At 44.7% G+C, this 57,671-nt stretch carries 56 protein-coding genes and 1 pseudogene (1 of these 57 running past the window's edge); 36 read left to right on the top strand and 21 right to left on the bottom strand.

Translation table 11 applies throughout. The features are described from left to right. The 5 genes and pseudogenes from F3I09_RS12555 to F3I09_RS12535 form a co-directional block, all read left to right on the top strand. Positions 1-519 (top strand): annotated as a pseudogene (locus tag F3I09_RS12555) (hypothetical protein); its annotated part reaches 447 nt to the left of the window's first position; the annotation flags it as partial. A gap of 93 nt (positions 520-612) precedes the next feature. Next, complete coding sequence (locus F3I09_RS12550) at positions 613-1,173, top strand: hypothetical protein (RefSeq protein ID WP_149695377.1); 561 nt, start codon at positions 613-615, stop codon at positions 1,171-1,173. Between the two features lie 166 nt (positions 1,174-1,339). Next, entirely contained in the window at positions 1,340-1,870 is a 531-nt protein-coding gene (locus F3I09_RS12545; RefSeq protein ID WP_188133787.1) for an RHS repeat-associated core domain-containing protein, read from the top strand. 94 nt (positions 1,871-1,964) lie between these two features. After that, on the top strand, positions 1,965-2,450 hold the full coding sequence (locus tag F3I09_RS12540) for a hypothetical protein (protein WP_149695375.1): 486 nt from the start codon (positions 1,965-1,967) through the stop codon (positions 2,448-2,450). Between the two features lie 78 nt (positions 2,451-2,528). After that, a complete protein-coding gene (locus F3I09_RS12535) occupies positions 2,529-3,260 on the top strand; it encodes an SUMF1/EgtB/PvdO family nonheme iron enzyme (RefSeq protein WP_149695374.1) in 732 nt (243 codons plus the stop codon). Between the two features lie 584 nt (positions 3,261-3,844). Here the strand turns inward: F3I09_RS12535 and F3I09_RS12525 are convergent. Continuing rightward, positions 3,845-4,186: a helix-turn-helix domain-containing protein gene (locus F3I09_RS12525; protein ID WP_149695373.1), complete on the bottom strand. Its 342-nt coding sequence runs from the start codon at positions 4,184-4,186 to the stop codon at positions 3,845-3,847. A gap of 139 nt (positions 4,187-4,325) precedes the next feature. Here F3I09_RS12525 and F3I09_RS12520 point away from each other — a divergent pair, with 139 nt between their 5' ends. The 19 genes from F3I09_RS12520 (at position 4,326) to F3I09_RS12435 (ending at position 15,477) form a co-directional block, all read left to right on the top strand. Continuing rightward, positions 4,326-4,544 carry a SymE family type I addiction module toxin gene (locus tag F3I09_RS12520; protein WP_149695372.1) on the top strand — a complete coding sequence of 73 codons (219 nt, stop codon included), beginning with the start codon at positions 4,326-4,328 and terminating at the stop codon, positions 4,542-4,544. 435 nt (positions 4,545-4,979) lie between these two features. Then, a complete protein-coding gene (locus F3I09_RS12515) occupies positions 4,980-5,339 on the top strand; it encodes a hypothetical protein (protein WP_149695371.1) in 360 nt (119 codons plus the stop codon). Between the two features lie 136 nt (positions 5,340-5,475). Then, complete coding sequence (locus F3I09_RS12510; RefSeq protein WP_149695370.1) at positions 5,476-5,829, top strand: hypothetical protein; 354 nt, start codon at positions 5,476-5,478, stop codon at positions 5,827-5,829. Positions 5,830-5,841: 12 nt separating this feature from the next. Further along, complete coding sequence (locus F3I09_RS12505) at positions 5,842-6,267, top strand: DUF433 domain-containing protein (RefSeq protein ID WP_149695369.1); 426 nt, start codon at positions 5,842-5,844, stop codon at positions 6,265-6,267. Positions 6,268-6,341: 74 nt separating this feature from the next. Then, the gene (locus F3I09_RS12500) at positions 6,342-6,638 is read left to right on the top strand and encodes a hypothetical protein (RefSeq protein ID WP_149695368.1); all 297 of its coding nucleotides are present in this window, start codon (positions 6,342-6,344) and stop codon (positions 6,636-6,638) included. Positions 6,639-6,768: 130 nt separating this feature from the next. Beyond that, the gene (locus F3I09_RS12495) at positions 6,769-7,098 is read left to right on the top strand and encodes a hypothetical protein (RefSeq protein ID WP_149695367.1); all 330 of its coding nucleotides are present in this window, start codon (positions 6,769-6,771) and stop codon (positions 7,096-7,098) included. A gap of 456 nt (positions 7,099-7,554) precedes the next feature. After that, positions 7,555-7,881 carry a hypothetical protein gene (locus tag F3I09_RS12490; protein ID WP_149695366.1) on the top strand — a complete coding sequence of 109 codons (327 nt, stop codon included), beginning with the start codon at positions 7,555-7,557 and terminating at the stop codon, positions 7,879-7,881. A 31-nt stretch (positions 7,882-7,912) separates the two neighbouring features. Beyond that, the gene (locus F3I09_RS12485; RefSeq protein ID WP_149695365.1) at positions 7,913-8,371 is read left to right on the top strand and encodes a hypothetical protein; all 459 of its coding nucleotides are present in this window, start codon (positions 7,913-7,915) and stop codon (positions 8,369-8,371) included. Positions 8,372-8,548: 177 nt separating this feature from the next. Continuing rightward, positions 8,549-9,760 carry a WG repeat-containing protein gene (locus F3I09_RS12480; RefSeq protein ID WP_149695364.1) on the top strand — a complete coding sequence of 404 codons (1,212 nt, stop codon included), beginning with the start codon at positions 8,549-8,551 and terminating at the stop codon, positions 9,758-9,760. A gap of 176 nt (positions 9,761-9,936) precedes the next feature. Next, positions 9,937-10,335 carry a hypothetical protein gene (locus F3I09_RS12475; protein WP_149695363.1) on the top strand — a complete coding sequence of 133 codons (399 nt, stop codon included), beginning with the start codon at positions 9,937-9,939 and terminating at the stop codon, positions 10,333-10,335. Between the two features lie 57 nt (positions 10,336-10,392). Further along, positions 10,393-10,833: a hypothetical protein gene (locus F3I09_RS12470; protein ID WP_149695362.1), complete on the top strand. Its 441-nt coding sequence runs from the start codon at positions 10,393-10,395 to the stop codon at positions 10,831-10,833. Between the two features lie 16 nt (positions 10,834-10,849). Then, positions 10,850-11,254: a hypothetical protein gene (locus tag F3I09_RS12465; RefSeq protein ID WP_149695361.1), complete on the top strand. Its 405-nt coding sequence runs from the start codon at positions 10,850-10,852 to the stop codon at positions 11,252-11,254. Positions 11,255-11,450: 196 nt separating this feature from the next. Then, a complete protein-coding gene (locus F3I09_RS12460) occupies positions 11,451-12,185 on the top strand; it encodes a hypothetical protein (RefSeq protein ID WP_149695360.1) in 735 nt (244 codons plus the stop codon). 272 nt (positions 12,186-12,457) lie between these two features. Beyond that, complete coding sequence (locus F3I09_RS12455; RefSeq protein WP_188133786.1) at positions 12,458-12,718, top strand: hypothetical protein; 261 nt, start codon at positions 12,458-12,460, stop codon at positions 12,716-12,718. A gap of 24 nt (positions 12,719-12,742) precedes the next feature. After that, complete coding sequence (locus tag F3I09_RS12450) at positions 12,743-13,081, top strand: hypothetical protein (protein WP_149695358.1); 339 nt, start codon at positions 12,743-12,745, stop codon at positions 13,079-13,081. After that, complete coding sequence (locus tag F3I09_RS12445) at positions 13,047-13,652, top strand: hypothetical protein (protein WP_149695357.1); 606 nt, start codon at positions 13,047-13,049, stop codon at positions 13,650-13,652. Before F3I09_RS12450 ends, F3I09_RS12445 begins: the two co-directional genes overlap by 35 nt. Positions 13,653-13,795: 143 nt before the next feature. Further along, positions 13,796-14,500 (top strand): DUF4372 domain-containing protein, encoded by a 705-nt coding sequence (locus F3I09_RS12440; protein ID WP_149695356.1) that lies wholly within the window; start codon positions 13,796-13,798, stop codon positions 14,498-14,500. Positions 14,501-14,877: 377 nt separating this feature from the next. Further along, complete coding sequence (locus F3I09_RS34045) at positions 14,878-15,030, top strand: hypothetical protein (RefSeq protein WP_188133785.1); 153 nt, start codon at positions 14,878-14,880, stop codon at positions 15,028-15,030. Positions 15,031-15,243: 213 nt separating this feature from the next. Next, positions 15,244-15,477: a hypothetical protein gene (locus tag F3I09_RS12435; RefSeq protein WP_149695355.1), complete on the top strand. Its 234-nt coding sequence runs from the start codon at positions 15,244-15,246 to the stop codon at positions 15,475-15,477. Positions 15,478-16,310: 833 nt separating this feature from the next. On the opposite strand, the gene F3I09_RS12430 is transcribed toward F3I09_RS12435, so the two are convergent. From F3I09_RS12430 to F3I09_RS12390, 10 genes are all read right to left on the bottom strand, one after another. Beyond that, on the bottom strand, positions 16,311-17,582 hold the full coding sequence (locus F3I09_RS12430) for a DNA mismatch repair protein (RefSeq protein ID WP_149695354.1): 1,272 nt from the start codon (positions 17,580-17,582) through the stop codon (positions 16,311-16,313). A 2-nt stretch (positions 17,583-17,584) separates the two neighbouring features. After that, the gene (locus tag F3I09_RS12425) at positions 17,585-18,913 is read right to left on the bottom strand and encodes an adenylyl-sulfate kinase (protein WP_149695353.1); all 1,329 of its coding nucleotides are present in this window, start codon (positions 18,911-18,913) and stop codon (positions 17,585-17,587) included. 3 nt (positions 18,914-18,916) lie between these two features. Next, positions 18,917-21,223: a Gldg family protein gene (locus F3I09_RS12420; RefSeq protein ID WP_149695352.1), complete on the bottom strand. Its 2,307-nt coding sequence runs from the start codon at positions 21,221-21,223 to the stop codon at positions 18,917-18,919. Positions 21,224-21,231: 8 nt separating this feature from the next. After that, positions 21,232-22,158, bottom strand: a complete 927-nt coding sequence (locus tag F3I09_RS12415; RefSeq protein ID WP_149695351.1) for an ABC transporter ATP-binding protein — start codon at positions 22,156-22,158, stop codon at positions 21,232-21,234. Between the two features lie 22 nt (positions 22,159-22,180). Then, a complete protein-coding gene (locus F3I09_RS12410; RefSeq protein WP_149695350.1) occupies positions 22,181-23,635 on the bottom strand; it encodes a RagB/SusD family nutrient uptake outer membrane protein in 1,455 nt (484 codons plus the stop codon). Positions 23,636-23,656: 21 nt separating this feature from the next. Beyond that, positions 23,657-27,190, bottom strand: coding sequence for a SusC/RagA family TonB-linked outer membrane protein (locus F3I09_RS12405; protein WP_188133784.1), 3,534 nt, complete (start codon positions 27,188-27,190; stop codon positions 23,657-23,659). A 191-nt stretch (positions 27,191-27,381) separates the two neighbouring features. Next, a complete protein-coding gene (locus tag F3I09_RS12400) occupies positions 27,382-28,533 on the bottom strand; it encodes a FecR family protein (protein ID WP_149695348.1) in 1,152 nt (383 codons plus the stop codon). A 99-nt stretch (positions 28,534-28,632) separates the two neighbouring features. After that, positions 28,633-29,211, bottom strand: a complete 579-nt coding sequence (locus F3I09_RS12395; protein ID WP_188133783.1) for a sigma-70 family RNA polymerase sigma factor — start codon at positions 29,209-29,211, stop codon at positions 28,633-28,635. A 302-nt stretch (positions 29,212-29,513) separates the two neighbouring features. Further along, a complete protein-coding gene (locus F3I09_RS34040) occupies positions 29,514-29,654 on the bottom strand; it encodes a hypothetical protein (RefSeq protein ID WP_188133782.1) in 141 nt (46 codons plus the stop codon). A gap of 178 nt (positions 29,655-29,832) precedes the next feature. Then, a complete protein-coding gene (locus F3I09_RS12390; RefSeq protein ID WP_149695346.1) occupies positions 29,833-31,017 on the bottom strand; it encodes an IPT/TIG domain-containing protein in 1,185 nt (394 codons plus the stop codon). A gap of 187 nt (positions 31,018-31,204) precedes the next feature. On the opposite strand from F3I09_RS12390, the gene F3I09_RS12385 reads away from it, so the two are divergent. Then, positions 31,205-31,645 (top strand): nucleoside deaminase, encoded by a 441-nt coding sequence (locus F3I09_RS12385; protein WP_149695345.1) that lies wholly within the window; start codon positions 31,205-31,207, stop codon positions 31,643-31,645. 80 nt (positions 31,646-31,725) lie between these two features. Here F3I09_RS12385 and F3I09_RS12380 read toward each other — a convergent pair whose 3' ends face one another. Continuing rightward, on the bottom strand, positions 31,726-35,337 hold the full coding sequence (locus F3I09_RS12380; RefSeq protein ID WP_149695344.1) for a PAS domain S-box protein: 3,612 nt from the start codon (positions 35,335-35,337) through the stop codon (positions 31,726-31,728). A gap of 247 nt (positions 35,338-35,584) precedes the next feature. Here F3I09_RS12380 and F3I09_RS12375 point away from each other — a divergent pair, with 247 nt between their 5' ends. From F3I09_RS12375 to F3I09_RS12365, 3 genes are read left to right on the top strand one after another with little or no spacing between them, the layout of a single operon-like run. Next, positions 35,585-36,586 carry a 4-hydroxyproline epimerase gene (locus F3I09_RS12375; RefSeq protein WP_149695343.1) on the top strand — a complete coding sequence of 334 codons (1,002 nt, stop codon included), beginning with the start codon at positions 35,585-35,587 and terminating at the stop codon, positions 36,584-36,586. A gap of 8 nt (positions 36,587-36,594) precedes the next feature. Continuing rightward, on the top strand, positions 36,595-37,842 hold the full coding sequence (locus F3I09_RS12370; RefSeq protein ID WP_149695342.1) for an FAD-binding oxidoreductase: 1,248 nt from the start codon (positions 36,595-36,597) through the stop codon (positions 37,840-37,842). Positions 37,843-37,850: 8 nt separating this feature from the next. Further along, entirely contained in the window at positions 37,851-39,548 is a 1,698-nt protein-coding gene (locus F3I09_RS12365) for a DUF885 family protein (RefSeq protein ID WP_149695341.1), read from the top strand. Positions 39,549-39,674: 126 nt separating this feature from the next. Here F3I09_RS12365 and F3I09_RS12360 read toward each other — a convergent pair whose 3' ends face one another. After that, the gene (locus F3I09_RS12360) at positions 39,675-40,280 is read right to left on the bottom strand and encodes an outer membrane beta-barrel protein (RefSeq protein ID WP_149695340.1); all 606 of its coding nucleotides are present in this window, start codon (positions 40,278-40,280) and stop codon (positions 39,675-39,677) included. Positions 40,281-40,581: 301 nt separating this feature from the next. Here F3I09_RS12360 and rmuC point away from each other — a divergent pair, with 301 nt between their 5' ends. The 6 genes from rmuC to F3I09_RS12330 all read left to right on the top strand — a co-directional run bounded on the left by rmuC (position 40,582) and on the right by F3I09_RS12330 (position 49,015). Continuing rightward, positions 40,582-42,000, top strand: a complete 1,419-nt coding sequence (gene rmuC / locus F3I09_RS12355; RefSeq protein WP_149695339.1) for a DNA recombination protein RmuC — start codon at positions 40,582-40,584, stop codon at positions 41,998-42,000. Between the two features lie 33 nt (positions 42,001-42,033). Next, entirely contained in the window at positions 42,034-42,411 is a 378-nt protein-coding gene (locus tag F3I09_RS34390; protein WP_223233222.1) for a CHASE3 domain-containing protein, read from the top strand. 149 nt (positions 42,412-42,560) lie between these two features. Next, entirely contained in the window at positions 42,561-43,079 is a 519-nt protein-coding gene (locus F3I09_RS12345; protein WP_149695338.1) for a hypothetical protein, read from the top strand. 52 nt (positions 43,080-43,131) lie between these two features. Beyond that, positions 43,132-44,358, top strand: coding sequence for a FecR family protein (locus F3I09_RS12340; protein ID WP_149695337.1), 1,227 nt, complete (start codon positions 43,132-43,134; stop codon positions 44,356-44,358). A gap of 53 nt (positions 44,359-44,411) precedes the next feature. Further along, on the top strand, positions 44,412-47,651 hold the full coding sequence (locus tag F3I09_RS12335; protein WP_149695336.1) for a SusC/RagA family TonB-linked outer membrane protein: 3,240 nt from the start codon (positions 44,412-44,414) through the stop codon (positions 47,649-47,651). Positions 47,652-47,662: 11 nt separating this feature from the next. Beyond that, positions 47,663-49,015 (top strand): RagB/SusD family nutrient uptake outer membrane protein, encoded by a 1,353-nt coding sequence (locus F3I09_RS12330; protein WP_149695335.1) that lies wholly within the window; start codon positions 47,663-47,665, stop codon positions 49,013-49,015. Here F3I09_RS12330 and F3I09_RS12325 read toward each other — a convergent pair. The 7 genes from F3I09_RS12325 to F3I09_RS12295 all read right to left on the bottom strand — a co-directional run bounded on the left by F3I09_RS12325 (position 49,009) and on the right by F3I09_RS12295 (position 54,721). Further along, on the bottom strand, positions 49,009-50,061 hold the full coding sequence (locus tag F3I09_RS12325) for a hypothetical protein (RefSeq protein ID WP_149695334.1): 1,053 nt from the start codon (positions 50,059-50,061) through the stop codon (positions 49,009-49,011). The genes F3I09_RS12330 and F3I09_RS12325 overlap by 7 nt on opposite strands. A 58-nt stretch (positions 50,062-50,119) precedes the next feature. Then, positions 50,120-50,338, bottom strand: a complete 219-nt coding sequence (locus tag F3I09_RS12320) for a hypothetical protein (RefSeq protein WP_149695333.1) — start codon at positions 50,336-50,338, stop codon at positions 50,120-50,122. Between the two features lie 84 nt (positions 50,339-50,422). After that, the gene (locus F3I09_RS12315) at positions 50,423-50,857 is read right to left on the bottom strand and encodes a MauE/DoxX family redox-associated membrane protein (protein WP_149695332.1); all 435 of its coding nucleotides are present in this window, start codon (positions 50,855-50,857) and stop codon (positions 50,423-50,425) included. Positions 50,858-50,950: 93 nt separating this feature from the next. Beyond that, entirely contained in the window at positions 50,951-51,334 is a 384-nt protein-coding gene (locus tag F3I09_RS12310) for a hypothetical protein (RefSeq protein ID WP_149695331.1), read from the bottom strand. Between the two features lie 87 nt (positions 51,335-51,421). Continuing rightward, on the bottom strand, positions 51,422-52,480 hold the full coding sequence (locus F3I09_RS12305) for a response regulator (RefSeq protein ID WP_149695330.1): 1,059 nt from the start codon (positions 52,478-52,480) through the stop codon (positions 51,422-51,424). 16 nt (positions 52,481-52,496) lie between these two features. Continuing rightward, positions 52,497-53,747, bottom strand: coding sequence for a PAS domain-containing sensor histidine kinase (locus tag F3I09_RS12300; protein WP_149695329.1), 1,251 nt, complete (start codon positions 53,745-53,747; stop codon positions 52,497-52,499). A 113-nt stretch (positions 53,748-53,860) separates the two neighbouring features. Further along, positions 53,861-54,721 (bottom strand): alpha/beta hydrolase, encoded by an 861-nt coding sequence (locus F3I09_RS12295; protein WP_149695328.1) that lies wholly within the window; start codon positions 54,719-54,721, stop codon positions 53,861-53,863. A gap of 107 nt (positions 54,722-54,828) precedes the next feature. Here F3I09_RS12295 and F3I09_RS12290 point away from each other — a divergent pair, with 107 nt between their 5' ends. Both F3I09_RS12290 and F3I09_RS12285 read left to right on the top strand, forming a co-directional pair. Beyond that, positions 54,829-56,835, top strand: coding sequence for a glycoside hydrolase family 19 protein (locus F3I09_RS12290; RefSeq protein WP_149695327.1), 2,007 nt, complete (start codon positions 54,829-54,831; stop codon positions 56,833-56,835). A 97-nt stretch (positions 56,836-56,932) separates the two neighbouring features. Then, complete coding sequence (locus F3I09_RS12285; RefSeq protein WP_149695326.1) at positions 56,933-57,319, top strand: hypothetical protein; 387 nt, start codon at positions 56,933-56,935, stop codon at positions 57,317-57,319. Positions 57,320-57,477: 158 nt separating this feature from the next. On the opposite strand, the gene F3I09_RS12280 is transcribed toward F3I09_RS12285, so the two are convergent. Continuing rightward, the coding region (locus tag F3I09_RS12280; protein ID WP_188133781.1) for a transposase at positions 57,478-57,671 on the bottom strand (194 nt) is incomplete at its 5' end.

Here is a 57,671-nt window from a genome sequence, read left to right as displayed (position 1 = left end):
CATAGTGTGATGTTTGTTGCTTTAAATGAAATTGGAGGTATTATACTAGGTAAGGCAACAAGCGGTATCATACGGGTGAGTAAGAGTATATTTCCGTCCGGAACTGCATCGAAGTTCCCAGTAAAGAATTTTGACTTTTCAAAAGCTAATTTTGCGGAATTTTTAGATGATGCAATTAGAACTACAGACCAGCCGTTGACCGTAATCGCTGATTTAGGAGAAGGTAGAATTTTTCATCATTTTACAGATGAGGCAGCAGTCGCAGGTATAACAGGTGTAGGTGTGGAACAGTTAGGCGCTCTTAAGGCGGGTGAGAGTTTAATAGTTTCCGAATTAAAGTTTGGAACAGGGAGTACGAACTTTTGGCAAGAACTGGGAGCGCTGGAGAAATATTCGTTACGGACTTGGAGATTCCCCTTACGGAAGGCCAGCTGGGGAGGATTGGTGTGTTTAAGTCTACGGGAAAGCAACAATATTCAATCAGTTTTTCGGAAGTTGGTGCATTTGAACAGGGAGTAAGAGTTAGGGGCAATAAACCTGAAAGAGGCATTTATTTAATTCCTGCGAACACAAAATTAAAAGGAGTATATAAAATCACGAAGAATTACTAATATGGAAAGAAGCGAGATAGTTAAGAAATTAGAAAGTGACAATATTGACGAGATTATTTCGGCTATTGATTTTATAGTGGATGAATTGTTGTGTCTTAGCTCCAGGTCTTTAATGATATTAAGAAAAAATAGCGAATTCAGACCATTTATAGCGGAGAGATTTTATAGAATAATTCATGAATATAAAGGCAGACTGGAGCGAGGATATCTAGAACACGGTGAAGAAGATAGCGATTTACGCTTCTGGTTAAGTTCACTATTAGTGATATACGATAAAAACGAAGATTTTATTCTTGATATTTATAAGCATGTGGCCAATAACGAAGATGATAAAGACCTGTTGGGATTGAACATACTAATCGAAAAAAAAGTTGCTAATGTTGAAACGATTATAATTGAGAAATTGAGGAGAATTGTTTTTAATATTAAAAATTTTGATAGAATAGCTTTTTATTTAGAGAAGTTGAAGACTTTAAGTGTAGACCTTCCTGACGATGTCAGTGAGAAAATGAACCTCTATAATCGGCACATTGACTTTAAGTGGCAGAGGTTGTCCTATTGAGGATCCATTCTTTGATATTCGTATACATTGGAAAGTGAAGGAATCCGTCACTAATTTGAAACGAGTTCTTTTTGTGTAATGAATGCGAATGTTTTAGATTTCAATAGAAATGGAGATTTGATATGTTTGCCGATCGAGCGTTTATATACCCCTTTCGAAATTACTTTTGAAAGGTATAAATGATAACTATGGAGGCGGCTATCGCTATGGATTTAATGGGAAGGAGAATGATAATGAGGTGAAGGGAGAGGGGAATCAGATTGCATTTGAAGCTAGAGCATATGATAGTAGAATAGGGAAATTTTTGTCGATAGATCCATTGGCAAGCAAGTATCCAGATTTTAGTGCTTATGCTTTTGCAGCAGACAATCCAATCAGATATGTGGATGTATTAGATATGGGCCCAGGAGATCCACCATCTGGGCGCAAAGGATGGAAAGAATTAGTATATACAGCTGTTCTGGATTTTCCGTTTTACACAGATACTGGTAAGGAGAATTGGAAGGCACTAAAGGCTGCAGTAATGCCTCCAACTTTAGCAACGATGAATGGAGGGCTTCTTCATTTAAGTTATGGACTTTATAGCAGGTCGGCTGAAGACATTGGGTTAGATGCGCAGTATAAAGGAAGATACGACGCTGTTACTTTTGTAGTTGGATCAGCCCCTATTGTGCCAAGTGGTGGAGGTGGTCCATGAATTTCATCAAGTTTGGCATTAGCTTCTAATGGTTTGTCAGTGGTAGCAAAAAGTAGTATGAACTTATTTACCACTGCTCTTCGAACAAGTCTTTTTGTTATTGTCAAGTTCAGGTGCGGATGAGAAAGACAGTAAGTCAAGTCTTGATGCATGGTATAAGGTACCTGCTGAACATTCCGTTGATGGAAAGGAATTTTGGGGAGGATGGGCGTCGTTTAAGGATGGCAATTTTTCGAGTGCATTGTATATATTCGATACAAAAACAAATCAATACCTTACTAAACCCCAGACGCCAACAGGTCGCGAGATATTTGGAATATTATATAACGAAATAGTTGGTGCTGGCGGAAAGATTGAAGCTATTATTGGTAATTGGAACCAGGGAACGAATTTGGAGAGACTCAATAAGTTATTGCGCGACAAGGTTCCGTTTGATGAAGCTGCATTACAGACATTTACTGGAGGACAGGCACAACAAAGAGGTTTTACAAAGGTAAAACGTATAGGAGGTACCTTGAATCCAGATGGTGTAACATGGCAATCAGTGAATATAGAGTTTACCCGTCCATCAGGTAATTAGAATCGATCAATGGATTTGGGTTGTTTAATGGATATTGAATTGAATACAGTGGATTGGAGATAATAAAGAAATATAAATATGATCTCATTTGAACTAGAAGGGGGTGAAAAACTTTCATTTGTTTGGTGCCCTCCTGGATCCTATAAACAGATTACTAAAGGTACATCATTGTCCCATAAAACAGGAAAAGATCTCGTTGAGGTGATTTTTAATAAGGGTTTTTGGATGTCAAATACATCCGTAACTAATGGTCAATGGACGGCTGTTATGGGGAAAAGCTATTTTGAGGTTGGCACCTTTTCTAGGAATACACCAGTATACGGCGTTAATTTTTGGATGGTTATGTCCTTTATAGATAAGTTAAACGGTCTTCATCTAAAGAGTGAGGATTTACAGGAAGAAGTATTGTTTTCATTGCCCAATTACTTACAAATGAGATATGGCAGCTTTTCAAGAACTAATGACAATGATCCTTTGTTTTGGGAGGAGGAAAACGCTAAGTTCTCAGATTTTTGTTGGTTCAATGAAAATAGCAATAATTTAATTCATGATGTTGGATTGAAGAAGCCCTCGCCTTGGGGCTTATACGATATGTTTGGCAATATTCTTGAAATGTCAGTCGATGTAGCAGCATACCAGTCACAATCTATCATTGTGGATCCTATTAGCATATTTTCCGAGGACGAAACATTGTTTGCTGTTGGAGGAGAGTATAATAGTCAGTTCGACAGATGTATTTCTAATATGAATACATATCTTGAGTATCAGAATGAATATCGTGAACCTTATGGCTTTAGGTTGGTGTTTTAGGAAAGATGTCTGCTAGCAGCTGTGTCTACATTGTTTTATTTAAGTGTAATAGATCCAATTAACTGTAGCGGAGGGAAACAAAAATCACAGATTGAATAAATGAATAAACCCGGTCAATTAACCGGGTTTATTCATTTTAATATTGCCTGTAGTTTAAATTTAGCGAGAAATGTTAAGCGCAGAATACCCTTGGAATAGTACTTATGCATATGCAGAAAATAGCTCTATTAAGTTTATAGATTGTATATTCCGGACAAAGTGAACCACTTACAAAGCACATCAATAGCGTTATCAAAGTTAATTTGATCAAGGAGAAGATCGGTATTGCCCACCAGGTAATCCAGAGAAACTTCCAAAGCAGCTGCAATCCTGCGCCGCCATCTCAATAGACGGTTTAACCTCATCCCGTTCAGATCTTCCGATTACAGCCCCGTGTACCCCCACTTTTTTAGCCATCTCCTCCTAGGATAGTTTTTTGTCTTTCCTCACCTCAGTAAGCCTTTTGCCGAAAGTAATCTGCTTCATATCTGTAGTAAAAAACGGTTAAGCTGGTGTTTTAGCAAATTTATGAAACATAAATAGCGTTATTTATGATAAGCATGCCTTGCTTTAGCGTCTCTGAGAAACATATCCAGGAGTTTAAAGGCATCTGCCTTATCCTGATCATTTAATTTTTGAATATCCATTATCCTATCCAGGATAGTCTGATCAAGGAGAAGATCAGTATTACCCACTAGGTAATCCAGAGAAACCTCCAGAGCAGTTGCAATCTGCGCGGCCATCTCAATAGACGGTTTTACTTCATCCCTTTCATATCTTCCAATTACTGCCCCATGTACGCCTACCTTTTTAGCCATCTCCTCCTGGGATAGTTTTTTGTCTTTTCTCACTTCAGTAAGCCTTTTGCCGAAAGTAATTTGCTTCATATCTGTTTTAAAAACAACGGTTAAGCTGCTGTTTTGGCAAATCTATGAAACATAAATAGCGTAATCAAACTATAAAAGTCTTGTTAGATTAAGACGTATGTGTTATGTTTGCAACATATTTGTTGTGAAAAACTTTTTTATGAAAACTGTAAACAAAGCATTACGTCGCGGTAAAATGCATGGACAGTACCGGGCATTAAGTAATCATTGGAACAGGGGCCGTAATGTGCCCTGGTTGAATGTAAGTGGTCTGTGGTTGGAAGATGCAGGCTTTAATGTAGGCGATCCCATAGAGATCATCGTGAGCAAAGAAAAACTGATCGTCAAAAAGGCCTATTGTGGCGTGGCTATTAAGTAGGAGCTAACGTTATCGCAGGCGCCTGTCCTATTACGTTAAAACCGGATAAGCACCTGCGATTACATTGTCCGATCCATAATTGCGGGCACCCAGCTAGTGGATAAGGAGGAAAACTGCAGCAAGAACTTGCGTTTGCGTTATGTTTGCTACATATTTGTTGTTGAAAGTTTTTGTAAAAAACTGTGTGTAAAGTAATATGTAGCGCTAAACAACAACAACAGTATCTGCCACTTATCTGGAGAATTCTGAATGCATGAAATAAATAAATTATATATTACTGTCGGTTCTTTGGGGTAAAATGCTTATTGCAGTATATGGAGGTGAGAATGTGTAGTTATGAGGTTAATAGGAAGAATATAGGGACTTTAATTTCAGATAAAAGTTGGCGATTGGGTCCTCCTAATTCAGTGGACGGTTCAGTATAAAATAAAGTAAATGAGCGCAATTCAATTGGAAAAAAATTTAAGTGGCTATGCTAATGTAAAGGTGAACGATTTCTCTATTGATATAGATAAAATTGAATGTGGTGTTATTTTCCTTTACTGTACCTGGAGCCCTGCAATTATTCAATTACATAGCTTATTAACTTCTTTACAGAATTATCAGCAAATAGTGTTGTTGGGTTTTGACATAGACGAAGAAGAAGCATTACAATTTTTTGGCAAGCAGGGGTTGCATTCAGACGGATGGGGAGAAACATACTGGGTGAGGAAAGGGGAGGTAGTTTCTTTCTTAAAAAAGTATGGTCCACAAAGCATGGAACAACTAATCAGCAATAATAAGATGCTGCTGTAATTAGTGTTTGATGGAATACAAGATTTATGATAATGGTTGAAGCAAAGAGCTGCACACCTATTCCGTCAGCAGTGTTACTTAAAGTAATTGAACTTAATAAGGAAAAATATCCCGAGTCATTTAAAAAGGGCATTCTATGAATAATGAGGAATTTGTAACTGCAATTAGGACGGCAGTAGAGCTGTCTACTATTAATAGTTTAATAAAGGAATTTGAGGAAAGCAAAATTCCCAGTGAAAAGTTTAAAAAAATGTCAGCATTCTATAATACTTTGAATGAGCAAGGAAAAGACATGATTAAACACATTATGATAGAGGCTGTTCAGAGTACTGTTTTTGGTTTTTTCTGTGTTATAGATGGAGTTAGGGCCATAGAAAAAGGCCCTGAAAAAGGGCGTTTGGAATTATGGTATAAGAAGGAGTCAAGTAGTGAAAGCCATGTACTGAATAACCCTGACTCTGATTTTTTACATGATATTTATAATACGTAATGTTACGGTTATATGAAGTACATTGAACGAAACAGACTAAGAGGATTTGGCCAACCAGTAATTGTGGGCCGACGATTAACTGTGTTTAGTGTGATATCCTATGTTAGCGATCCGGAAATAAGAATTAATGACTTTCTTAGGGATTTTGATATGACTAGCGAAGAGTTACATGCAGCTGTATTGTACTGTAAGAATAGGGAGTGTCGACATATGAGTAATCCTTCAGATCAATATTGTGACGGCTGTATTTTGCGAAGTATGGGTGCAGGTTGGAAGTCCTTAAAAGACGATTATGATGAAGTAGACGGAATTTCATATTCTAAAGATAGTAAGTCTATGTTTTTGGGAACATTAGATGAATTAGAAGAAAGTGAAATTGGCGTGATAGGGTGGTTACTTGCGGAGAATGCGGAGGAGCGGTTGACTAATAATGGCTGAAAACGGACGATGACAGTTTTCATCGATCATTTGCGTCAAAAATATATACCTCGTAAGGAAAAAAAGTAGAACAAATGAAATATTTAATATTGACAGCCGATTATACTTCTTTTTTGCGGGATGAGTTTGATGAGGATTTTGAATATTTAAACTTAAACTTGTCTCCTGACTTAATTGAAAGGTTAGAAGAATGGCACGACGATTATTTACCGATAATACAGCTGAATAGTGATGATAGATTAAAGATCAGTAATGAAATTATTAAATTGGATGAACGAGGCATTGGCCTTGCAAAAGAAATTAAGCTTCAGGTAGAAGAGGTGAAAGTAAAATACTTCAGTGAGGGTTTATTGAAATACATTGAGTGCTGAATTTTTATACCATACATGAAATAGCCCAGTGGAATACTGGATCCTGTTATTTAACTGTTGCTTATAATTTAGATTGGTCAGAAATGCATTCAACATTCAATCGATTAATTAAAGGTTTTTAAGATAATGCATGGACAGTAAACCACGTAAAATAGAAGAAGAATTCACAATAAAGCAAAAGGCGATATGCGAATACTATGGAGTTTCATATTTCGCATCTCCTTTTGATAAATTGATTGGTGTTGCAATTGAGACCTTTAAGGATAATAGTTTGATGCCTATAAATGGCTTAAGGCATCCCATAGAGTCAGATCAATCAGCTAACTGGTATATTTGGGCAGGAGAAGAGTTTTCTGAGGCAGTTGATTTTTTTAAGCCCATACATATTAGTCATTTATTGGAGTTGTGTCCTTTGGTATGCACTTTTAGTCGTAGATATTTATACGGGCATTGTTCTTAATACCGATCTTCAGTATTTTTTAGGTGATGGGGAGGATGTTTATTTTATATTTGATGATTTGCAATCAGTGAGGGACTTTATCAGTCAATTGAGCCAGAAATCTAAGGTATATGAATACCACATTTATGATAGCGATTATACTCTTATTGATTCTTTCTAATTGGTCCGGTGGGGCGAACGCTAGTGTCAAACATTGGCAGGGTATCAGCGGTATTCCTATATTAGAATAACGAACCTTGACGATAAATAAGATGGAATCAAAACAGTTGTTGTTAGAGCAATATTTATCTATATACAACAGCAGAATAAACAAATTATATCCTTATCTAAAATGCCAATAGTTCAAAAATGAAAGCCAACCTTAAGCACTTCATGCTCGTTAAATGTATCTTATTCACTTTTACATCTTTTCTTATGTACGTCGATGTAAAGGCATGTGATTGCATAATTTATCCTGTGAGCTACGAAGTGAAAAAATCTGAGGATGTAATTATTGCAAAGGTAATTGAAACAGTTGTAGATAGCAGTCAGTTATATCCAGAGAATAAGGAAGTTGTGTTAGAAGTAACAAGAGTTTTCAAGGGTAAGATTAAAGTAAAGGAGCGATTCACCTTCATAACAGATGGCAACTGTGATCCCCGCTTTATTAAAAACGAAGAGTATCTGTTGTTTTGTTTTCGACAGGGAGAAAGTTATCATACTTACCACTGTTCTTATTCTGATAAGAGTTCAACCTCTTCCGCGGTAATAAAAAAAATCGAGAAGGAATTGAGACGGCAATAATAGGTTAAAGAAAGAGGTAAATATATCAATCATGAAGAAAAGATTTTTAATCGCTTGGAGTTTGTCAATAGGATTATTCTCATGCAGCCAGGGAGATGTAACTAAGAAAGATACAGACTCCAGTCAGCCTAAAGTAGAAAAGAGGAGAGATAGAACAGAAAAAGCTGAAGGCGCTAAAGAACTTGCTCAGTTTACAAATGATGATTGCAGCCAGTTGTTGAATCGTCTTTTTCAAAGTAGTTCGTTTGAATCCGCATTTAGGAAAAATGAACTTATTGCCTCCGTTGAGAGTGTAAAGGATAGTATTGTTTCGATAAAAATAGAGAGTAAGGAAAGTGACGGCTTGGCGGCAGGTTGGATAGATTTAGATTTAAGACAAAAGAAAATGGTGGATATCACAGATGATCCCGAAGTGCCGGTTATTTTAAAGTATAATAAAAGCATGCTTGATTCTTTACTTACGGGTTGCACTTTTAGTGAAACAGAATAGAAACTGGCCTTTAATTGCGCAAGCATACGCCATCTCTATTCGAAGCTGAAACCAGCTTTGAACAATGGTGAAATTGATATTTTTGTGATTATTTGCTAATAATAATTGACTCTTTCAAACTAATGGAACATTATTTGAAATACCAACAAGTAAATAAGTTCCGAATAAATCTAACCTATGAGGCAAGCCTTTTACTTACTACTTACTCTTCTTACCCTTCAAAGCTTTGCACAATCCCGTAAATATCCTTACTACAATGGCCACAAATGGGGCCTTGTTAACGATAGCAATCAGGTAGTGGTTCAGCCGAAGTATGATTCGGAGTTCTGGATCTTTAGAGAAAAGATCGCCATCGTGCAGCAAGGTGGCTTATACGGTTCAATAGGAGTTGACGGTACAACGATAATCCCCTGTCGTTATGATTCCATTTCTATTATCAAAGGTTTCACCGTAGTCGCCCGCTTGAAGGGTAAGTATCGTTTGGTAGATGTAAGTACTGGCAAGGAGCTTTCTGAAGTTGGATTTGATAAATGGAAAGAGAGCAAGCATGATAAGCCGGCTATATTGCCAGTAAATATTGATGCTAAATGGTATTTCATGAATATGGTTACCGGCCAGCTGGTTAATAAGCAAGGTTATGATGAGATCGGATTTGTTTCCACTGGTTATTATGAGGGCGTGGTGCAGCAAGGCGGTAAGTATGGTGTAATGAATCTTACCACCGGCGCCCTGATTGCGCCCATACAGTATGACCACCTGGTATACAAAAGCCAGGGGGCTTTTGACGCCATTGAAGGAGACAAAATTCTTTCCTACACTGCTGATGGCAAGTCAAGGCCGGGTAATGCAACGACATTAATGCAGACTGAATCAGTGTCGTCCGCTGCTATGTCCTTCGATGCACCCAAGCCTGACGATTCCTATGTTGGTTATATGAGCTTGTATGTATATAAAGGCAAAGAGAAAGACTGGAAGGTGACTTATGAAAAAAGAGTTTATGCTAATTCATCGGTAACACCTACCAGGGAGTTTCAATTGATTGGGTATACCAATGTTGAAATGTTTTATTACGATGAAACCAAGCAACCGAAAGCGCTGCTGAAGGTGGTGCAAAACGGTAAAACTGGCTTGATAACACCCGAAGGGAATGTTATACTGCCTTGTATCTATGATGGTATTCGAGATGAAGGCGGCTTTTATGTTCCCCAGATAGATGGCAAAGAAGGATTAATAAAACCTGACTCGAAAGTGCTGAGCGAGCCTGTTCTTAAACGTGTATATTCTGCTAACTACGACGCGGAAGCCTACTTTATAGAAATGCCGGATGGAAAAAAAGGCTATATGGATATGCATAACGGTAAGATATATATTCCAGGAGTGAGTAGATAAAAGTGCGCCGGAATGTAAAGCCTCAGCAGAATGTTGTTCAATAAGTAATTAGGAGTCTCCATATGAAAATTTGAAAGTTACTGAAGATTAAAAATTGGAGATTATCAGAAATGGGTTGGAGCAGAATACTCCGGACGTTAGAATAGCCCTTACCTAATATCACAAGAGAAAAGACCATGAGAAAATATTCACTAAAATGCCATAACGGTTCAAATTATTTCGATTCAGTTATATCTATGGTCGCTAGCCATGGAAGGGTTGAATTGACATTTGATGCAGAAAGTATTCATATCGTAGTTGAAGATTATTATCCATTTTTGGCTTTGACTCAGTTAAGACTGCAACTTGAACCAATGGGTATAAAGATTTTGTGCAACGGATCCAGGTTAGATGTTTATCCATCAAGTGCTGTAATAATCGGATTCAAGGCTTATCGACTTGAAAAAGGAATGATAGGCTCTAAAGATAATCTATGTTATATATTCGATCCAACTGAGGATTTGAGTAAGATCGCCACAGTTGCAGAGCAATGGGATTATTGGATTAAATGGCGTCAAGACGTTTTTTATCATTAATTGGGGAAATCTTTACCTCGTTATAGAACTGGCCAAATCGGCCTAAATTATGTAAGCTTGTATCCTTGGAATTTTGATAAAGTCATCTGTCGGAAGAATAAAATAGTTAAGACATTAAATTTAATTATTACAAAGGTAGAAAATTCGTACTTGTCTTTTACCAGTAACCACGGGGAAGGCCAAGGCATTAGACATATATCGCAACAGTTTGAAGAAGGTAGATGCTATGGTGTTGAATTTGATTTTTTGCCATACCTTAATGCGAATGAGAATACAAAAATTGGTACGACAAAAGAAGCTGGTTTTTATTGTGAAGGTGACGGTAATCTTATAGTTGCATTAGTCGAACATATAGATGAGGATGATGAAGTTTGTTTACGAATAGCTCCAGATTGTATGATTATGGCTTATAGGAATGATGATGTCATTCAAACAGGAGACAGGGTGGAAATTAGAATGTCTAAGGACGAATTTATTGTTACATTGATTGGGGTGTGAAAAATTGCGTAATACAATGCAGAATTTAATTATCAAAGATTACATTTCCCAGAAGGACTTATTATTAGCATTATCTACCTTCTGGGAAAAGGAGAATTTATCTGTCGGATACCTGGATACATCAATTATCCAAAATGAGGATGTGCTTTTAGAAGCATCACCACTGGCAGGCGATGTATGTATTAACCTTTGCATTTATGCTGAACTTACATTTGATATCGACGAACTCTCAGTGTTTATATGTGATTCTTTTTATACTTCGGTATTGATAAGTGATAATGATATCAATCCCTATTCCTGGATTTTAATTACTAAAAATGGTAGACAAGGCATTGTTTATCAGGTTCCACTGGAAACAGGACTCTTTAAATTATTGCTTGACGATAATTCCGGTCATCTTACAGTCAAACCATTCAACTGATAAGGCTGCGGCATAAACCATGCGAAATAATAACTACATGCTTTCTCCAACACAAAAGAAAAAATGATAAAGAAAATTCTCACCATAGCAAAATGCTACCCGCAATTATCCACATTTTCCTCCCATACCTGTGGATAATCTACGCCCTCATTACCAGTAGATTACGTTAAATTTAACCATCTCAAAATAATCTCTGATGGCAAAACAAAACTCACTTTTCCCTTTTACCCGTAAACTGGGTAATGTCATAGGTTACCAGCGCAATGGCAACTACTTTCTGCGCAAGATGCCTGAAATCGTCCGGCAAAACGCTGCTACTCGCAGCGCAGCCCAGCGCTTCGGTATAGCCAGTAAAAAAGGTGCCCTGATCCGTCACACTTTCTACCGCGACCTGGATATCCGTTGCGACGACGGCCATATCAATCGCCTGAATAAAGCATTCATCGCAGCGGGCGACAACACCGGGATAACCGGTTTCCGGTTCAACCAACACGCCGGTATAGACCGTTTCTTTTCTGTAGCTCCTAAGCTTTTCAGAAATGAGGCACTGCATATCCCGAAGCAAGCCCTGGCCCAACACAAAGGCATCACAGCCCTGGAAGTAAAAGTGATCGCCACGCGTATTGACTTCCGGTCACAGCTGGTCACCGGTACTGGAACGGTTATGCTGACAATAGATCCGCATAAGCCTTTCGAAGGCGCAGACCTTGCACTGGACATTCCCGGCGAGGGGACACTTGTAGTCACTCTGCAGGTAAGAGCCATGCACAACGATCAGCCATCTTCCAACCGGCAGTATCTGGCAGCCGATATTATCGCCGTGGCAATGCCACAGATACCAGATAACAGGCCGGCCTACCCACAGCCAACGGCAACCACGCTGAACCTTACACCTGCACACACGTACCGGACGCTCATCCAACGGGAGTAAACGCCCCTGCCTTCAGCGATTATTTTGATGAGTAAAACATCCATTGAATGTAACAACCCACCCCCATACCTTTGAACAGCTGCAGTATCGTCCTGCAACAGTCCTGCCATTGCCTGATCTCATCTTCACACCTCTTCTTGCTAAGTTTTGCTGTAATTACATACCCGGGGATCAACACCAGATCATCTCCACGTCTCCTTCATGGATACTTCATGTATATAGCATAGTTTAGACTATTGCAACGTAGGTACCTACTATATACCTTTGTAACCATGCAGACTATTAAAAGTATCATGAGTAAATATTTCAATGAGATCTCTATAGAAGAACTGATTGATTGTTTCGAAAGAGTGAAGGACAACGGAGATGTTGGATTCATTAAGTTTGACGGCGCGCGAATGACTAACCACTATACCGTTTGTATCACTACCCCGACATTACAATGGGATATGATCAGAGCGGATGAATCAACATTAAAAGTAGCTTTAATCAAAGTATTAGCTAAATACGTTGAGGTTAAGGCAACCGCCTGAAATATAACTATCTAAACAAATACTATGCACGAACAATTTATGCTGGAATGCCTCTCCCTCGCCCGCCTCGCCAAACAACGTGGCGATAGCCCCGTAGGCTCCATTCTCGTCCGCAACGGCGAGATCATCGCCCGTGGCATCTGGCAGCCCATTAATCTCATGACGTATACTTCCGTGTTCTTAGAACGTGCTCGCGGAAGTACTGATAAACAAGGTGTTACTGTGATTAATAAAACAAAGATATACAATAATGCTGGTGATGAGGCGCATACTGAAGCTCATGAAATGGGACACTTCTTCTTACATGGTTCAGGTTTGAATCCGGATATTGAGAAGAAACATACGGAAAGGGGGGATATTTAAGTATCGGATTCTTGACAGCGAAGGAAATGTGCTTCAGCAAACAGAAAGAATAAACATTGGAAATATCCAAGAATTTATCAGGAATATTCCTGATAAGAAGGAAGAAGTGGTTATGCCATTACCTAAAATATCGACAAAAAAAATGAAAATTAATATCAAACGGTTCGCCTTTATTAAATATACCTTGACTACTTTAGCGTTTTTTCTAATAAAGGCTAATGCAATGGGATGCGACTGCGTCATGTATCCCGTAAAGCATTATGTTAAACAATCTAAGAATATAATTGTCGCCAGAGTAACAGAAGTGGTTCCTCTAGATAGTCAATTATATACAGATAATTGGAGAATTGTAGTGGAAGTTACAAAGGTTTTTAAGGGCAATATTAAAGTAAAGGAGCAACTAATTTTTATCAAGAATAGTAATTGTGGTCCTCGTTTCACTAAGAACGATGAATATCTGTTGTTTTGTTATCGGAAAAAGAGGAAGTACCATGTTTATGATTGTTCTTATTCTGATAGGGTTTCTTCTGACATAATTGAAAAGATAGAAGATGAATTGAAAGATTCATAAATAAAGGCTTGCAGTCAGTACCGTCTTGTTTAAATTCCTTTAAGTTCTTTGAAAGTCTCAATACACCTAGATTTGACGTTGATTTTATTCGGTGACGATTTGAAATAGCATATTTTACAACATGCTATAAATCAGTATGTTGTATGAATATTGGTGAGTATATTTTTGCTCAAATAAGTTCATTTCTCTCTCAGCGGATTTTTGATGGGATTGTTGCCCGTTATAAAGGCGATCATCGAATAAGACATTTTAGCTGCTGGAATCAAATGATGAGCATGATGTACGGACAATTAAGTAATCGGGAGAGCTTTAGTGATCTAGTATTGACCATCAATGCTCATTCTCAAAAAGCTTATCACCTAGGATTTGGAAAAGGCGTTTCTAAAGCTAATCTCGCAAAAGCAAATGAAAACAATCATGATCCGCATATTCCCTGTTCAAGAGACCTAAATAGTCTCTTTTCTCCGCAATTTAGACAAAGAGAACTGTCGGATATCGTCACTTATTTGAATAATGGAGTTTCTGTAATTCGGTTTATTTCGAATGTATATGATGAATCTGGCGGTCTGATAGGACCTAATATTATTTATACGGATGGACTCTGGATATGGCCTAGCTACTACAGTTTTTATCTAAAAAAACACCCTCAGATAGAAGTTCCGGAGGAGTTTATTTTGTGGGTTGGGTCCAACGGTCAGAAAATGGTTGATTTAAGTCAGAGCGAGAAAAATTATGTTGAATATGTGATAGCCAAAATGTCTGGGATAAACATGTTGAGTAGAGTGGGGGTATCTCCTGATCTTAAAAAGATTATAGAGCAGAGAGGAGACGATATATTTTGTTTTTGACGGTTTTTGTCGGGGCAAAATGTTAAAGATACCCTGGATAGTAATCAATATGCAGTTCATAACGCATAGATATCATTGTATTTGTTCAAATGTTCGAATATGAAGCCGTAAATAAATCGCTAAGTAAAGAAGAATATACAAAAATACAATAATAACGGTAGACGTTCATGATAGCAGGCATGGTTGAATGGGTAGAAGGTAGGTTAGTCATAGGTTGGACGTGGGTTGATCGGTTATATGCGAACAATATGCGAACAATATGCGAACAACATACGAACAACATACGAACAACGTGCGAGGAATGGCTTAACAGATAGTACTTTTTTTGAAGCTTGATGTCGAAAAGCATGATGGATATTTTGTATTAAAAAAAATACATGACTATTCTTGATGCTGATGAAAACGCAAATTCAACAAAAAAGAAAAGCGTGAATACAGGGAATATTCGTGAGTTCATTAAACATATTTCTAATAAGAGGGAAGATGTGATTATGCCTATGCCTAAATTGTCAACAGTTTCAAGAAAATGAAAACCAACCTTGAATGCTTCACATTCATTAAATGCGTACCAGTTTCTTTAACATTTTTTCTCATACGTGCCGATGTAGAGGCATGTGATTGCGTAATGTATCCTTCGAACTATGACATGAGACAGGACAGCCGATTGTTAGGGGTGAGAGATGTTAGTAACTGGTAAAGTAACAAGCGCACAGATTGGGACAATAAATCAACCTTAAAAAAGTATGAACAGACCGGAATTGAAAAGCACGCAGTTTACACTTTTAGTAATAGATGCTAATACAGGGATTGTGCTTAACACAGATTTTCAGTTTTTTTTAAACGATGGAAAGGATGTTTATTTTGTATTTGATGATTGGCAGTTAATGAAAGACTTTATAAATCGAATTAATCAAAGATATAACACGTATGAGTATGCTATTTATAATAGCGAATACACACTTATTGAATATCGGTGATTTCTAACGTTTAGGAGAAAAGATAAGCTGCTAATGATATCTTCAAATATAGAGATAGAGAGTTTGGTTGGATTAAACCAGATTGAGACCTACAACATTTTCTTAAATCGGGTTATGGAGTGTTTGTCTATTTTGGAAGAGGAAAGATAAAACGAGCAGATGTAGTGTATTTGACTTCCATACTGAAAACGCCCTTGCAATAGAAATGATAAAATTCCCAATGTAATGAATGCAATTGGCTTTTTAATAAATCATGATTCGCATATTCCTTGTTCACGAGACGTTAATAATCTGTTTTATTCACAAGGAGAGCAGAAAGAATTATCGGATATAATTACGTATCTAAATAATGGAATTCCCATAATGAAATTTATTACCAGTATATATGATGAATCTGGTGAATTGATCGGGCCTAATATTATTTATACCGACGGGCTTTGGGTTTGGCCTGGTTACTATGGATTTTATCTTAAAAAATATCCTCAAATAGTAGTTTCGTAGGCGTTTATTCTGCATATAGAATCAAACAACCATAAGAAAATTGGTTTAAACGAAGGGGAGAAGATGTATGTAGAGTATGTGATAGCTAAATTGTTTGGTATAAAGTTGTTGGATGAACTAAAACTGTCTTCTGAGCTTAGAAAACTTATAGAGCAAAGAGGAGATCAAATGCCGGTCCATAAGCGAATGTCTTCAGAAATGCAGAAGAAAATAAAAACCCGGTACCCCGGGTTTTTTATTTAAATATACCTTGCAATTTAGATGTACCGAAGGCGGCCTCTCAAGCAAAAAAAGGCCATCCCAGGACTAATCAGGACGGCCTTGTCACACTACTACTCATTTAACAACTCCAGTATCTTCTCATTCTCAATGATCATCATCCCATGCCTGTCACTAGTAATACCCTCTCTAAGCTGATATGTATACTTCGGCTTCGTACCTTCCATTAATGTCGGCAGATATGCAAACTGCAGATTTTCGTATTGACGCAACGCGTTCCCCACTTCGATAATATGCGTGGAAATGATGAAAAAGCAATTACGGTAGCGGGCGAAAGCAGCAGTTACGGCTAAGGTGGCGTCATAGGCATCTTTCACATTCGTACCTTTGAACAGTTCATCGAAGATGACGACCAGGTTCTTGCCTGAACTTACTTCTGCTGCCACCTGTTTTACGCGTAGCACCTCCGCATAGAAGTGACTATAACCCATGTTGAGATTATCGGGTACATTGATGGATGAGTATAGGCCATCGCGGACGGAGAACTCCATGTCTGCTGCCGCTACAGGAAATCCCATATGTGCGAGGTACAAAGCAATGCCGAACGATTTCATCAGGGTCGATTTGCCTGCCATATTAGCCCCTGTGAGGAAAATAACATTAGAATCACTGTGAAGCGATACAGGATTGGCCACTCCCGCATCCAATGCAGGATGTTTCAGTGCTGTGGTATGAAATACGCTGGGCGAGGCGGGGAGCGCATGGGCATAATGAAACCCCCTTTGCCGCGCTACGTCGCTTACTGCAATATAAACGTCCAGCTGATGAACAGCATCTAACAATTGTTCCATTTCACTGCGTAAGGTATGCCGCAGCAGGCGGTCGTAACGGGCGACTGTCAATAATGTCAGCTCCTTGTTGCTATCCAGCCGGGTTAAGGCGGACAAAGTCTTGCGCCAGGCTGCTGCATCGTTAAAGTCTGTGAGGTGCTGCAGGAAGTTGCGAAAGGTGCGCAGCATCTCAATGGCCGCTTTTAATCCTGCCAGCAGCTTTTCGTATTCGTCGTCATTTAGGAATGCGTTCAGCTTCTTTTTGAGAATAGCGGGCAGGCTGTTCGCTCCTCCCATGTTCAGGTAGTTCTCCGCCAGGCGGAAGTTAACGCCGTTAAAAGGAAAAGTAAGCTGCTTTTGCTGGAAATACCGGAAAGTAGCACTACGGTGGTTGATAGCCTCAGGATTAGTAAGGGGCTGCTGGAACATTCGTTCCAGCAGTTGTTCCCCTCCGGTGGTTTTGATTCTACTAAAAAGGTTATAGATAGAATTAGGCTTGAATCTGCCCAGCAGGTTCAGGTCTTCCAGCGTTTGTTTATCAGCTATAAAACTCATGCTCATTTCATTTTGATCAGGCCTGCTTTCAGCATATCGATAATGCCTTCGTTGTTAATGATGATCATACCGTGGCGGTCATCGGTAATGCCATTCTCCAGCGTGTAGGTGTATACAGGCTTGTGTGCGTCCATACGGGTGGGCAGGTATACAAACTGAATATTCGCTGCCGCTGCTTTGAGTACATCGCCCGCTTCAATGATATGTGTGGAGATGACGAATATGCTGTTACGCTTACGGGCAAAACCCTTACAGATAGCGATCGTAGCCTCATATGCATCCTTGACGTTAGTCCCCCTGAACAGCTCGTCAAATACAATGAAGAGTTGTTTGCCCTGGCTCAGTTCCTGTGCCATTTTTTTGACGCGCAGCACTTCCGCGTAGTAATGACTGGCGTCCATGCCCAGGTTGTCGGGTAGGTTGATGGTAGTATAAATCCCGTCCAGCACAGAAAACTCCATCCTGGCAGCGGCAACCGGGAATCCCATGTGTGCAAGGAACAGGGCAATGCTGAGCGATTTCATAAAGGTGGACTTACCCGCCATATTGGCCCCAGTGAGAAAGATGACATTACTTTCATCCGTGATCCGGATGGTATTAGGCACCGCTTTTTTCAACAGGGGATGATATATGCCTTCGGCATTTACGCTGCAGGTATGCCGGGGCAATGCCTGCGGAAATATAAAACCCCGTTCAGCCGCAACTTTAGCTACAGATATATACACGTCCAGGTAATACAGGTGATGCAAAAGTTGCAGTATAAGTCCCCGGTAGCGGAATCGGAATATCACATCATAGGCGGCGATGGTGGAATGCGCCGGCTTACCCTGATGGGCCAGTACAGGCTCAAACGCAGGCTCCGAAAGGAGGGTGGCGATCGCCTTTCTGTCGGTTTCATAAGCCATACCGCCTGCTTCCGTACTCACGAAAGACTGTGCACCCTGCAATATCTCTATGAGCGAATGCACACCTTTATACACCATCTGTGTATTCCCGTCCACCGCGATCATGCCCGCCAGTTTTTTGCTGATAGATTGTTCTTCAGTGGTCAGCCTCGTACGCTCGTCCGTGTTGTCAATATATGCTGCTATCGCATCAAAGAGTGTGGCAGAAAAAGGGTAGGCGGTACCCGCCGCAGCAAAATGCTGAATAATGCTGCTGCGGCGGTTGATCGCTTCATGGTCCGACAGCGGATAGCGGAACATCTCTTCCAGCAGTGCCGCGCCTCCGCGTGTCACCGTACGGTTAAAGATGTTGTACACAGAGTCCGCCCCATACCGGCCAAAAATATTGAGGTCTTCCAGTGTTTGTTTATCTGTAGTGAATAGCATAGATTATTTCCTTTTACGCCTGATAAGCAGAATAGCCGCGAAAGCCACCAGTATGCCCGGCAATACCCAGATGTACAGGATCCGGAGTACATCCACGGTATCGGTGCTTACTGATACGCGGGTATCTTTTGCCTCCGGGCGGTACGTGTCTATCGGGAACGCTCCATAGCTCAGCCAGCTGAAGAGCGCAGTGTTAAAAGAGAAATTGACAGTCTGTACATTGTATCGTCCCAGTTCGTCATTGCTTAAAAAGTCCGCATCTCCCGTCACCACAATACGCTGTTCCTTGTTGTTCACATTACGGGTGAGCGCGACAGCCGTCGCTACTGCTTTCTTCTCGTCACCGGCTGCAGGATCATAGGATACCTCTGCAGAATCGGCCGCAAACCGGTCCTTCTTTAACCAGCTCCTGTTGGCATTCGTCATCAGCAAAGGCAGCACTCTGAAGATGCTGTCGCTGTAGACCAGGCCTGTTGCTCCGGGCATCGAAACTGCAACACTGTCTTTAAAGGCTTTTCTTAGCGATTTATCAAAACCGGCAGCAGTAGATGTCATTAAGGGTAAGGCCAGGTCAGGAGCGGTCTCTTTGCCAGGTTGGGCAATCATGCCATCCATCAGCTGTACGCCCAGTTGCTGTAGCAGCGGATTTAAAATGGACTGTTTGCCAGGTTCTCCCGTTATGAGCAGGTTGCCGCCCGCGTCAATATATTTCCTAAGCTTGGCTATTGTAACAGGCATGAAGGCTGTCTTCGGATCTGCTATCACCAGGGTAGTGACGTCTGCAGGAATATCCTGGTGCTCCAGCGAAAGGGTATCTATATCGAAGCCCTGATTCACGAGCGAATAGCGGAAGGTCTTCTTTTTCGTCAGCGTACTGTAATCACGGTCTCCGGACTTTTCAATATCCCTTTCCAGGTCGCCTGTCAGGAAGGCTACTTTGGGAAATTTGGATTGTAACAGTCGTTTTAATGCTGCCGCTACCTCTGTTTCTCCCGGCCACTGCGACTGGTCGTCAAATACACGGAGAAAAGTAACCTTGTCCTTGTATTTCAGCTGCATCACATAACGGTTCAGTTCAGGACGGAGGTCTATTATTTTCCTGATCTCTGCAGGCGATTTAAACTGCGAAAGCTTCAGTCCCATTCCCTTGGCGCGCTGTGTAGCCATGTCCATGAAGTCCTTGCCAGGATAGAACCGCATGATATTAAGGTTGTCCAGCAGGCTGTCATAGTACTGCACATATTGCAGGTGAATATCCTCTTTAAAGCGCATGTAAGGCTCCCAGCGGGCCAGGTCCATATTACGGCCTTCTTCAGAACCGAAATAATAGAATGAGCCCAGCATATTGTTATACGCAGTTACTTCCAGCGGAGTATCTCCGAGTTCTTTCAGGATCTTTTGTACGTTAGGCGTGAGCGTCCTGGTTTTATTGGCAGTAGCATCATAGTATCCTACCAGTGAGGGGCGTGACGTTACATACCCGATCACCAAACCGGTCACCACAACCGCCACATACCTGCCGATTTTAACTACAGTAGGTCTGGATTCTCTGCCTGCCTTCAGCTTGTATATACTGAGACCCAGGAAGATGCAGATGATCACCAGGAAGTAGACCACATCTTTACTGGTGATCAGCCCTGCCAGCATCTTCTCCGTCCGGCCACTCAGGGAAAGGAAATAGGTCAGGTCCCTTACAAACGCAATATTCTGCCAAAGTGTACCGATATAGCTCAGGAAGCCCACCATCATGAAAGTACATACCGCCGCTACGATCTGGTAAGATGTAAGGCTGGACATGAACAGGCCGATGGCCGAATATGCACATAGCAGCAGGTAAAAGCCCAGTGAGGCAGAGAATAACTCACCGGTATCTGCATGATTGATGTGTACGATACCGTCGAATATGAAGATGCCCAGCACTAACATCATCAGCAGATTGTAAACCATCATCGCCAGGAACTTTCCGAAGATGATCTCTCTGACTTTAACAGGAGAGGAGTACAGCAGCTTAATAGTACCATTGTTCACCTCGCGGCTTATCAGGCCCATTGTCAGCAGGGGAATATATAAATACAGGGTCTGCATTACCACACTGAACACACCACCCCTGGCAGCGAAAATACGCTCAGTAAGGCGGGTCATGTTCTCCAGCGCCATACCACCTATCTCCTGTGAACGGGCAGCCCCGTCCAGCGCGTTGATATATGCCAGGCCGCATTGCACCAGGAATGCTATCAGTAAAAACCATGCTATCGGGGAATAAAACAGGGTGCGCAGTTCCGTTTTCGCAATTCTGAAAACCGTCTTCATGATGCTTTCTATTGTGTTGATTGATTGGATAATTGTTTGAATACTTCGTCCAGCGCTGTCTTGTCAAGACTGATCTCTCTCAGTCTCCAGCCCTGCTGAACGCTGGCCGTGATGAGGCGTTCAGAAATGCTTTGATCTCCGTTAAAGAAGACACGCACCTGCCGCTCTGTGAGGAAATCAGCTTTCATTACACCCTCTATTGCCATCAGCGCGGCAGCAGCAGGCGGATTCTCCATATGCATCAGCGCACTGTGTGGCTCTACATAGTTATTGAAGGCGTCCATAGTATCTGCAAATACGATCTTGCCATTGTCGATCATCTTGATCTCCTTGCAAAGCAGCTGTACTTCCGAGAGAATATGAGAAGAGAAGATCACGGCTCGGTCTGTGGCAATTTCCTTTATCAGCGCTCTTACCTCGATGATCTGGTTAGGGTCCAGGCCATTGGTAGGCTCGTCCAGTACCACCAGTGAAGGACGGTGTATAATGGCCTGCGCTATGCCTACACGCTGGCGGTAACCACCGGAAAGATTGCGGATAAGACGCTTACTGTAATGTGCAATGCCGCAACGTTCCTTCGCTTCTTTCATTGCTGCCGCTATGTTTTGTTTGGGCATCAGGCGAAGGCCGGCACAGTAGCCAAGGTATTCATCTACCGTAAGGTCCATATATAAAGGCGGGTTCTGTGGCAGGAAACCGATCTCCTGTTTGGCTAGCTCCGGGTTCTCCCGCATGTTGATACCGTTGACAAACACATTGCCTTCTGTCTGGTTCAACACGCCGCACAGAATATTCATAGTAGTGGATTTACCTGCGCCATTAGAGCCCAGCAATCCCACTATACCAGTCTGGCTGATCTCCATACTGATGTCACGGATTGCCCATGAGCTGGTGTAGCGATGCGATAAATGCTCCAGCTTTACAATACTGTTCATTGATTATTTTTTTGGAATTGGATTAAGGATTGTTCGGCATACCCGGATTACTGGTGATGAATGAAGGCGGCAATTGTAATACAAGCCGCGTGGGTTGGTTCAGTGTAAAGGTGCTTACAGTACCATCTGCATTATACTGCGTATGGGTAAATACCTGTCCGGCGAAGAGGGGATCTACCGACTGCCTGCGCATATCGAACCAGCGGTAACCTTCTGTCGCAAACTCACGGATGCGCTCATCAAAGATGAAGCGGATCAATGCTGCCTGATCAGCTGATATCGTTGCTGGTACTGGCGCATCGGCGTGCGGCATACGGTTTTTACGCAGTGTCTCCACGTCGGCCACTGCTCCTGCAAGATCATTCAGGCGTGCCTTACACTCTGCACTTAACAGGTACATGTCAGGCAACTGCAGGTCCATTCTTGCATACGTTACCCCGTATTTGCGCAGACGGCCGCCGGCGTTTGACGACTGGTCGGGATTTGTATCTGTATATAACTGCAGGCGGAGGTCTGAAGAGCTATACAAGGCAGCCGCCCATGGCGCCAGTACCAGGCCATTGTTGCCCAGCTGGTTGCCACTGTAAGGTCCGTTGTAAAACACTTTTGATACCACTGCTTCTGTGAGATCGTTCATATTATTTCCCGGGCCCTGAGATGGGCCGATGATGATGTCCATCGGCAGGAAAGCGCCACCTGCTGCGAGTGTCTGATTATAATCGTATAAATGTGCATCACTGTCTGCCAGGTCAGCGAATGCGGCATTGAACATGGATAAGGCATCATTGTACCTGCCCATGAACACGTACACTTTGCCCAGTAAACCTTCTGCGGCCGGTTTGGACATGCGGGTACGTATGGAAGGCTTTACCGGTAATTCCGCAATGGCATCAGTAAGGTCATTGATAATAAAATCATATACTGCCTGTACAGAAGCACGTGTGAACATTTTCTCGTTTGCATTTGCATGCTCTATGATCGGAAATCCCGGATCAGCGCCCGCTGTGCTCTGCACATAAGGTTTGCCGTAAAAGTTGATGAACTGAAAATAGGTCCAGGCGCGTGTAGCGATCGCCTGCGCACGGATGTACTTTTTTTGTGCATCTGTTCCTCCGCTGGAATTCATTACCTCGCTGATGATCTTGTTCAGCGCATACAACTGTGTTAACCACTGGCTGATTGCCCAGGGCGTCTGGTCCTGTTGCTGATAAACAACATCCTGCCATTGAAACAGGCGGAGCATCTGCGGACTGCCCTGTAAAAGATAGGGTTCTTCCGCAGCCACATCATCTTCCATTAATGCCGGCTCCTGCCAGCCACCGGCGAAGGACTGTATATAGTATTGCGGATCATTCATCAGTTTATCATAGTCATCCGTTGTAACGGCTACCTGCGATCCCAAAGGCACTACTTCCAGGAAATTGTCCTTGCAGGCAATTAAGGAAATCATGATGGCGATATATAAAAGCTTTCTCATCCTTCTCTGTTTAAAAGTGAATTAAAGTGTAACATTTACACCCAGGTTGTACTGATGTTTGTACAGTGCTCCCGGGAAACCTGTTTCCGGATCTATCCGCTCATCATTGGCGGTCCAGATCAGGAAATTGGTGGTCTGTGCATAAATGTTAAGCCGCTGTATCTTCAGGAAGTGCAGGGCCGTCGACTGCAGCTCATAGGCCAGGGTAATGTCCCGTATCTTGATATAGGATGCACTCAACACATTTACATCCCCGTTTATGTAGTAGTTTACATCCCTGCGTGTATAGCTGGTACCCATGTTGGATACATAGGAAGGAATGTTGGTGAGCTTTTCGTCGCCAGGCTGTTTCCAGCGGTGCTGGAAGGATGCGATAAGATTATCTCCGCCGAGAGAGGTGGAAGTAGGCATTCTGCCAGTATAGAAGATGTTTACGTTCCTGCGCATCACAGCTCCCATGTTATAGATCATGTTCATGGTGAGTGAAATACCTTTATATTCGAAACGGTTGGTAAATCCTCCGTTCACCGGCGACTGTGTCGTACCTGCATATGCCACATCTTCCGGTTGGGCGATGTAAGGTTGCTTGGTTACCGATTTATCTGATAGCCTGATCTGCGGATCACCCACGTTATCCAGCCCTGCAAACTGGTAAGCAAACAATGGCTTCGAGTTATAACCTATCCAGTATGGAGCGGACAATTTGTAGCTTGCAGTATTCAATGAAGGATTCAGGGCTGCATAAGACACCAGCTTGTTATAGTTATAACTGAATACCAGGTTGCTGGACCAGCTCCAGTCCTGTTTCCGTATGTTGATGGTACGCAGTGATAATTCAATCCCCCTGTTTACCAGCTTACCTACGTTGCCGGTTTGGCTGTCATAGCCCGTGAAGGGATTCAGAGGCACTCTTCCCAGCAGGTCTGTAGTTGTTTTACTGTAGACATCAATCGCACCGGATATCCGGTTTTTCAACACGGAAAAGTCTATACCGATATTGGTGGTCTGTGTACGTTCCCAGGCCAGTTTCCTGTTCGCCGGCTGGCTGATGGTAAGCGCATCTCCCGCTACACCGCCGGTCTGCAACTGAGGTTGTGCATATAAGATGTCGTACAACGAAGCAGAGCCGACATAAGGAGAGTTGCCGGTAATGCCATAGGTCGCCCTCAATGCCAATGCATCTACCCAGTTCACCTGCTGCATAAAATTTTCGTTACGTACCAGCCATTTGCCACCTACGCTCCATACAGGTTTGTTCTGAACAGAGACATCGCTGCCGAACTGGTTACTGTGGTCGCGGCGCCAGCTCAGGTCCAGACTGTATTTATGATTTAACGTATAGCTGGCCAATGCAAACCAGGAGGTAAAACGCGTCAGCTCTTTGAATATCTGGTATGGCTGCGTACTAAAGAAGCCAAAGCCGGTCACTGTTCCGAATACGCCGCGCCTCAGGGTGGCATAATCAATTAGAGGGTAAGTGCCTAAGGCCTCATCATACCCGATAATAGTGTTGGTATTCCGCGAGGACTGTGCCTCCTGTGCTTCCTGTCCTGCCTGTAAGGTCAGCATATCCTTTCCTGACCTGGGTGTAGCATTATATACCAGCTGATTACGTACCGTCCAGTTACGCTGATCATTATTGGTGGATATATACATGCTGTTATTTACCGGCAGATAATAAACCGGCGTGGATGAAGGGCTGGGCGCTACTGTGAAAGACAATAGCTGTTTACGTTGGGAGAGCGCGCGGCTATCAGTAAATGAGGTCGTTGTTCCGGGCGCTTTCAGATAACCATAAGTACCCTGGAAACTGATACCTTTCCACAGCTTGATACCGATATTGGCGGTTGTATTGATGCTGAGCGTATTGCCACTGGAATGTGCATAGTTGATTTCCTGTAAGGGATAATAATCCAGGTTCAGCCTGCTTCTTGCTGAATAGTTATTGCGTGTTGAATCTGACCATCCATTGGTAAATGCCATGTTTTGCTCGCGACCCTGCTGATCAACAAACAGCTGGTACGGCGCAAAACTGTTATCAACAGAGGGCATATTCTTCCTGCTGTTTACGTTATTGATCAATGACGTATTCAGCGAGACATTGATCCGCTTACCGATATTGAAACTTTGTGAGAGATTGATCTTATAAGTGTTGTTCTTATCGCCTGGAGTGCTGCTCTGTACACCTGTCCAGCCCAGTGAAGCGTACATCGCATAAACACTGTTGCCGGCAGAAAGGGAGATGGTGTGATTCGTAGTGAGCGGATTGCGGTAGAACAGGTCTCTTATCTGCGAAAGATTGCTGATCCTGCTCATGCTGTCCAGGCTTCTGTTTGCCTGATCTGCAGTGATCAGTCCACGATACTGGTTGTAAAGTACAATTTCATGCGGCAGTACTACCTGTGTGGCCAATGAGCTCCAGGGATAGTTTACCGGGTCGAATGTTTCTTTTGCAGCCTGTATGTATTGTTCACTGTTCATACGCTGGTTGAAATTAAGATCCGGCTTGCTTTGGAAGCTGAGAGAACCTGTATAGTTAACCTTCAGTTGCTGGTTCCTGCTGCCCTCTTTGGTTTTCACCACAATGATACCGTTGGCAGCTCTAGCTCCCCAGATAGCAGCTGCAGCCGCATCTTTCAGCACGGTGATGTCTTCTATATCGTCAGGGTTAACAGAACTGAAATCCGTGGTGATCACGCCATTCACAACATACAGCGGGTTGGTGGGTTGTCCGCCGCTGACGGTAGTATACCCCCTGATAACGCTTGACCTGCTAGCGAAACCATTGCCGGTCCTGCCGGAAGCAGTAACACCTGTTCCTACCGTAAGACCGGGTATTTGTCCTTCCAGGCGGCCTACTACGTCAAAGGTGCTGACACGTTCCCTGAATATTTCCATGTCCGGCTTGCCAAATGCACCGGTAGCTCTTTCCCTGCTTATCTGCTGGTAGCCTGTATTGTAAATAACAACGGTATTCAGGGCATTGATACGGGGACGCATGATAATAGTCATATTCTCCGACATCCTGGAAAAAGGTACCAGTACACTTTCATAGTTAATACTGGTAAACAGCAGGGTATCATTCTGCATGAGACCATAGATCGTAAACTCCCCTTTTTCATTTGTAAACACATAGCGGCGCCCGTTGCGAAGCATGACCGTGATATTGGACAAGAGCTGCCCCTCATTGTCGGTTACCCTGCCGCTGATGTTGCTGGGCGGTGTTGCTTCAACATCGGCAGGTACGGCCACCGAAGAGGGAATCCTGCGGCTCACGAATATTGTCTTGCCCTGGATATTGAAGGTCAGTGGCTGATTAGCCATGATGATTTGCAAGGCCCGCTCCAGTGGTATATCCTTCAATTGTACAGTTATGGGACTGGCAAGTTCCAGGTCTTCATTGCGATAAAAGAACTTGTAACTGGTCTGTTGTCGGATGACAGCAAATATTTTCTTTAATGGCGTTGACCTGGCGGTAAAGGTGACGGTCTGCGCTGATGCGCCTCCGGCTGCCAGCACTAGGGCCATAAAGAAAAGCATGATTGCTGATTTCATGACTGGAAGATTTTTGGTTGATCTGATCCCTTTGGACATAGGAGGGACCCCGGGATTAAAATGACCCTTAATTTGCATACATTTGCAGCGTTTAATGTTTAGTAATAAGCCAGACTTAAACGAAAACCGGGGGTAGGACGCCAATCTTTGCGCCCGGTTTTTTCATTTAGTTCATGCGATTTTGGTTCTGTTTACTGCCGGATAATTAATCTGTTTCCCTCGATTTTATAGTTGATTCTTGTAGTTGACAATCCCTCGAGCACCTGCGATAAAGTGAGGGTTTTATCTATTTCCCCTGTAAAAGTGGCATCCGGTGTCTTACCTTCGTAACTCACTTCTATATTGTACCAGCGGGCCAGTTGCCGCATAACGGCTGGCAGATCCGCATTGTTAAAAGCAAATACGCCGTCTTTCCAGGCCACAGCGCCGTTAATGTCTGCATCGGGCACAAGACGGATCTGGTGACTGATCTGTGCTTCCTGGCCTGGTTTAAGCAGCTGCGATGCCTGACGATAAGTAACTCTTACCGCTCCCTGTAACAGTGTAGCGTTGATACTAGGTTCATCATTGTAAGCGTTGACATTGAAATTGGTTCCTAATACATCGATGCTTGTAGCATCATTGACAATTACTTTAAATGGTTGGTTCGCGTTGGTAGCTACCTCAAAATATGCTTCACCTGTTACACGCACCGTTCTTTCCTTTGCGGTGAAAGCTGTAGGGTAGGTAAGGCTGCTGGCGGCATTCATCCATACTCTTGAACCGTCAGGCAATATCAGCTGGTATTGCCGTCCCTTCGGAGTGCTGATAGTATTATAGGCTATCGCTTCCGTTTTACTGTCGCTTCCTGTATTATCATAAGATACAGTCCCATTCTTCAATTGAACAGCGGTGCTGCCCTGCATGGCGATTACGCCGTTCCGTGTGCTGTCCAGCACAATTTCACTGCCATCGGCCAAAGTAAGGATAGCGCCTGTTTTACCCGGCAGGATGTCCGTATGCTGCGCTATCTGCTGTGGTTTTGGTGTATGTGGCTGGCGTAGCAGATAATAGGTGCTGCCCAGTAATAATAATACGGCTGCCGCTGCAGGTACCCACCGGCGTATAGGAGAAATGCGCCGTACCACCGGTTCCTGCCGGATGCTGAGCAAAATCCGCTCTTCCAGTTTGGCGCCAATCTGCTCTTTTTGTTGCTCGAAATCTTTTAGTATGTCCTTGTCCCTGTAGTCCAGTAGTTCCAGATAACGCTCCACAAACGCCGCTTCCTCCGGGGTGGCTTTCCCTTTGTTATACCTGGCGAGCAGCTTGAAAAAGTGACCTTGGTCCTTGCCGGAATCGTACATAACAGGTGGCTTTAATACTATAGTCAGGAAAAAAGAGGCGCTTTCCCGTCTTCAGGTCACTTTTTTTTTGAAAAATTTCTGATTCCCTCTCTGCCTGCGTTATAAGGTTTCATCCAGGAGGATGAGCAGTGCGAGTAAATGTCCGAAATGAGCTCTCAGGTCCTGTACAGAGATACTGAGCTGGTTTTGTACGGTTTTCTGAGAAATCTGCAGATTTTCGGCTATTTCCTGTGTGGTGAGGTGGTGTAGGTAATATTGGATAAATATCTGGCGCCGTCTTTCGGGCAATATTTCCGCCCATGAAATGATCAGGGAGGTAAGGTCTTTTTCCAGGAGCGCCTGATCGGCTTTGTAAAGGGATTCTTCGGTGTTTTCGAGCACCTCAAAGAAAAACTTATCCTTTTTGGATATCAGTTTATTAATAATGCGATATTGCAGCGCTTTGCCCAGGTAAGCGGGCAGATTCAATATAGACAGTTCTTCCCGGCGCCTCCAGAGGTCAAGGAATAGATCATGCACAAGTTCCCGGGCCAGTTCCTGGTCACCCAGTTTCTTACTGGCTGCCACGTACAGTTTTTCCCAATGTCGCTGAAACAATTGCTGGAATGCTGTTTCAGATCCTGTTTTAATAAGACTGAGCAGCTCCTGGTCGGCGTCGGTATGTATGAATTCGTTCAACACTAAACAATAATGATTTCCCCCTGGCTTAAATTTAAATAAAAAAGTAAGTATTTTATAATATAGAAGTGAAACCGGAATGTTTTTCGCTGTATTTAGACATCGGTGGTAAATAAATAATTTGGTTTTAATATTTATCACGCATATTGCTGTGTTGATAAAACAATTCCCTGTATCTTTTTATCAGTCCTTTGAATAGGATTGCATAAAATGCTGTTGCATCAATCAGGAACTCAATGTAACTATTCGAAGGAACAGCTATTACGCTGGACGTCCCTGGGGAAGGTCCACCTGTGATCACCTTACAGGTGCGAGGCATGTACAAGGATTGTTCTTCCTGCAACCGGCAATACCTGGCAGCCGATATTGTCGCAGTGGCAACGCCAGAGATACCCCGGGATCAACACCAGATCATCTCCATGGATACTAAGGGTATACTGCATAGTTTGTACAAGCAAACACCATACAAATGCCGGTCCATAAGCCAATGTCTTCAGAAATGCAGGAGAAAATAAAAAACCCGGTGACCCGGGTTTTTTATTTAAATATACCTTGAAGTTTAGATGTAGCGGGGAAAGCACCCATCAGAGAATAGACGCACGCTTTATCTTACTTTTATCCTTATCGCACTACAACTTTCCGTATCTTATTTCCACCCCTCGTATCGTAATTATAAGTGCTGATATACAAGTCTCCATGTCTATCTATCACCAATCCCTGGGGACCATTAAAAGAGGCATTTAATCCCACTCCATCTACATCTTCGGCATTACCGCTACCTGCAATCACCACCTTTCTTCCTGTAGATTTTTCAATCAGGCGAAGGTTGTTATTGACGTGATCGGCTTCATAAAGATTACCCCTGCGATCGAGCGCAATCTCCCAGCCGCCATAAGTGGGATCCAGCGGCAGAAAGGTCATCTGTCCATCCGGTGTGATCTTGACGTGCGGATATGCACTCACCCACATGGTGCCGGATGCATCAAAAACAATGTTTTGAGGCGTAGTGAGACCCGAAACAACGGTTGTCTCATTATGTCCTGAAGTATCCATTCGCAGAATAAACCCGTAGTTGGTATTGCTGACATACAGTTGATGATCCGGCCCTAATGCGATACCGGCCATAGGCGGTACGCCCTGGTATATCAGTACATTCCGGCCATCCGGTTCCACACGCATTACATGCGTATTAAAGTCCGTAAGATACAGCTGCTTTGAGTGCTGATCCAGCGTGATGTTACGGGGAGAATAAAATTCTACATCGTAAGAAATAGGAATAGTGGATACAGTATTACCAGGTATCGTTACCTTGCGCACTAGCCTGTTGTAGCAATCGGCCACATATAAAGTGCCATCGCTGCTATCCACCGTAAGGCCCCAGGGACAATTAAAGCTGGCGGCATCGCCAACGCCGTCGGTTCTGCCATCAATGCCGGATCCTGCTATAGTCGTGACTGTTGCCCTATAGTTATAGGTAAACGGCTTTGAAAAAGAGTGATTGTCTACCTGTACGGTCAACTCGCCGGAGCCTGCCATTACAGGTATTACAACCGATAAGCTATCCCGTTCGGCTGAGACGATATTCACCTTTTCGCCATTCAGGGATACGGATACTTTGAGACCAGATTTCATGACTGGGAAATTCGTTCCGTAAATTTTAACGGTATCGCCACCACCTGCGGCCTCCGGGTAAATTGAGGTGACCGTAACGTACGGATAATTGTCATCATGACTACAGGCTGAAAATAATAAGACGCTACCAACAACATAGAGTAGTCGGGAAAAAGGGAAACATAATCTTTTCATAGATTCGGGTTCGGGTTAAACGTTTAAAAATATCTGTTAAATATACAAAGGTTTCCAATACCTGGGAATAAGCCAGGCATTTTTGTCGTAATATTAATTTTCGAATATTAGCACTGCTAAGCCCATACCTGGAAAAACTAAATGTATGATGGGCAGTGAGGAATTTGAACTAATTTAAGAGATACTTATGGTCATCGATAATGAATATTTTATGAAAGAATGCCTCTCTTTAGCGCAAGCCGCTAAGGAGCGTGGCGATAGCCCCGTCGGCTCCATCCTCGTACGCAAAGGCGAAATCATCGCCCGTGGAATCGAAGGAGGCAAAACCCACAAAGACATCACCTACCACGCCGAAATAGAAGCCATCCGTGAAGCAACAGCTTTACTGAATACCCAGGACCTGTCCGACTGTGTGATGTATACCACCCACGAACCCTGTATCATGTGCGCCTATGTGATCCGTCATACCCGGATACCCTCCATCGTCATTGGCCTCACCACTGGCGACATCGGGGGTGCCAGCTCCGCTTATCCGCTCCTAAAAGACACCGGCATCAAAAAGTGGGGTTCTCCGCCACAGCTCATCATGGGAGTACTGGAAGAAGAATGCAGGGCATTGCACCATTGATCCTTTCCGGACATAAGACCGTATCAAAACCAGACATTTGTAACGGGATTTCGCTTTCATTGGCAAATCCCCCGAAAAGCCTAAGCATTAACTGATTTCCAGGTCAGCCATTTCTCAAAAACAGAAATGAGATTGTTCTCAACAAATGGCTTGGTAACAAAATCATCCATGCCGGCCGCTATACACTTTTCCCTTTCGCCCTTCACATTACCCGCTGTCAGCGCTATAATGGGAATATGAATGTGAGGACTGATCTCCCGGATCAGCCGTGTCGCTTCATAGCCATTGATGATAGGCATCTGGATGTCCATAAAGATAATATCGGGTAATTGCTGTTTACAGCTCTCAACGGCCTCCTTGCCATTCTTCGCCTCAGTAATATGGGCGGCAGGGGCGATCTTCCGGATAATAGTACTGGCCAGCAACATGTTGATAGGATTATCTTCCGCGATCAGGATGTTGATATTGGCTTTGATCTTCTTGTGCTCACGGTTTTCGGTTTGCATTGTTTCGGTTGTGTCCTTGATGAACAAATGGGATAGGGCATGGTACATTTCCTGTATCTTAATAGGTTTTAACAGACGTTGGTTGACGTGCAGTTCCTCACATGCCCTGAGGATCTTCTCGTCATCTGCAGAACTATGCAGTAAGACGATCGCAGGCTCCTTCTTCAACTCTTCAAAGTTCGTCCTGATCTTCCGGATCGTTTCCAGCCCATCCATGAAAGGCATATGATAGTCCATCATGATCACATCATACTGCTGCTTTGTCATCAGGAACTGAAAAGCTTCAATACCATTCGATGCCTCGTCAGAGTCGATACCTTTCATCTGCAGCATCCTTTTCAGAATGGTCCGGTTATGCTCGTTATCATCAACGATCAGCACATTTTTGACAAGATCGATATTTTCCCATGCAATGGGAGCGCCGTCTTCTGTTTTTACCGTTATTTCAAAAAAGAACGTACTACCTTTCCCGGGAGAACTTTCCAGTTGCAGCTGACTGCCCATAAGTGCCAGCAGTTTATTGGAGATACTCAGCCCCAGACCGGTACCGCCATATCTTTTTGTAGTGGAAATGTCTTCCTGTAAGAATGCCTCGAATATCTTCTGCTGTTTGCTCTTATGGATACCAATACCCGTATCCCTTACCTGGAAGCGGATAGTGGTCATTCCAGGTCTTGGATGTCCCAATGGCCTGATCTCCAGTTCTATTTCCCCCTGGTCGGTGAATTTTACCGCATTGCTCAGCAGGTTGAGAAGGATCTGTTTTAGCCGTACCACATCCGCCCACATAAAACGGGGAAGGTCCGTAGAAACGTTCAGCAACATCTCGATCCCTTTCTGCTGCGCCTGGAAACTCAGGATGTCGCTGGCCTGACTGCTGAATTCCAGGAGATCGCACTTGCTGATGTCCAGTTCTATCTTACCCGCTTCTATCTTGGAGAAGTCCAGGATATCATTGATGATGCTTAACAGCGAATTCCCCGACTGGTTAACAATAGACACATATTGTTGCTGTGTTTCATTCAGTGCAGTTTTCATCAGCAGGTCTGTGAACCCGATCACACCATTCAGCGGCGTGCGTATTTCATGGCTCATATTGGCCAGGAATTCTGATTTGGCCTTACTGGCATGCTCTGCCTGTAACTTAGCCTCTTTCAGCTCTCTTTCAGCCTTCTTTCTCTTCGAAATGTCAGTGGCGATACCCAGGTAGCCGGTAATGACCGTATTGTCACGTATAGGGGTTACCACCATAGAGACGATGGTGGTGGTCCCGTCCTTTCTTACATATGTCCATTCCCGCCCTTCAGACCCTTCAAGTTCAGGGATCTGGGTGAAAATGCGAAATCCTTCAATAGGGGTCCTGTACAACTCAGACAACTCCTTGCCCCTGGCGGCTACTTCGTCCGGTGAGTGAAGCAGCTCCCAGGAATATTTGCCCGTCAGCTCCGCTGCACTATATCCCAGCAGCTTTTCCGCCCCCTTGTTGAAGAGGGTAATGATCCCCTCGTGATCAGTCGCAATAATACTAACCTCCGAAGCTGACTGCAACACATCCTCCAGCAACTTCCGGGATTGCTGAATGGCCACGGAGGCTTTCTTTCTCTCATTGATATCCTGGAAAGTACCGAACAGTCTTTTGCAGACGCCATTTTCAAAGGCGGCATGACCTATGGAGCGGACCCAGAGCTTGTGGCCCTTGGCGGTTGTGATCTGTAATTCCAGCTGCCAGGGCGTGCCGGTACGGACAGCATGATCAATAACTGCATCCAGCTGCTGCCGGTATTCCCCCTCGTAGAAAATCATCGTATTTTCCGTGGTAGGCTTGAACTCAGGCCCTACCTCGTGGATTTCACAGGTGACGGTCGACCAGAAAACCTCGTGTTTGATAAGATCAAATTCCCATCCGCCTATGCGTGCTACCTGGTTGGTGCGTTCCAGCATTTCCTTGGTACGCTTGAGGTCTATTTCCAGTTCATGCCTTTCTGTGATGTCAACCGCATTACCAATCACACAGGTATTGCCCTGTACATCAGTTACCAGTACATTGTTGAACAGCCAGATGCGGATATTGCCAAGCTTATGCCGGGTGTGCATCAGGCCTGTCACTTTGCCCTTCATCCTGATTTTGGCCAGGTACTGGTCAAGGTCGCTATGATACTCAGGCGGGACGATCTGGTATAAACTCATCGTCAGCAGTTCCTGGATGCTATAGCCCACACTGTCGGCGCTGGCTTTGTTGACAGCTGTCAGGTTCCCCTGCAGATCATGCTTGCACATCATGCCCAGCGAATTCTCAAAGAAAGTACGGGCGTTGTTCTCACTGTCTATCAGCTCCTGCTCCTTGATCTTTTCATGGGTAATGTCCCTGCCTATGGCGAAAATATTGCCGGTGTGCAGTTCTGGAGTGGCTATCCATTGAATGTATTTATAATCGCCATCCTTTGTCCTGAAACGGTGGGAGAAATTGATGGTAGAAAGGCCCGATCGGAGTTTTTCCAATTCCAGGCCTGTATTTTCCACATCATCAGGATGTACAAGATCGAACACCGAAATACTTGTCAATTCGTGCTCCTCCCAGCCCAGCAAACTGGTAAATGCTTTATTGATCCTTCTTAATCTGCCGGAGTAGGAGCCGACACATACAAGCCCCTCCGAAAGATTGAACAGCTTCGCATAATACCGGGTTTCCTCTTTCTGCCGTTCCGCCCGTATTGCCTCCACCGCATTCTGGGTAATAATTTTCAGTGCCCTTTGCTCAGCGCCGCTAATCGTGCCGGGTTCGCTGCTCATCATGTAAAGTGCGCCTAAAACAAATCCATGGATGTCAATCAGCGGGTAACCGGCAAATGCACGGATATGTGGTGCGTCCGTAACCGCTTTATTATTACGCAGTACAGGATCAGGCAGGGTATCTTCAACAGCCGTAAATGCCTGCTCTTCCATGATCAGTTGCATAAAGCCCCAATCGGTGGTGGTTTCCTGTATGCCCGGTATGGTAGTAGACGAAATGATCAGCTGCTTTTCATCTCCGGCGATTGCTATAACAGCGTAAGGGAAATGACAACTGAGGGTCGCCAGTTCGGTGAACTGATCGAGGGCCGGTTGCGGAGTCAACTGCAGCAGCCCGTATTCCTTGAGCGCTCGTAGCCTGGCCTTCTCATTTTTGGGGGCAGCGTTTTCATTCATATGACATGGAACTATACTGCAATTTAATTAGATAATCAATACATATTGATTTTCAGTTAAAAAGGTAGAGCCGGGTAGATACCTTTGTCCGGAATTCCTCATTTTTTACCCATTGCTGGAAGATGTTCCTTATTTATGTTAATTTCTGCATACCATTGGTGAAAACCTGCAATATGCCATTCGCCCTCAACCGGTATTTTTGAAAGAGTAGATCAACCAATGTCTTTTTAAAACAGAATAAGGAAACGTGAAGAAAACATTCTTTTGCATAGACGCGCACACCTGCGGTAATCCTGTCAGGCTGGTAGCCGGCGGAGGACCGGTACTGCAGGGTAACAACATGAGCGAAAAACGGAACCATTTCCTGAAGGAATATGACTGGATCAGAACAGGTTTGATGTTTGAACCCAGGGGCCATGATATGATGAGTGGAAGCATACTTTATCCGCCTCACGATCCTGCCAACGACGTGGCCGTGTTATTCATCGAAACCAGTGGCTGTCTGCCTATGTGCGGTCATGGTACTATCGGTACCATCACTATCGCAATTGAAGAAGGACTGATCACGCCTAAAACACCTGGCATTGTACGGATGGAAGCGCCCGCAGGACTGGTGCTGATCGAATATAAACAGGAAGGCCGCAAGGTAAAGAACGTCAAACTCACCAATGTGGCGTCTTACCTCGCAGCAACAGATCTGATAGTGGAATGCCCTGATCTGGGACCACTGAAAGTGGACGTTTCTTACGGCGGAAACTATTATGCTATTGTGGATGTGCAGGAGAACTTTCCAGGCCTTGAACACTACACCGCCTCCCAGTTGATCGGCTGGGCAAGGGAATTGCGTAAACGTATCAATGAGAAACATACTTTCGTACACCCCGACAATCCTCATATAAACGGATGCTCGCATGTGTTGTGGACCGGGGCTGTCATGGACAAGACTTCTACTGCCCGTAATGCGGTGTTTTACGGCGATAAAGCGATCGACCGTTCTCCCTGCGGTACCGGTACTTCCGCCAGGATGGCTCAATGGTATGCCAAAGGAAAACTGAAAAAAGGAGACTCCTTCATTCACGAAAGCATCATCGGATCCCGTTTTATAGGCACAATAGAAGAAGAGACCACCGTAGCGGGCGTACCAGCCATACGTCCCGGTATTGAAGGCTGGGCAAGAATATACGGATATAATACGATCACAATAGACCCTGAAGACGATCCGTATGCATATGGACTACAGGTGATTTAAATAAGGATATGGAAGTAATCATTATAGGCGGAGGTATTATAGGCTTGAGCAGCGCTTTTTATCTGCAACAGGCAGGATATACCGTAACAGTAATAGATAGGACAGATATGCAGCAGGGCTGCTCTTATGGTAACGCAGGTTATATCTGCCCCAGTCACTTCGTGCCGTTGGCTACGCCTGGCATCGTCAGGCAGGGATTGAAATGGATGATGGACCCGAAAAGTCCCTTCTATATCAAGCCCAGCCTGAGCAGCAGTATGATCAGCTGGGGATGGCAGTTCATGAAAAGCGCCACCAAATCACACGTGGAACGCTCTGCCGTTCCCCTGAGAGATATTGCCCTGCTGAGTAAACAGCTGTACGAGGAGTGGAGCCATATTCCCGGACTGGATTTCTCCTACGATCCACAGGGAATGCTGGAGCTGTTCAACACAGAAGAAAACGCACATCATGCGGAACAGACAATAAAAGACGCCCTTGCCCTGGGCATAGAAGCCCGGATGATAGATCATCAGACCTTACAGCAAATGGAGCCTGATACACCTATCAAGGCGTTGGGGGCAATATACTTCCCCGGAGATGCCCAGCTGTATCCAAATCAGCTCATGCAAAACCTGCAGAAATACCTGCAGCAGCAAGGGGTACGCTTTATAAGCAACCAGGAGGTGACGGCATTTATTATGGATGGAAATAAAGTACAGGGCGTTAAAACAACGACCGGTTTTCATACGGCCGACCATATAGTGGTGGCCGCGGGAGTATGGAGCCGTGAACTGGCCCAACAGCTACGATTGAACATTCCTATGGTAGGAGGAAGGGGCTATTCTGTTACATTTGAAGACGCTCCCTACAAAGTCAGACATTCCGTGATCCTGAGTGAAGCGAGAGTGGCTATTTCGCCTATGAATGGCAATAAGATCCGCTTTGGTGGAACCATGGAGATCACCGGACTGAATGCCCCTCCGCGTATGCAGCGGGTAGAAGGCATACTGGCTTCCGTTAAAAGATATTTTCCGGCATATGATATTCCTTTGCCCGCGCCGGAAAAGGTATGGTATGGTTACCGCCCCTGCAGTGCAGATGGGCTGCCACATATAGGTACTATGGAACGTTACCCGAATGTGACCGTAGCAACAGGACACTCCATGCTGGGTATCAGCCTGGGGGCTGCTACCGGTAAGCTGGTCAGCGAACTGGTGTCACATGTTCCTGCTTCCATGGACATCACTCCTTTTAAAGTAGAAAGATTCAGTTAAACGTACTTATGAAAAGACTTTTTTACTGCCTGGTAACAGGATGGTGCATGAGCGCTGGTGTCGCCGTTGCACAGGAGAAAGACATCTCAGTACTTTTGTCGCATTACGAAGCTGACAAAGGAAGCCTGATGCGGTTCTACCAGATCGATAATTCGCCGGAAAGAACCGAAAGACTGAAGACATTCAACGCAGATTACCTGCAACAGCTGAATGCTTTCAATTTCGATAAACTGGGCGTGGAAGAGCGGGTGGATTATGTACTGTTCCGGATGAAACTCCAGGAGGCAATACGTGCGTTGGACGAACAGGCAGGCCAGTATAAACAGCTGTCTTCCTGGTTCCCATTGGCCGACAAAATATACGCGGCCGAAAAGCTGAGAAGGAGAGGTACAAAACAGGATGCACAGGCATTGGCGACTACCCTCCGTGATATGTCACTGGCCCTGCAGGATAAAGCAAAACAACTGAACACGGCTACAGGTATCGATATGTACCTGTTACGCAGAGGAGCCGGTATTACCAGAGGATTGCAGGAAGCGATCCATAGCGTGTATGATTTCTATAACGCATACGACCCTCAGTTCTCCTGGTGGGTGCCTGCCCCTTATAAACAACTGGATAGCACACTGAAAGCATATGGCAACGTATGGCAGCAGAAGCTCAAAACATTGCCCGGTGGAAAAGATGATGGTAGTGGTATCGTAGGCTCTCCAATTGGGAGGGAAGAACTGGTACGACAGCTGCAGAATGAGCTGATCCCTTATTCGCCGGAAGAATTAATAGACATCGCCAATAAAGAATTCGCCTTCTGTGACGCAGAAATGCTGAAGGCCAGTGAAGAAATGGGCTTCGGAAAGGATTGGCATAAGGCCCTGGAAAAAGTAAAGAACACTTACGTACCCGCAGGTGAGCAGCCGGATGCGATCATGAAAATATACGATGAGTCCATGGTCTTCCTGAAGACCAAAAACCTGATCACTATTCCGCCACTGGCAGAAGAGACCTGGCGTATGATCATGATGACGCCTGAAAGGCAACTGGTCAATCCCTTCTTTACAGGCGGGGAAGAGCTGAGTATTTCCTATCCCACCAACGATATGGAAGAAGGAGATAAGCTGATGAGCATGCGGGGAAATAACCCTCACTTTTCAAGAGCAACGGTACACCACGAACTGTTTGCCGGCCATGCGCTGGAAGAATTTATGGGCAACCGCTACCGGATCTACCGTAATTTCTGGACGCCTTTCTGGATAGAAGGATGGTCGCTGTACTGGGAAATGCTGTTGTGGGACCTGAAGTTCCCGCAGTCGCCGGAAGACCGTATCGGTATGCTGTTCTGGCGTATGCACCGCTGTGCGCGTATCATCTTTTCGCTGAATTATCACCTGGGTAAATGGACGCCCCAGCAATGTATCGACTTCCTGGTGGACAGGGTAGGGCATGAAAGGGCCAATGCGGCCGGTGAAGTACGTCGCTCATTTAAAGGCGATTATAGCCCCTTATACCAGGTGGCCTATATGATTGGAGGTCTGCAGTTCATGTCGCTGAAAAAAGAACTCGTAGATAGCGGAAAAATGACTTATCAGCAGTTCCATGATGCCGTGATGAAGGAAAACGCGCTGCCGGTGGAAATGGTAAGGGTGATCCTGACCAATAAACTGATCGGAAAGGACTTTAAAGCGAGCTGGCATTTTTACAACCTGTAAATACGCTATCCCCGCAAACCTGACTGAAGGCAGGCAACGGGTAACGGTTATAACGAAAGCGGGCCCACACGTTAGTGCGGGCCCGCTTTCATTATATGGTCTGATCAGAATGATGAAGAAAGTAGTTTATTTGAAAGCTACCCCTATTCCGATTGTTACCTGGTGGGTGTTCCATTCATACTTAGGTGCCGGAATATCGTTGATATTTGACAGTCCTAATGCATAACGGCCAAAGAAACGTACGTTAGCCACATTAATCTGTGCACCGGCAACCGCAGCTACGTCGCTTTTCTTGAACGCATCCCTGTTGGCTTTCAGCAGGTTCTCGTCAATAAAGTACATATAAGTGTACTGAGCACCCAGGTTCAGTGTAATGGCTGGGATCGGTGTGTAACGAACCAGTAAAGGGATCGTAGCAGCACTTATTTTTATCTTGTCCTGTGCTTCAGTATTGTGGTAGGTTACATACTTGTTAGCGAAGTCGGGACCCTTTTTAGCTGAAGTCTGTGTAAAAAGCAATTCCGGCTGGATACCCCATTTCTTGTCTTTAGACAGGTCAAACTCGAAGAAAGCGCCTCCCTGGAATCCCGGTGTGAGGTTTTCTTTTAAACCTTCCCCGGTCAGCTTGGAGAGTAATAACGCTGCCTTCAACCCGTAATGCAGACGCTGTGCATTGGCTGCAGTACCTGTCATAACTGCTAATATCCCTGCCAGTAATAATCCTTTTTTCATAGATACTATTTGACGATTACAGATAATCAAAAATGAATTACGTATGTTGCCACGCAATTCAGGCTAAAAAATTTGCGGGCAAACATACGGAATTCATGCAAGATCATAATTAATATGGCCTTAAAAGTTTATCAGCTCTTAGATATAGTTTCCTTGTCAGGGTTTAACTCCCTGTTGCTCAAACAGGATAGAACCTCCATAATTGTCGACGAAAAGCAGAAAAGTATCTTCTATTGCCGCTGACATAATTCCTTCTTTTTTTATTTTATTATTATTGTTTGGAGTAACATTGTGGTCACATATGGACCATCTTATCGTTATTATCTTCGCATTGATCGCCTGTGCAGCCCTGGCAGCGGTTATAAAGGTTGTCAGCGGGAGCCAACAGTTAAAGACCCGCATCGCCATTCTGGATACACAGTTGTCTTCGGTGAACCAGACAGCCGGAACATTACGGCAGGAGGTACAGGACAAACAATCCGTTATTGATGAACTTAATGCCCGCCTGCAGATATTGCAGGAAGAGAGCATTCGCATAGAAAGCAACGGGGAAGCCCGTTTCCGGGAAATGGAAAACCGCCTGCGCGAGCAGCAGGAATTTATCGACCAGTCCAATGAAAAACTGAAAGATGCTTTTAATGCACTGTCGGCAGAAGCATTGAAGCATAACAATTCTTCTTTTGTGGCGCTGGCCAAATCTACACTGGAAACACAGCTCACAGATGCTAAAGGAGATCTGGAAAAGCGACAGCAGGCCATTGATGCCATGGTAAAACCATTATCCGAAAGCCTGCACCGCTTCGATGAAAATATGCGGCAACTGGAAAGCAATCGCCAGCAGCAATACGGACAGATCAACCAGTTCATCCTGGGCGTACAGCAAAGCACAGAAAAGCTGCAGAAAGAAACCCATAGTCTTGTTAGTGCACTCAAGACCTCTCATATACGGGGCCGTTATGGAGAGATCGCCCTGCGCCGCGTGGTGGAGTTTGCCGGTATGACCGAACATTGTGATTTCAGTGAACAGGTATCGGTGAACGGAGAAGAAGGCGTCCTGCGCCCCGACATGATCATCCGCCTGCCTGAAGGGAAGACCATTGTTGTAGACTCCAAGGTGCCTTTAAGCGCTTATATGCGCGCATTTGAGACAGAAGATGAGGAAGAACGCAAATTGCTCCTGAACCAGCATGCTGCAGCCGTAAAAGATCACCTGAAGAAACTCAGTGCAAAAGCCTACTGGAGCCAGTGGCAGCAATCGCCCGACTATGTCATCCTGTATATGCAGATAGAATCCTCCTTTGGCGCCGCACTACAGGCGGAACCTGCATTGATTGAAGAGGGCATCCGTAACCGCGTGGTATTTGCCACGCCCACTACGCTCATCACCTTACTGCGTACAGTAGGCTTTGTATGGCAGCAGCTGCATGTAGCCGCCAATATCGAAGAGATCAGGAATGCCGGTATTGAGTTGTATAACCGTACCAACGTGCTGATAAGACATTTCACAAACGTAGGTAGCAGTCTCAAAATGGCAGTAAGCCATTATAACGATGCAGTGGCATCTCTCGAAAGCCGCTTTATGCCACAGGCACGGAAATTGTACAATCTTGGTCCTGCACTGAAGCAGACTTTGCCGGAGACAAAACCAGTGGAAACGGGTATACGCAGTTTAGGCGTTCAAACGGAGGAGCTGATGCCCGGAGAAGAAGAGGAACACTAAACTGACCGGGGAGCACGCTGGAGGAATTGTGGGATGAATGTGCCACCAGCCCGGCTATCTGATAAACTGATCAAGGATGAAAGCTACCTTCAAAAGAAATCTGCTGATTGGATTTGGACTATCACTGTACTGCTCGTAGTGAGCTCCGTCGCCTCTTTCTTTAGCATCCGCAATCTTCTGCAAAGCGCCTTCTGGGTAGATCATACCAATGCAGTGATCTACAGGCTTGAAAACACCTTGTCTTTCATGAAAGATGCGGAAACCGGCCAGCGGGGATACCTGCTCACCGGAGATGAAGACTTCCTGGAGCCTTACAGGCGGGAGACTGGGAAAATGCCTGGCCGAAGAGGCGGTAGCCTATGTTGCCAAACCCATTGGCCAGGACGTTTTACCGGCTCTCCTGAAAAATGAATTCCATATGTAATGAACCAAATATTAAGTATCTTTCAGTTGTGAATTAAAGCGTAATATATACGTGTTAACATGTAATTAACGCTTTTACGCTGCGGGAAAACGGATATTTACGTTAACAACTGTTAACGTATCCCAAAACAACTCTTATGCAGCACATGGATGATTCGGCAATGCTGATTGCGCTTAAAGAGGGCGAGATCAAGGCTTATCAGTACTTCTTCATGAAATATTATAAGCCGCTCTGCTTAAAAGCCCGCATGATGCTGAATAACATGGAAGAGGCGGAGCAAATTGTGCGGCATGTTTTTGTGCAGGTTTGGGAAGAGAAGTTATATTTGGAAATAGAACATTCGGTTGGAGGATATTTTTACAGAATGGTACATAACAGTTGTGTCAACATTCTTAAAAGAGGTCAATCCGACAACCGGTTATCTAATGATCCGGGGTTCTTACTGATGCAGCAGGTTGTATTACCTTTACCCGGGTACCTGATGCAATATAAGAGACAGGTGGCGTTGGCGTATAGTGGAGGCATCAGTTTATCATTGTTGTCAGATAAAAGATATCCGCTGGACTTATCATCTATACTGAGAAAAGGCATCAAGGTGTTTAAAAGCAAATGCAAAGCAGCCCTGAAAGCCCTGATGTTTCAGATAAGACTATGAAATGCCAACGAAACCTATAGCCCGTAATGAGTAAGAACTATGTATTTCCCACATGAGTTACAATGAGGAACATATCTTTCAGTTAATACTGGAAAAGTTAAGTGGCGATATCAGCGACGAAGACAACCAGTATCTCGAGCAGGCTGCCCGGGAAGACCCCAACGTGCGCCGTTGTCTCGAAGAACTGGAAGGAGCCCGCGATGTGGCCGGACCCGACTTTATGAATGATCTTCATAATGAAAGGGCCTGGAGCAGCGTATTGTCCCTGTTGCAGGCCGATCAGGAAAAGAAGCCTGCCATGACCCTGGTTACAGCAGATGAAACTCCTGTGGTCAACACGCAGGAAACCTCTTCCGGAAAGCCCCACGCCCGAAACAGGTGGTGGCTGGCTGCCGCAGTAATTCTGCTGATAGCCGCCGGTGGATACTGGCTGCTGGGAGGAAGGTCTGCTTTTATACATGATGATGCCATCGCTAAGAATACCAACGGAATACCCCTATGGGGAGATATGAAGTTATTGCTGGATAATGGCGATACCATCCGCCTGTCCGGTAAGGCAGATGCAGATATCAATACTAAAGCCGCCCTTTTGCACCCCGGGGCCGGCCAGCTTTCTTTTACAACGGGTAAACAACGTAAAGGCTGGAACACACTTTATGTACCCACTGGGAAAGATTATAAAGTAGTGCTATCCGATGGGTCTATAGTCCATTTGAACGCATTTTCCCGTTTGCGCTTTCCTTTTTCATTCGATGGCAAAACCAGGGAAGTGTACCTGGACGGGGAAGCCTATTTTGATATTGCAGCCAATGCCAGCCAGCCTTTCATAGTGCATACGGCTCAAACATCGGTCAGGGTATTGGGTACCTCCTTTAACGTTAATGCTTACTCAGATTCACTGGTGGTAACCTCCCTCGTAGAAGGTAGCGTTATAACCAAAGTGGAAGAGAGTGAAGGGCTGGTCCTGAAACCTGGTATGGAATCCATCTGCCGGAAAGGCTATAGCCAGCAAACCGGTACTTTTGATGAAGCAATTACCCTGGCATGGCGCAAAGGCGAATATGTGTACTATAACAAGCCACTGGGAACCCTGGATGCCATACTTCTCCACTGGTATGGGAAACAACTATTCTTTGAAGATCCGCTATTGGCCAATAAAATGCTCACCGGTGTAATTGAAAGGAACCAACCCGTAACCGACTTCCTGGAAAGCCTTGATAAAACATCCGGTATAACCTATCGTATTACGGATGATAAGATATATCTTAGATCAAAATAAAGTCATATTCGTGTAGAAAGCCAACTATGATCTATATACCATAAATCTAAGGAATGGTAAAGCTTGTTTGTAAGGCGATCAGTATGCTGTTGATCTTGTGCTGCCTGTTGTTCCCGGTTACCCTCGTTGTAGCCCAGGCGACAGCCGACAGCCCACGGGTTACTATTACCGAAAAGAATATCACCCTCAATAATGTATTCAAAAGTATTGCCCGCCAAACAGGCTATTATTTTGTATTTGATAACGCCATTATTGATGGTAAGGAGAAAGTAACCCTTTATTATAAAAACGCCCAATGGGAAGAGATACTGGCCCATGTACTGAAGAACAGGAATATCACCTGGCTGAAACAGGGCAAGAGAATATACCTGCAAATGACTGAAACAGGCAAGTTGCCACAGATTAAAGAAGATACATTGCGGGTAACGATACGGGGACGTATCACCGATAATGACAATCAGCCTGTCCCTGGTGCTACCATCGTTATAAAAGGTACTGCCCGTGGTGTGACTACCAGCAATAACGGCGAGTTCGAGCTGTTTGAGGTAGCCCAGCCGGCATTACTGCGCATTTCATCCCTGGGTTATGCCTCTGTCGATACCACGTTGAATGGTACACGTCTACATGAGGTACGCCTCAAAGAAGCGGTCAACACACTCGATGCAACAGTGGTCATAGGTTATGGCTCCAGTAGCCGCCGTTTGCTGACGGGCGCCGTAAGCAGGATCACCGGAGAGCAGCTGGCAGCGCAGCCAGTGGCTAATGCATTATCCGCACTTCAGGGACAGGTACCCGGCGTACAGGTTACCAGTACCAACGGACTGCCAGGCGCTCAGATTAAATTGTATATCCGGGGAAGGAACTCTATTGCTGCTGGTAATGATCCCCTGTTCATAGTAGATGGTGTGCCGTTTGATATCACCCCCCTTAACAATTCGGAAGACCTCTTTGGCGCAGCAGGGCGTATCAGCCCTTTTAACAGCATCAATCCGGCAGATATAGAAAGTATCGACATCCTGAAAGACGCGGATGCTACGGCCATTTATGGCTCCAGGGGCGCTAATGGTGTGGTACTGATCACTACCAGGAAAGGCAAGCCCGGAAGAGGAAAACTGGACATGAATGTACGGACGGGTATCGGCACCACCGCCGGTAATATGTCCATGCTTGGTATTCATGATTACCTCGCTCTTCGGAGAGAGGCTTTTGCCAACGACGGCGTGCAGCCTACTGCAGCCGGTGCGCCTGACCTTTTGTTGTGGGATACTACACAAAATATAAACTGGTTTAACGAACTGACTGGAGGAACAGCGTCTGTTACAAATGTACAGTCAGGCTTTTCCGGGGGAAATAACTACAACACTTTCCTCGTTGGCGGGAATTTCTACCGGGAAGGTACCGTAATGCCAGCAGATCTGGGATATAACAGGGGCGGCGTTCATGTCAGCCTGCAGCACCATCATCCGGAGCAGCGGCTGGAGGCTAACCTGACGGCCAGCTTTGTGGCCGACCGGAACAAGAGTATTGCCAATGATATTTTCCCCTTTTATAACCTGCCACCCAATTATCCCCTGTATGATTCCGCAGGACGTTTATTCTGGGGCTCATCTTTCGATAATCCCATCGCCTATTTCCGGCAGCAGGCCAACAGCAATACACGGAACATGCTAAGCAACGTGGTGCTACGATATCACTTATTACCGGGACTGCAACTGAAGACAAGTCTGGGACTGGCAGATATCCGCATGAAGCAGTTCTTCTCATTCCCGCAATCATCCCAGCATCCCAATAATGCGCCCACCAGCTTTATACGCACTGCCGAAAACAAGCGGCGGTCCTTTATAGTAGAGCCGCAGGCGGATTATGTGCTGCGCCTGGCCAAGGGAAGTCTGCATACACTGGTGGGTGGTACCTGGCAACAAACCTCAAGAAATGGTTCTTTAGCTACCGGACAAGGATATGCCGATGAATCGGCCATGCATGATCTTAGCGGGGCCGATACCGTCATCCATAAACCGGACAATTATACCCTGTACAGGTATGTTTCCTTCTTCACACGTGTTACCTATGACTGGCAAAGCAAATACCTGTTCAATGTCAGTTACCGGAGAGATGGTTCTTCCCGTTTTGGCCCCGGGCGCCAGTTCGGTGATTTTGGCTCCATAGGCCTCGCCTGGATCTTTACGGAAGAACCCTTTATGAAGAAATTATCCTGGCTGAGTTACGGAAAGCTGAGGGCCAGCGGAGGTATCACCGGCAATGACCAGATAGCCGACTATCAATACATGAAGAATTATGGCAGCAATGGCAACTACGAAGGCAGCAATACCCTGAGGCCTCTGCGTATTGTCAACAACAACTATAGCTGGGAAGAGAACCGCAAAATGGAAGCTGCCATCGAATTAGGCTTTCTGCAGGATCGCCTGTTTTTCTCCGCTGCGAAGTATTGTAACCGTAGCAGCAATCAGCTGGTAGGATATCAGTTACCCGCTATGACAGGTTTTACCAGTTATCAGGCTAACCTGCCTGCGCTGGTAGAGAACACCGGGTGGGAATTTGAACTGCACAGTAAGAATTTCAGTAAAACAGATTTCACCTGGACTACCAGCGCTAATATATCCTTCTTTACCAATAAGCTGAGGACGTTCCAGGACCTGTCCGTTTCATCCTACGCGAATGCCTATGTGCTCGGACAGTCACTGAACATTGTAAGAGGATACCATTTCACCGGAGTAGATCCACAAACAGGACTGGCACAGTTTCAAGATATCAATCATGACGGTCGCCTGTCAAGTCTTAATGACTTTGTGACCATCGCGAACATGGACCCTAAGTTTTATGGCGGTGTCCAGAATGATCTGCAGTATAAGAATGTCAGCCTGGGGTTCTTCTGGCAGTTCATCAAACAGCAGGGAGTAACGGTAGCAGTCAAGCCCGGCGACTTTGCCAACCAACTGACAGAAAGCCTGCAGCGCTGGCGCAAGCCTGGTGATGTAACAGATGTGCCACGTGCTACCGCTACAGCCGGTAGTCTGGCTTATGATCTCAATACCACACTGCTGTTGTCCAACGCGGTTTATGACGATGCTTCCTATGTGCGTTTGAAGAATGTGATGCTGGCTTATGCTATGCCGGCACCTGTGCTGAAGAAATTACACCTGCAATTATGTAAAGTCTATCTGCAGGGACAAAATTTACTGACAATAACAGGATATAAAGGTGCGGATCCGGAAACACAGATTGTTGTACCAACATTAAGAGTAATTACAGGTGGTATTCAGTTAACGCTTTAAGCTGACAGGCAATGCTACATTATCGTAGATATTATTTTATTTTCACGCTGCTGCTGATCACTTCATGTAAAAAGTTGATCACCGTCAATGCGCCGTCTGATGAAATACCGGCAGGATCAGTTTATTCCAGTGATGCGCTGGCAGATGCGGCCGTAGCAGATCTGTATTATTCACTCTCCGGATATTTTGTAAGCAATCTCTTACCCGTTATCAATGGCATGACTGCCGATGAACTGAATACGTTCAACGGTACGCATCTCCGCTATGTAAATAATGCTATCCTGCCTACTGATGCGCCCTTATTATCTTCCTGGAGAGAGATCTATAAAGTGATCTATGGCGCCAACGCTGTACTGGAAGGGCTGGCCACATCCAACGGATTATCTGCCGAAAAGGTGCGGCAATTGAAAGGAGAGGCAGAATTCATGCGTGCATTCTGTTATTACTACCTGGTCAACTGCTGGGGAGAAGTACCGTTGGTAACTACTACAGATGTTAGTCAGACTGCACTTGCACCACGTACAGGAATAGATTCTGTTTACGCACAGATCATTTCCGATCTGGGACATGCCAGCCAGTTATTACCTGTTTCTTATAATGTGGGAGAAAAAGTGAGGGCAAACAGATGGGCCGCTATCGCATTGCTGGCAAGAGTTCATCTGCAAAGGGGCAACTGGGAAGAAGCTGTTGTACAATCTTCCCTGGTGATCAATTCCGGAGCTTATACGCCACTTATCTCACCAGACAGTGTATTTCTGCGTAACAGCCGCCCTGCTATTCTTCAAATCTGGAGAAATGAAGGATATACGTTTTTAGGACAGACATTTCTTCCATCAGAAGGCAGTTTCTCCTTTTACCCTTTTACGGAAGATTTTATGCAGTCGTTCGAGCCTGCTGATAAAAGAAAGGACAGCTGGACAAGATCGTTCACCTACGGAGGTGGGACTTATTACAACTGCTATAAATATAGGAACAGGACGGCTGCAGTAGCAGGAAAAGAAGAATACCTGATGGTATTGCGCATAGAAGAACAATATCTTATCCGTGCGGAGGCACTCGTACATCTGAACAATCCCCGTGATGCCATTGCCGATCTGAATGTATTACGGGCAAGAGCAGGGCTCCCTGCTTTGTCAGATACTACCATAAGAGATTCCTGTCTGCCGCTGGTAGAGCGGGAGAGAAGGATGGAACTGTTTACGGAATGGGGTGACCGTTGGTTCAGCCTGCGCCGTACCGGTCATCTCGATGACGTGATGAAAGCTTTGAAGCCGGGTTGGAAATCAACCGCGGCACTATATCCCATCCCTCAGGAAGAACGGAACAGGAATCCTCATCTTTCGCAGAATAACGGATATCAGTAATGGAGCTTTATGCCGTATATACTATCCGTACAATGTACCAGTAATTTGTCACCATGAACGAATAGCTGATTGATCCTTGCTTTTACAGGGATATCAAGATAGATGCTACCCTTATACCTGTTCGTACGCAGATCGTATTGATCGATCACGCAATGTTCATGAAATAACCTGTCATCATCATTATCAGCTTTCAATTTAGCCTGTACAAACATAACGCCATTGTGTACACAACTGAAACCATTGACCATCTGGTCAGGTCCCTGATTCATATAAACGTTTTTGCTGGCCATAGCAGCAGATATACTGAACCGGGACATAGTAAACGTATCGATAGTAGTACCCTTACTGATCAGGTGCATCGTGCTATCGAAAGTGACATATTTATTGCTGTAGTAATAAAGATAGGTGAACAACCCGGTAGCTCTGTCATAATTCAACGATCCATCTGTGCTCATGCCACCATCGCGGCGTACTGCCGATAGTCCGCTTCCTGTGAGTATGCTATCGCCGTTAAGTGTTACGCGCATAAAGAACTGGTCTTTTTCTTTAAGGTCCAGTTTACGCAGCATGATATGTTGACCATCGCGTAGCACATGGGCCTGCGAAAAGCCACCTGGCGGGAATGTAGCATATGTATCGAAGCTGGTGCGGCCTGTTTTACTGATAGCCGGAATGTTGTACGCATATACAAAGAATGCTCCATTGTTCACTTCAGTAAAAAAGTAACTGCCCATGGAATCTTTTAGTGATTGCCTTAACGCAATCTGAAATGTATCTATGCGGCATCCTGCTTCCATAGAAGCAGAGAATAGGATAGCAGGATCAGTCGTAGAGAAATAGAAGGTATTATCATCGATCCCCGCAATGTCCAGTATCCTGTCATGCGTAGGGATGGCCATATAAGGTTGGAGAGGAGTAGCCTGCAGATATGACCGGCTGAAGCCATTAGATTGCCTGTTTGGTGAAGGTGCAGTATAGACGAGTATAACAATGATTAAGAATGCCGCCAATAACAGCAGGGCAAGGGAATAAATGCGTTTTTTCATAGGACTTGAAGGCATAACAGGAAGCCTTGTGCATAAGGCTTCCCGCTGTAACAGGTAATCATGTTTTTCTGATGATGGTAGCATTACCATCCAGGCTTACTGCACATTGAACATTGTTTGGCCCCGGGCAGTAGAGGACTTTGATCTGGGTAGATGTACCGGTTACAATGGTGTCGTCATTGAGCATCCATTGCGGATCCGCGTTCAGCTTACCAGCAAAGGCACTCCCTGCTGCGCATAGGGCAGCGAAGAACGCTAAAGATAGTGTCTTTTTCATGGTGTGTTTATTAGATGTAATACGTGCCTACTCTGTTCAGAAGGTTTTCGGCTCCCCCTATATTAATGCCGGTTGGTTCAGAACTTAGAGAGTTGATTGTGCAGGTGTCTGTTCCTGTTTGCCCTGCAGCAGTACCCCGATACTTGAAAATATGACAAAGATGATGTTAAAGACAATGTGCGCATTCCATGAAAGATGTTGTAATACACCTCCACAGGAGCACGGAATAAAATAACTAAGCCTCAGCATAGCCATCAGGTAAAAGGTAAAAAGACTGAGCAGAAAGAATGAAAGATAGAATCCGGTCAGTCGTGTGCGCGCAAATAAAAGAAAGCCAGCAATAATTAATTCCCCCACGGGCAACGCCCATACAATTACAGGAGCGTATAGTGTGATAAATGGCGATTGTCCCAATTGCCTTCGGAAGGTATCATAATCCAGCAACTTGCTTATACTGGTATAAACGAAAAGGAACACCAGCAAGGCAGAAAGGATGTCCAACGAAAATTTTCTTGACATAGGATATAACGCGTCTCCAATATAGGATAAATTTCTAAATCATTTAAAGTATTTTATCTGAGTACTTAAAGTATGAAATAATAATGTGGTAACTCATAATATTGATTGAGCGACGGAGGGGAAGTGTTCCTGCAGATAATCACTGAAGAGGGATTTCAGTTTATGCACGTCTGCTTCCATTGTGTTTAGCTTGCCCCAGATGTGCAGTTGATGGGCGCGGATGTTATCGTAGTTGATGCTATTCATATCGGGATCGGCCAGCCAGGCCTGGTGTAGGGCAAGCTCGCTTTTTAGTCCTTCAAAACGTGTATCCAGCTGAAGGAATGCGGTATGAAAATATTCCAGCTTGTCCAGCAGGGAACGATCGAAATTATATTGCAATATATGTGCTAGCTGTATTTTCAGCGCGATATTTTGATTTTCGAGTGCCGCCAGTTGTTTCCTGAATGCAGCTAATTCATTTAGCAGATCTTCCATTACAAAACTATCTTATCTTAAGTAAAGGTAGATAGTCGCCTGTTGGATAAACAGGACCTGCATCATCGCAAAAACTGATTTTTGTCATTAATTCACCAGGTTGGCCAGCTTCTGTTCATTGAGGATGGTGATCACGCCCTGTTTTATCTCCAGTAATTTCTCATCCCGGAAATCGCCCAGTGTACGTATCATAGATTCAGTAGCCGTACCTGCAATGGTGGCAAGGTTTTCCCTGGATATATCGATTGAAAAAGGCTGGTCAGTGACATGATGGTACTTTTTCTTCAGGAAGAGCAGTGCCTCTGCTACTTTCTTGCGCAGGGAGCTGTATGCGAGGTGTAATAACTGCTGCTCTTTTTCGGTGATATTTTTAGCCAGCAGCCTGATAAATTGTTGTGCTACTTCGCGGTTATTATTGATGAGGGTTTCAAAGTCTTCCCTGGGAATAGCGGTCAGTTCACATGCTTCCATTGCTTCTGCATTCTCGTGATAATTGCTGCCCTCAAGTAAGGCTACATACCCCAGGAATTCGCCTGCGCTATAAAGATTCACCGCCAGCTCTTTACCATCATTGTTGACCTTGTATGTTTTAACACGGCCTTTCTCAATAAAATAAAGGCTGGTAGGTCTGTTTCCTTCCTGGTAGATCAGTTGTTTCTTTTTATACTTGTCCGTATTACCCTCTTCCATTAGTTTTTTCAGAGGATTAGTGCCAGTGGCCGTCAGCAGCAGTTGTTGAATTCCTTCCATATCTGCAGATAATACCTGTTTTTTAAGTTCTGATTTTTTTAACCGGCTTTCTACCGCGTTCAGCAGATCAGTACCGCTGAAAGGTTTTGTAATATAATCATCCGCGCCCATTTCCATACCTTTCCGGAAATCGCCGCGTTCACTTTTGGCAGTAAGGAAAATGAAGGGGGTATCTTCCACCTTCGGATTTTTTTGCAGCAAGTGTAGCACACCATACCCATCCAGTACCGGCATCATAATATCACATACGATCAGGTCGGGTATGTGTTCCAACGCCATTTCCACCCCGGTCTTCCCGTTCTCGGCTGTGAGGACCTTATAATTGGCCAGTTCGAGTATCTCGGCAGTATTTTCGCGAATGTCGTCATTATCTTCTATCAGGAGGATCGTTTTCATTATCGTTCTTATTAGATTATGCTTGCAGTAAAGTGACAGTAAAGGTGGTGCCTTCGCCTAGCACACTTTCACAGGTAATGTTCCCGTTCATCAGTTCAGCGTATTTGCTTATAATATGCAGGCCCAGACCTGTTCCCTGGATGTTGCTTACATTGGCGCCCCTGAAAAAACGTTCAAAAAGATGTTGCTGGTCCTCCTGAGAGATACCGATACCGGCGTCTTTCACCTTCAATATTACACTATTTCCCGTATGTTCAGTATTCACCTTTATAACAGTATGTTTTCCAGAGAATTTGATCGCATTACCCAGCAGGTTTAGCAAGATATGCTTCAGCAGGGAAGGGTCAAGATGTACCGAAGTTGGCCCCTGATGCTCATATACGATCTGCTGTCCTTCCTGTACAATATCCTGCAGTTCCTGTATGGTGCCGTTGACATGCATGGCAATATCAAATGAACTGCTGCGCACCTGTACGCCGCCTTCTTCTATTTTTCCGACAGAGAGGAAGTCATTGAGTACTTCCGTGAGTAATGTGACGGAAGAAATGATACGCTGGATATGTTTGCTGCGTTTAGGCTGATCGTTCTCCGTGGTATATTGGTTCACCAGGAAGGCGGAAGACAGGATAGTGCTGAGGGGAGTGCGGAACTCGTGTGACGCCATAGACACGAAACGCGATTTCAGTTCACTCAATTCTTTCTCTTTATCGAGCGCCGCCATCACTTCCTGTTTGGAATGTTCCAGCTGCTCAAGGGCGTTGGTCAGCTGCTGCGTACGTTCACTGATCTTATGTTCCAGCTCATTGTTCAGCTTCTCGATCTTCTCTTCCGCTTTCTTCCTTTCAGTAATATTATTGATATAGGCGATCACAAAAGACCCTTCCTCATGTTTATACTGGCTCAGGCTGATCTCTACGGGAAATTCCGTACCATCCTTCCTGACGGCGAAAAGATCCAGTCCTATGCCCATAGGACGGCTCTGCGGATGATGGTTGTAATGGTTGCGGTGATCCACATGCCGTTCACGGAAACGTTTTGGCAATAGCCGTTCAATGTATTCCCCCACCAGTTCATCCCGTTCGTACCCGAATTGGGTCAGCGCAAAATCATTGATCAATACGATCTGCCCCTGTTGATTGGTCACAAGTATACCAATGCTGGCATAATTGAACAGCGCCTCGAAGCGCTGTAGTTCTTTATTATATTCCTTTTTGTAAACACTGTTACCAGGGAGCATTGTCATCAGCTTATTGAACCACTTCTTCATATTATATACTTACCGTGAAAAGAATATGCGGTAAATATACTTTATAGACTGTAAAATTCCTCTTCAGCAACATACGGTCATATGATGATGGTCATCCCCTGGAATGATAATGCTCATTTTTCCTTTATATTCCTGTCCAGCCATCTGGCTGCCAGCGTTGTCCAGGCCAGTCCGGCCTTGTTACCCGGCCTCAGTCCGTAACCGTGCCCTCCCTTAGGGTACATGTGCAGTTCTACCGGTACTTTGGCGTCTCTGAGGGCGCCAGCTACTACCAGCGCGCTGTTGGCATAAGGATCGTCAGCAGTGGCAAACACAAAGGTAGAGGGTGTGTAAGCGTCTATCTGGAGTTCAGGTGTGATGCTGTGATTAGGACCCTGGTCAAGATAAGCAGGATAGATCAGCAGTGCAAAGTCAGGACGGGCAGAACTGCTGTCGCTGGCGTCAATGGGAGTATAAGTACGCTTATTGTACAGGGTGCTGGCCCGGGCGCTCAGGCTACCGCCGGCAGAGAAACCCAGTACGCCGATCTTTTCCGCCTGCAGCTGCCATTCGGCTGCCCTGCTGCGCACAATGCGGATAGCGCGCTGCACGTCCTGCAAAGCTCCTTCCTGCTTCTGTGGCACGCGGTATTGCAGCACAAAAACTGTAAATCCCTGTTCATTCAGCCAGTGGGCTATTTCATAACCTTCCAGGTTGATGGCAAGGATCTGGTAACCACCACCCGGACATACGATCACCCCGGCGCCATTCGCCTTACCTTTTTCCGGTATAAATACCTGCATCAGCGGGTCGGTTACATCGGTAAGACGGGTTACGCCCTTACTGGTATCCTGCGTGGGAACTGCCGGTTTTTTAGGACCGGTTTCCCCGGGTACTGCTCCCGGCCATAAATGGATAATATCCTTTTCCTGCGTTTGAGCCAAAACCTGCATAGATATTATTGATAAGAGGAGTGTATAAAATAGTTTTTTCATGTCGCGGATCGTTTGGGAAAACAAAATAGTAAAAGAATCAGGAATTCTTATATTTGAAGCGACTCAAAATAATCATCGTACCACTCAAGGTACCAAATCCTCTATCTATGAAAAGAGCACGTTTCATTGTAACCTTCCTGTTATTATGCTGCATGTCGGCAGCACATGCCCAGACGATCGGTGATGTGATCACCAGCGCGGATTGGGATGTAATGTTTCCGCATCGTTACAACCCGGATGACCGGTCGGGTAGCGGTATACCTCCCAGCACTCCCGCCAAGGACTTTTACTCTTATGCGAACTTTACGGAAGCAGTAAGACAAATGTCCAACATCAAGATCATTTCAGAAAGACGTTGTGCTACCAACGCTTACAAGCTGACCCGCGTGGATAAAACCACCGGGGCGTCAGTGGTGATCCGCAAAGATGCCGATTTTGACATCTCTTCCAATGCTATTATCCAGGAGACGATCGACTATGCAACCTTTGCCGGCGAAGGAGATCTGGCCGCCCGTAAAAGGGAACTGATGGCATTCCTGGCCAATATCTCCCAGGAGACTACCGGTGGCTGGCCTACGGCCCCCGGCGGACCATATGCCTGGGGCCTTTATTTCCGCGAAGAAGTGGGATATGAAGGAACCAGCAATATAGGCTACCGTATTGACGATGCCACCTATCCGCCCGCTCCCGGCAAATCCTATCACGGCCGTGGTCCTATACAGCTGAGTTATAACTATAACTACGGTCAGGCAAGTGAATTCATCTTCGGCGATAAGAATGTATTGCTGGCGAATCCAGAGAAAGTGATCCAGGACGGCGTGATCGCTTTTGAAACAGGCATCTGGTTCTGGATGGCCCAGCAATATCCGAAGCCTTCCTGTCATGACGTAATGATCCCAGGCAAATGGACGCCAACGGCATCTCAGACCGCTGCTGGTCTTAAACCGGGTTTTGGCGCTACTGTAAATATCATCAACGGTGGTGTTGAATGTGGCAGCGGTACAGAGAACACCAAGGTACTCGGCCGTATCGGCCACTATCAGCGCTATACCGGCATCAAACAGGTGAGCATGGAACTGAATGGCGGTAATAACGCAGCCAATTGCGGTTGCGCTACAATGCCCCGTTTCGCTATTGACAATACCGAGTGTTCACAAATCACTGCACTGACGTTTACTTCACCGTCCAACGGCATCATGGGTGTAACTTCTTTAGCCCCTGTTACGCTGACAGTATCCAAAAGCGATCCAAGGAATGAGATCACACAGGTATTTATCAAAATAGGCGGATTAAGACTGTCAGGCACCAGCGTACAATGGACGCCCACCGCTTATGGCGCACAGACAGCTACTGCAGTTGGCCTGAGGAATGGTAAGGATTCCATCGTAACTACCATCTCATTTACAATATGGAATACCCAGACCTTTGAAGGATGTGCATCCCTGCCGGCATGGGAGTCTACAAAGATCTATGAAACTGCAGGCAACATCGTAAAGTACAATAACGTGATCTATCGTAACCAGTGGTGGGCTGGCAGCGGCGACGTGCCTGGCACTAATACTACCTGGGCTATAGTAGGTACCTGCAACGGTAACGGTGGCGATGGTGGTGGTACTGGCCAACCCTGTGGAGGTGTGGCTGGCTGGACACCTGGTGGTATCTATGTGGCAGGCAATAAGGTGGCATACGGCAACAAGATCTACCAGGCTAAATGGTGGACACAGGGAGATCAGCCTGACCTCAATACCGGCGATGGCAAACCATGGACATTCGTAAGTAACTGTACTGCTTCTATTACAAGCGTAACTACAGCTGTAGCGCCAGTAGCAGATCATGTCACTATCGCTAACGGATCATTGAAAGCATATCCTAACCCTGTTACAGGCAATACCCTGAGTGTAGCAGTAGACGCAGGTACAGAAAAAGTACTGCTGTCACTGGTGAATACTAAAACAGGCCAGATCGTACTGCAACAGGTGGTTACACCTGCCGGCAAGGGCGCTCAACAGGTACAGCTGGATATCAGTAATGTACCCGCTGGTGTATGGATCTTAAAGGCAGACAAGGGCAGGTTTGGTGTGATCGGCAGCCGGAAGATCGTAAGACTGAAATAAAGTTAATTTTTAAGGGAGCTGTAACCAATGGCATATCTCATGCGTTAATGTTACAGTTCCCTTTCCATAAACAGGGAAGGGGCTTAAATTAATTTTCATGAGAAGATCATTAACCTTTATTTCCCTGGCTGTAATTGTCATGGCCGGATGTAGCAAGAAGAATGCACCTGCGCAGGATTGCGTAAAGTATGAAAAAGTCAACGTCACCAGGATCGATAAAGCATCGTCCGGTACCGATGGCGCTACTACCGTTTATTTTAACGTAAACAATGGCTGCGGACAGTTTCATAAATTCAATGAAAAGAAAAGCGGCAATACACGTACGATCTCTGTAGAAGCAATATATAAAGGCTGTATGTGTACCATGGATATTCCTGAAAGGAAAGCATCCTATAAATTAACAGAAAAGACACCCGGTACTTATTACCTGAAATTTGTTTCCGGAGAAAATGATTACCAGATAGATACAGTAGTTATTAAATAAAAAGAAGGGAAGCCGTCTCAATAATAATTGAGGCGGTTTTTTCTTTTGTATAGCGCTATACACATGGGCATATATGCAGAGCCTTAATTTTATTCAGTAAAAATATATGAAGGGCCTAGGGAGGTGGGAACAAGTTTTTGGGCTCTTTCAGCTCTTTCTCATGCAGTTTTCTTTCTTAAATTGTGAGCCAGAGCCAATAATCCAGCCTCAATTGTCACTTTTTCAATGCCTCGTAGCATAAAACGTTTAAAGTGATGATTGTGCTTGATATTACCAAACACAGGTTCAACATCATAACAACGCTGTTTACGTTTAGCGATTCCTCGGCTGGTCTTTAGGCGCTTATCGGCCT

The sequence above is a fragment of the Chitinophaga sp. CF418 genome (assembly GCF_900142925.1).
GTDB lineage: Bacteria > Bacteroidota > Bacteroidia > Chitinophagales > Chitinophagaceae > Chitinophaga.
The sequence above is the reverse complement of the archived record's forward strand: the minus strand, read 5'-3'. Positions and strand labels throughout refer to the sequence as shown.

Excerpts from the sequence above, each read along its gene's own strand:
- F3I09_RS12315 (WP_149695332.1), bottom strand. The coding sequence starts at position 50,857 with ATGTCAAGAAAATTTTCGTTGGACATCCTTTCTGCCTTGCTGGTGTTC.
- F3I09_RS12405 (WP_188133784.1), bottom strand. The coding sequence starts at position 27,190 with ATGAAATCAGCAATCATGCTTTTCTTTATGGCCCTAGTGCTGGCAGCC.
- F3I09_RS12345 (WP_149695338.1), top strand. The coding sequence starts at position 42,561 with ATGCAGCACATGGATGATTCGGCAATGCTGATTGCGCTTAAAGAGGGC.
- F3I09_RS12525 (WP_149695373.1), bottom strand. The coding sequence starts at position 4,186 with ATGAAGCAAATTACTTTCGGCAAAAGGCTTACTGAAGTGAGAAAAGAC.
- F3I09_RS12370 (WP_149695342.1), top strand. The coding sequence starts at position 36,595 with ATGGAAGTAATCATTATAGGCGGAGGTATTATAGGCTTGAGCAGCGCT.
- F3I09_RS12300 (WP_149695329.1), bottom strand. The coding sequence starts at position 53,747 with ATGAAGAAGTGGTTCAATAAGCTGATGACAATGCTCCCTGGTAACAGT.
- F3I09_RS12400 (WP_149695348.1), bottom strand. The coding sequence starts at position 28,533 with ATGTACGATTCCGGCAAGGACCAAGGTCACTTTTTCAAGCTGCTCGCC.
- F3I09_RS12465 (WP_149695361.1), top strand. The coding sequence starts at position 10,850 with ATGCAGAATTTAATTATCAAAGATTACATTTCCCAGAAGGACTTATTA.
- F3I09_RS12385 (WP_149695345.1), top strand. The coding sequence starts at position 31,205 with ATGGTCATCGATAATGAATATTTTATGAAAGAATGCCTCTCTTTAGCG.
- F3I09_RS12290 (WP_149695327.1), top strand. The coding sequence starts at position 54,829 with ATGAAAAGAGCACGTTTCATTGTAACCTTCCTGTTATTATGCTGCATG.
- F3I09_RS12505 (WP_149695369.1), top strand. The coding sequence starts at position 5,842 with ATGAAGTACATTGAACGAAACAGACTAAGAGGATTTGGCCAACCAGTA.
- F3I09_RS12305 (WP_149695330.1), bottom strand. The coding sequence starts at position 52,480 with ATGAAAACGATCCTCCTGATAGAAGATAATGACGACATTCGCGAAAAT.
- F3I09_RS12420 (WP_149695352.1), bottom strand. The coding sequence starts at position 21,223 with ATGAAGACGGTTTTCAGAATTGCGAAAACGGAACTGCGCACCCTGTTT.
- F3I09_RS12500 (WP_149695368.1), top strand. The coding sequence starts at position 6,342 with ATGAAATATTTAATATTGACAGCCGATTATACTTCTTTTTTGCGGGAT.
- F3I09_RS12325 (WP_149695334.1), bottom strand. The coding sequence starts at position 50,061 with ATGAAAAAACGCATTTATTCCCTTGCCCTGCTGTTATTGGCGGCATTC.
- F3I09_RS12440 (WP_149695356.1), top strand. The coding sequence starts at position 13,796 with ATGAATATTGGTGAGTATATTTTTGCTCAAATAAGTTCATTTCTCTCT.
- F3I09_RS12390 (WP_149695346.1), bottom strand. The coding sequence starts at position 31,017 with ATGAAAAGATTATGTTTCCCTTTTTCCCGACTACTCTATGTTGTTGGT.
- F3I09_RS34045 (WP_188133785.1), top strand. The coding sequence starts at position 14,878 with ATGACTATTCTTGATGCTGATGAAAACGCAAATTCAACAAAAAAGAAA.
- F3I09_RS12335 (WP_149695336.1), top strand. The coding sequence starts at position 44,412 with ATGGTAAAGCTTGTTTGTAAGGCGATCAGTATGCTGTTGATCTTGTGC.
- F3I09_RS12510 (WP_149695370.1), top strand. The coding sequence starts at position 5,476 with ATGAATAATGAGGAATTTGTAACTGCAATTAGGACGGCAGTAGAGCTG.
- F3I09_RS12340 (WP_149695337.1), top strand. The coding sequence starts at position 43,132 with ATGAGTTACAATGAGGAACATATCTTTCAGTTAATACTGGAAAAGTTA.
- F3I09_RS12425 (WP_149695353.1), bottom strand. The coding sequence starts at position 18,913 with ATGCTATTCACTACAGATAAACAAACACTGGAAGACCTCAATATTTTT.
- F3I09_RS12480 (WP_149695364.1), top strand. The coding sequence starts at position 8,549 with ATGAGGCAAGCCTTTTACTTACTACTTACTCTTCTTACCCTTCAAAGC.
- F3I09_RS12310 (WP_149695331.1), bottom strand. The coding sequence starts at position 51,334 with ATGGAAGATCTGCTAAATGAATTAGCTGCATTCAGGAAACAACTGGCG.
- rmuC (WP_149695339.1), top strand. The coding sequence starts at position 40,582 with ATGGACCATCTTATCGTTATTATCTTCGCATTGATCGCCTGTGCAGCC.
- F3I09_RS12320 (WP_149695333.1), bottom strand. The coding sequence starts at position 50,338 with ATGAAAAAGACACTATCTTTAGCGTTCTTCGCTGCCCTATGCGCAGCA.
- F3I09_RS34390 (WP_223233222.1), top strand. The coding sequence starts at position 42,034 with ATGAATGTGCCACCAGCCCGGCTATCTGATAAACTGATCAAGGATGAA.
- F3I09_RS12295 (WP_149695328.1), bottom strand. The coding sequence starts at position 54,721 with ATGAAAAAACTATTTTATACACTCCTCTTATCAATAATATCTATGCAG.
- F3I09_RS12360 (WP_149695340.1), bottom strand. The coding sequence starts at position 40,280 with ATGAAAAAAGGATTATTACTGGCAGGGATATTAGCAGTTATGACAGGT.
- F3I09_RS12455 (WP_188133786.1), top strand. The coding sequence starts at position 12,458 with ATGCAGACTATTAAAAGTATCATGAGTAAATATTTCAATGAGATCTCT.
- F3I09_RS34040 (WP_188133782.1), bottom strand. The coding sequence starts at position 29,654 with ATGCAGTATACCCTTAGTATCCATGGAGATGATCTGGTGTTGATCCCG.
- F3I09_RS12450 (WP_149695358.1), top strand. The coding sequence starts at position 12,743 with ATGCACGAACAATTTATGCTGGAATGCCTCTCCCTCGCCCGCCTCGCC.
- F3I09_RS12435 (WP_149695355.1), top strand. The coding sequence starts at position 15,244 with ATGAACAGACCGGAATTGAAAAGCACGCAGTTTACACTTTTAGTAATA.
- F3I09_RS12485 (WP_149695365.1), top strand. The coding sequence starts at position 7,913 with ATGAAGAAAAGATTTTTAATCGCTTGGAGTTTGTCAATAGGATTATTC.
- F3I09_RS12550 (WP_149695377.1), top strand. The coding sequence starts at position 613 with ATGGAAAGAAGCGAGATAGTTAAGAAATTAGAAAGTGACAATATTGAC.
- F3I09_RS12475 (WP_149695363.1), top strand. The coding sequence starts at position 9,937 with ATGAGAAAATATTCACTAAAATGCCATAACGGTTCAAATTATTTCGAT.
- F3I09_RS12535 (WP_149695374.1), top strand. The coding sequence starts at position 2,529 with ATGATCTCATTTGAACTAGAAGGGGGTGAAAAACTTTCATTTGTTTGG.
- F3I09_RS12415 (WP_149695351.1), bottom strand. The coding sequence starts at position 22,158 with ATGAACAGTATTGTAAAGCTGGAGCATTTATCGCATCGCTACACCAGC.
- F3I09_RS12520 (WP_149695372.1), top strand. The coding sequence starts at position 4,326 with ATGAAAACTGTAAACAAAGCATTACGTCGCGGTAAAATGCATGGACAG.
- F3I09_RS12495 (WP_149695367.1), top strand. The coding sequence starts at position 6,769 with ATGGACAGTAAACCACGTAAAATAGAAGAAGAATTCACAATAAAGCAA.
- F3I09_RS12365 (WP_149695341.1), top strand. The coding sequence starts at position 37,851 with ATGAAAAGACTTTTTTACTGCCTGGTAACAGGATGGTGCATGAGCGCT.
- F3I09_RS12410 (WP_149695350.1), bottom strand. The coding sequence starts at position 23,635 with ATGAGAAAGCTTTTATATATCGCCATCATGATTTCCTTAATTGCCTGC.
- F3I09_RS12285 (WP_149695326.1), top strand. The coding sequence starts at position 56,933 with ATGAGAAGATCATTAACCTTTATTTCCCTGGCTGTAATTGTCATGGCC.
- F3I09_RS12460 (WP_149695360.1), top strand. The coding sequence starts at position 11,451 with ATGGCAAAACAAAACTCACTTTTCCCTTTTACCCGTAAACTGGGTAAT.
- F3I09_RS12430 (WP_149695354.1), bottom strand. The coding sequence starts at position 17,582 with ATGAGTTTTATAGCTGATAAACAAACGCTGGAAGACCTGAACCTGCTG.
- F3I09_RS12380 (WP_149695344.1), bottom strand. The coding sequence starts at position 35,337 with ATGAATGAAAACGCTGCCCCCAAAAATGAGAAGGCCAGGCTACGAGCG.
- F3I09_RS12515 (WP_149695371.1), top strand. The coding sequence starts at position 4,980 with ATGAGCGCAATTCAATTGGAAAAAAATTTAAGTGGCTATGCTAATGTA.
- F3I09_RS12330 (WP_149695335.1), top strand. The coding sequence starts at position 47,663 with ATGCTACATTATCGTAGATATTATTTTATTTTCACGCTGCTGCTGATC.